Annotated in this window: 52 protein-coding genes and 2 tRNA genes; 28 read left to right on the forward strand and 26 right to left on the reverse strand. The window is 64.3% G+C overall.

Translation table 11 applies throughout. The annotated features are described in order from the left end of the window. Positions 1-135: 135 nt before the first annotated feature. Entirely contained in the window at positions 136-2,130 is a 1,995-nt protein-coding gene (gene thrS, locus GGQ88_RS05950; RefSeq protein WP_183612207.1) for a threonine--tRNA ligase, read from the reverse strand. Between the two features lie 214 nt (positions 2,131-2,344). Here thrS and GGQ88_RS05955 point away from each other — a divergent pair, with 214 nt between their 5' ends. The 11 genes from GGQ88_RS05955 to GGQ88_RS06005 all read left to right on the forward strand — a co-directional run bounded on the left by GGQ88_RS05955 (position 2,345) and on the right by GGQ88_RS06005 (position 14,148). After that, positions 2,345-2,767, forward strand: a complete 423-nt coding sequence (locus tag GGQ88_RS05955) for a hypothetical protein (RefSeq protein ID WP_183612208.1) — start codon at positions 2,345-2,347, stop codon at positions 2,765-2,767. Then, positions 2,764-2,958: a helix-turn-helix domain-containing protein gene (locus GGQ88_RS05960; RefSeq protein ID WP_183612209.1), complete on the forward strand. Its 195-nt coding sequence runs from the start codon at positions 2,764-2,766 to the stop codon at positions 2,956-2,958. The genes GGQ88_RS05955 and GGQ88_RS05960 overlap by 4 nt, the downstream gene beginning before the upstream one ends. 2 nt (positions 2,959-2,960) lie before the next feature. Then, positions 2,961-3,122, forward strand: coding sequence for a hypothetical protein (locus GGQ88_RS05965; protein WP_183612210.1), 162 nt, complete (start codon positions 2,961-2,963; stop codon positions 3,120-3,122). A 36-nt stretch (positions 3,123-3,158) separates the two neighbouring features. Next, on the forward strand, positions 3,159-3,887 hold the full coding sequence (locus GGQ88_RS05970; protein WP_183612211.1) for an alpha/beta fold hydrolase: 729 nt from the start codon (positions 3,159-3,161) through the stop codon (positions 3,885-3,887). Positions 3,888-3,898: 11 nt separating this feature from the next. Then, positions 3,899-4,810: a tetratricopeptide repeat protein gene (locus tag GGQ88_RS05975; protein WP_183612212.1), complete on the forward strand. Its 912-nt coding sequence runs from the start codon at positions 3,899-3,901 to the stop codon at positions 4,808-4,810. After that, the gene (locus GGQ88_RS05980) at positions 4,807-5,799 is read left to right on the forward strand and encodes an LLM class flavin-dependent oxidoreductase (protein WP_183612213.1); all 993 of its coding nucleotides are present in this window, start codon (positions 4,807-4,809) and stop codon (positions 5,797-5,799) included. The genes GGQ88_RS05975 and GGQ88_RS05980 overlap by 4 nt, the downstream gene beginning before the upstream one ends. A 177-nt stretch (positions 5,800-5,976) precedes the next feature. Next, positions 5,977-10,695 (forward strand): NAD-glutamate dehydrogenase, encoded by a 4,719-nt coding sequence (locus tag GGQ88_RS05985; RefSeq protein WP_183612214.1) that lies wholly within the window; start codon positions 5,977-5,979, stop codon positions 10,693-10,695. A gap of 69 nt (positions 10,696-10,764) precedes the next feature. Further along, positions 10,765-11,535 carry a molybdate ABC transporter substrate-binding protein gene (modA, locus tag GGQ88_RS05990; RefSeq protein ID WP_183612215.1) on the forward strand — a complete coding sequence of 257 codons (771 nt, stop codon included), beginning with the start codon at positions 10,765-10,767 and terminating at the stop codon, positions 11,533-11,535. After that, complete coding sequence (gene modB / locus GGQ88_RS05995; RefSeq protein ID WP_183612216.1) at positions 11,536-12,228, forward strand: molybdate ABC transporter permease subunit; 693 nt, start codon at positions 11,536-11,538, stop codon at positions 12,226-12,228. Next, complete coding sequence (locus tag GGQ88_RS06000) at positions 12,218-12,835, forward strand: ATP-binding cassette domain-containing protein (RefSeq protein ID WP_183612217.1); 618 nt, start codon at positions 12,218-12,220, stop codon at positions 12,833-12,835. The genes modB and GGQ88_RS06000 overlap by 11 nt, the downstream gene beginning before the upstream one ends. Positions 12,836-12,897: 62 nt before the next feature. Next, a complete protein-coding gene (locus GGQ88_RS06005; protein ID WP_183612218.1) occupies positions 12,898-14,148 on the forward strand; it encodes an NAD(P)/FAD-dependent oxidoreductase in 1,251 nt (416 codons plus the stop codon). A gap of 72 nt (positions 14,149-14,220) precedes the next feature. On the opposite strand, the gene queG is transcribed toward GGQ88_RS06005, so the two are convergent. After that, positions 14,221-15,303, reverse strand: a complete 1,083-nt coding sequence (gene queG, locus GGQ88_RS06010; RefSeq protein ID WP_183612219.1) for a tRNA epoxyqueuosine(34) reductase QueG — start codon at positions 15,301-15,303, stop codon at positions 14,221-14,223. A gap of 45 nt (positions 15,304-15,348) precedes the next feature. On the opposite strand from queG, the gene GGQ88_RS06015 reads away from it, so the two are divergent. The 5 genes from GGQ88_RS06015 (at position 15,349) to GGQ88_RS06035 (ending at position 20,639) form a co-directional block, all read left to right on the forward strand. Beyond that, positions 15,349-16,341, forward strand: a complete 993-nt coding sequence (locus tag GGQ88_RS06015; protein ID WP_183612470.1) for an ABC transporter ATP-binding protein — start codon at positions 15,349-15,351, stop codon at positions 16,339-16,341. Beyond that, on the forward strand, positions 16,338-17,576 hold the full coding sequence (locus GGQ88_RS06020) for an ABC transporter permease (RefSeq protein ID WP_183612220.1): 1,239 nt from the start codon (positions 16,338-16,340) through the stop codon (positions 17,574-17,576). The genes GGQ88_RS06015 and GGQ88_RS06020 overlap by 4 nt, the downstream gene beginning before the upstream one ends. Before the next feature lie 75 nt (positions 17,577-17,651). Beyond that, on the forward strand, positions 17,652-18,989 hold the full coding sequence (locus GGQ88_RS06025) for a cytochrome P450 (protein ID WP_183612221.1): 1,338 nt from the start codon (positions 17,652-17,654) through the stop codon (positions 18,987-18,989). Positions 18,990-19,124: 135 nt separating this feature from the next. Continuing rightward, entirely contained in the window at positions 19,125-19,619 is a 495-nt protein-coding gene (msrB, locus tag GGQ88_RS06030; protein WP_183612222.1) for a peptide-methionine (R)-S-oxide reductase MsrB, read from the forward strand. Between the two features lie 36 nt (positions 19,620-19,655). Beyond that, entirely contained in the window at positions 19,656-20,639 is a 984-nt protein-coding gene (locus GGQ88_RS06035; protein ID WP_183612223.1) for an esterase-like activity of phytase family protein, read from the forward strand. 69 nt (positions 20,640-20,708) lie between these two features. On the opposite strand, the gene rpmB is transcribed toward GGQ88_RS06035, so the two are convergent. Beyond that, positions 20,709-20,993: a 50S ribosomal protein L28 gene (rpmB, locus tag GGQ88_RS06040; protein WP_183612224.1), complete on the reverse strand. Its 285-nt coding sequence runs from the start codon at positions 20,991-20,993 to the stop codon at positions 20,709-20,711. 123 nt (positions 20,994-21,116) lie between these two features. Between rpmB and GGQ88_RS06045 the strand changes: the two genes are divergently transcribed. Then, the gene (locus GGQ88_RS06045; protein WP_183612225.1) at positions 21,117-21,572 is read left to right on the forward strand and encodes a nucleoside deaminase; all 456 of its coding nucleotides are present in this window, start codon (positions 21,117-21,119) and stop codon (positions 21,570-21,572) included. 75 nt (positions 21,573-21,647) lie between these two features. Here the strand turns inward: GGQ88_RS06045 and GGQ88_RS06050 are convergent, their stop codons facing one another. From GGQ88_RS06050 to GGQ88_RS06110, 13 genes are all read right to left on the reverse strand, one after another. Further along, positions 21,648-22,349, reverse strand: coding sequence for a ribonuclease T2 (locus GGQ88_RS06050; RefSeq protein WP_343057108.1), 702 nt, complete (start codon positions 22,347-22,349; stop codon positions 21,648-21,650). Between the two features lie 4 nt (positions 22,350-22,353). Further along, positions 22,354-22,746 carry a hypothetical protein gene (locus GGQ88_RS06055; protein ID WP_183612226.1) on the reverse strand — a complete coding sequence of 131 codons (393 nt, stop codon included), beginning with the start codon at positions 22,744-22,746 and terminating at the stop codon, positions 22,354-22,356. Between the two features lie 21 nt (positions 22,747-22,767). Beyond that, the gene (gene nadC / locus GGQ88_RS06060) at positions 22,768-23,634 is read right to left on the reverse strand and encodes a carboxylating nicotinate-nucleotide diphosphorylase (RefSeq protein WP_183612227.1); all 867 of its coding nucleotides are present in this window, start codon (positions 23,632-23,634) and stop codon (positions 22,768-22,770) included. Between the two features lie 227 nt (positions 23,635-23,861). Continuing rightward, a complete protein-coding gene (locus GGQ88_RS06065; protein ID WP_183612228.1) occupies positions 23,862-24,659 on the reverse strand; it encodes a LytR/AlgR family response regulator transcription factor in 798 nt (265 codons plus the stop codon). A gap of 97 nt (positions 24,660-24,756) precedes the next feature. Next, complete coding sequence (locus tag GGQ88_RS06070; RefSeq protein WP_183612229.1) at positions 24,757-25,914, reverse strand: sensor histidine kinase; 1,158 nt, start codon at positions 25,912-25,914, stop codon at positions 24,757-24,759. A gap of 66 nt (positions 25,915-25,980) precedes the next feature. Further along, positions 25,981-26,778 (reverse strand): DsbA family protein, encoded by a 798-nt coding sequence (locus GGQ88_RS06075; RefSeq protein WP_183612230.1) that lies wholly within the window; start codon positions 26,776-26,778, stop codon positions 25,981-25,983. 10 nt (positions 26,779-26,788) lie between these two features. Beyond that, positions 26,789-28,189, reverse strand: coding sequence for a M48 family metalloprotease (locus tag GGQ88_RS06080; protein ID WP_183612231.1), 1,401 nt, complete (start codon positions 28,187-28,189; stop codon positions 26,789-26,791). Further along, positions 28,173-29,099 carry an alpha/beta hydrolase gene (locus GGQ88_RS06085; RefSeq protein WP_183612232.1) on the reverse strand — a complete coding sequence of 309 codons (927 nt, stop codon included), beginning with the start codon at positions 29,097-29,099 and terminating at the stop codon, positions 28,173-28,175. The genes GGQ88_RS06080 and GGQ88_RS06085 overlap by 17 nt, the downstream gene beginning before the upstream one ends. A gap of 72 nt (positions 29,100-29,171) precedes the next feature. Then, the gene (locus GGQ88_RS06090) at positions 29,172-30,512 is read right to left on the reverse strand and encodes a PAS domain-containing protein (RefSeq protein WP_183612472.1); all 1,341 of its coding nucleotides are present in this window, start codon (positions 30,510-30,512) and stop codon (positions 29,172-29,174) included. Between the two features lie 59 nt (positions 30,513-30,571). Then, a complete protein-coding gene (locus GGQ88_RS06095) occupies positions 30,572-31,477 on the reverse strand; it encodes an HpcH/HpaI aldolase/citrate lyase family protein (RefSeq protein ID WP_343057109.1) in 906 nt (301 codons plus the stop codon). Continuing rightward, positions 31,474-32,733, reverse strand: a complete 1,260-nt coding sequence (locus tag GGQ88_RS06100; RefSeq protein WP_343057110.1) for an MFS transporter — start codon at positions 32,731-32,733, stop codon at positions 31,474-31,476. The genes GGQ88_RS06095 and GGQ88_RS06100 overlap by 4 nt, the downstream gene beginning before the upstream one ends. Then, the gene (locus tag GGQ88_RS06105; protein ID WP_183612234.1) at positions 32,733-33,161 is read right to left on the reverse strand and encodes a DUF2141 domain-containing protein; all 429 of its coding nucleotides are present in this window, start codon (positions 33,159-33,161) and stop codon (positions 32,733-32,735) included. Before GGQ88_RS06105 ends, GGQ88_RS06100 begins: the two co-directional genes overlap by 1 nt. Beyond that, a complete protein-coding gene (locus GGQ88_RS06110) occupies positions 33,158-33,868 on the reverse strand; it encodes a sterol desaturase family protein (RefSeq protein ID WP_183612235.1) in 711 nt (236 codons plus the stop codon). The genes GGQ88_RS06105 and GGQ88_RS06110 overlap by 4 nt, the downstream gene beginning before the upstream one ends. 304 nt (positions 33,869-34,172) lie before the next feature. Between GGQ88_RS06110 and GGQ88_RS06115 the strand changes: the two genes are divergently transcribed. Further along, positions 34,173-34,484 (forward strand): GIY-YIG nuclease family protein, encoded by a 312-nt coding sequence (locus tag GGQ88_RS06115; RefSeq protein ID WP_183612236.1) that lies wholly within the window; start codon positions 34,173-34,175, stop codon positions 34,482-34,484. 132 nt (positions 34,485-34,616) lie between these two features. Here GGQ88_RS06115 and GGQ88_RS06120 read toward each other — a convergent pair whose 3' ends face one another. Continuing rightward, entirely contained in the window at positions 34,617-36,116 is a 1,500-nt protein-coding gene (locus GGQ88_RS06120; RefSeq protein ID WP_183612237.1) for a DEAD/DEAH box helicase, read from the reverse strand. A gap of 330 nt (positions 36,117-36,446) precedes the next feature. Between GGQ88_RS06120 and GGQ88_RS06125 the strand changes: the two genes are divergently transcribed. From GGQ88_RS06125 to GGQ88_RS06140, 4 genes are all read left to right on the forward strand, one after another. Further along, a complete protein-coding gene (locus tag GGQ88_RS06125) occupies positions 36,447-37,763 on the forward strand; it encodes a M20/M25/M40 family metallo-hydrolase (protein ID WP_183612238.1) in 1,317 nt (438 codons plus the stop codon). Next, positions 37,760-37,936, forward strand: coding sequence for a DUF1289 domain-containing protein (locus GGQ88_RS06130; protein WP_183612239.1), 177 nt, complete (start codon positions 37,760-37,762; stop codon positions 37,934-37,936). The genes GGQ88_RS06125 and GGQ88_RS06130 overlap by 4 nt, the downstream gene beginning before the upstream one ends. Positions 37,937-38,167: 231 nt before the next feature. Then, on the forward strand, positions 38,168-38,743 hold the full coding sequence (locus tag GGQ88_RS06135) for a TMEM165/GDT1 family protein (RefSeq protein WP_183612240.1): 576 nt from the start codon (positions 38,168-38,170) through the stop codon (positions 38,741-38,743). 38 nt (positions 38,744-38,781) lie between these two features. Beyond that, entirely contained in the window at positions 38,782-39,267 is a 486-nt protein-coding gene (locus GGQ88_RS06140) for an MmcB family DNA repair protein (RefSeq protein WP_183612241.1), read from the forward strand. Positions 39,268-39,275: 8 nt separating this feature from the next. On the opposite strand, the gene GGQ88_RS06145 is transcribed toward GGQ88_RS06140, so the two are convergent. Then, positions 39,276-39,698, reverse strand: coding sequence for a hypothetical protein (locus GGQ88_RS06145; protein WP_246385568.1), 423 nt, complete (start codon positions 39,696-39,698; stop codon positions 39,276-39,278). Between the two features lie 127 nt (positions 39,699-39,825). Between GGQ88_RS06145 and GGQ88_RS06150 the strand changes: the two genes are divergently transcribed. Then, a tRNA-Arg gene (locus tag GGQ88_RS06150) sits at positions 39,826-39,902 on the forward strand. Positions 39,903-40,130: 228 nt separating this feature from the next. Here the strand turns inward: GGQ88_RS06150 and GGQ88_RS06155 are convergent. The 7 genes from GGQ88_RS06155 to GGQ88_RS06185 form a co-directional block, all read right to left on the reverse strand. Beyond that, positions 40,131-41,153 (reverse strand): family 8 glycosyl hydrolase, encoded by a 1,023-nt coding sequence (locus GGQ88_RS06155; protein ID WP_183612243.1) that lies wholly within the window; start codon positions 41,151-41,153, stop codon positions 40,131-40,133. Continuing rightward, a complete protein-coding gene (bcsD, locus tag GGQ88_RS06160) occupies positions 41,143-41,583 on the reverse strand; it encodes a cellulose biosynthesis protein BcsD (RefSeq protein WP_425490419.1) in 441 nt (146 codons plus the stop codon). The genes GGQ88_RS06155 and bcsD overlap by 11 nt, the downstream gene beginning before the upstream one ends. Before the next feature lie 5 nt (positions 41,584-41,588). Next, entirely contained in the window at positions 41,589-44,936 is a 3,348-nt protein-coding gene (locus tag GGQ88_RS06165; protein WP_183612245.1) for a cellulose biosynthesis protein BcsC, read from the reverse strand. A gap of 3 nt (positions 44,937-44,939) precedes the next feature. Further along, positions 44,940-49,340 carry a UDP-forming cellulose synthase catalytic subunit gene (gene bcsA / locus GGQ88_RS06170; RefSeq protein WP_183612246.1) on the reverse strand — a complete coding sequence of 1,467 codons (4,401 nt, stop codon included), beginning with the start codon at positions 49,338-49,340 and terminating at the stop codon, positions 44,940-44,942. After that, positions 49,337-50,059, reverse strand: coding sequence for a cellulose synthase operon protein YhjQ/BcsQ (locus GGQ88_RS06175; protein WP_183612247.1), 723 nt, complete (start codon positions 50,057-50,059; stop codon positions 49,337-49,339). Before GGQ88_RS06175 ends, bcsA begins: the two co-directional genes overlap by 4 nt. Continuing rightward, a complete protein-coding gene (locus GGQ88_RS06180) occupies positions 50,059-50,376 on the reverse strand; it encodes a hypothetical protein (RefSeq protein ID WP_183612248.1) in 318 nt (105 codons plus the stop codon). Before GGQ88_RS06180 ends, GGQ88_RS06175 begins: the two co-directional genes overlap by 1 nt. Positions 50,377-50,845: 469 nt before the next feature. Further along, positions 50,846-51,787, reverse strand: a complete 942-nt coding sequence (locus GGQ88_RS06185; RefSeq protein WP_183612249.1) for a LysR family transcriptional regulator — start codon at positions 51,785-51,787, stop codon at positions 50,846-50,848. 144 nt (positions 51,788-51,931) lie between these two features. On the opposite strand from GGQ88_RS06185, the gene bdcA reads away from it, so the two are divergent. From bdcA to GGQ88_RS06210, 5 genes are all read left to right on the forward strand, one after another. Then, entirely contained in the window at positions 51,932-52,645 is a 714-nt protein-coding gene (bdcA, locus tag GGQ88_RS06190; RefSeq protein ID WP_183612250.1) for an SDR family oxidoreductase, read from the forward strand. Between the two features lie 233 nt (positions 52,646-52,878). After that, positions 52,879-53,823: an ABC transporter ATP-binding protein gene (locus GGQ88_RS06195; RefSeq protein WP_183612251.1), complete on the forward strand. Its 945-nt coding sequence runs from the start codon at positions 52,879-52,881 to the stop codon at positions 53,821-53,823. Further along, the gene (locus GGQ88_RS06200) at positions 53,820-54,581 is read left to right on the forward strand and encodes an ABC transporter permease (protein WP_183612252.1); all 762 of its coding nucleotides are present in this window, start codon (positions 53,820-53,822) and stop codon (positions 54,579-54,581) included. The genes GGQ88_RS06195 and GGQ88_RS06200 overlap by 4 nt, the downstream gene beginning before the upstream one ends. Next, a complete protein-coding gene (locus tag GGQ88_RS06205) occupies positions 54,545-54,901 on the forward strand; it encodes a hypothetical protein (RefSeq protein WP_183612253.1) in 357 nt (118 codons plus the stop codon). The genes GGQ88_RS06200 and GGQ88_RS06205 overlap by 37 nt, the downstream gene beginning before the upstream one ends. Beyond that, complete coding sequence (locus tag GGQ88_RS06210) at positions 54,901-55,869, forward strand: bile acid:sodium symporter family protein (protein ID WP_183612474.1); 969 nt, start codon at positions 54,901-54,903, stop codon at positions 55,867-55,869. Before GGQ88_RS06205 ends, GGQ88_RS06210 begins: the two co-directional genes overlap by 1 nt. 55 nt (positions 55,870-55,924) lie before the next feature. Here the strand turns inward: GGQ88_RS06210 and GGQ88_RS06215 are convergent. After that, positions 55,925-55,999 (reverse strand) — tRNA-Gly (locus GGQ88_RS06215). Between the last annotated feature and the right edge of the window lie 216 nt (positions 56,000-56,215).

A 56,215-nucleotide genomic window follows, 5' to 3' on the forward strand; every position in this document is an offset into this window, starting at 1 on the left:
CCGGCCGGTGGGGGGGGTTTGGTCGTGTCTTTTGGCTGTGGGGGGGGGCCCCGCCCCCCCCCCCCGGGGGGGGGGGGGGGGGGGGGCCCCCCCCCCCCCCCCCCCACGAACGGGGATTGGGGCTGCTTCAGGGGATCAGGTCCGCAAATCCGGCGCCAGTGCCTCGCCTTTCAGCATTGCAATAGCCTCGTCCAGCGGCATGACCTTCTGATGCTGTTCGCCCAGGATGCGGATCGCGACGGTGCCTTCTTCGGCCTCCCGCTTGCCGACCACCAGCAGGTACGGGACCTTCTGCAGCGAGTGTTCGCGTACCTTGTAGTTGATCTTCTCGTTGCGCAGGTCGGCCTCGGTGCGAATGCCCGCGGCCTTGAGCTTGACCACAGCGTCCCTGGCATAATCGTCAGCGTCCGAAACGATCGTGGCAACGACGGCCTGCACCGGGGCGAGCCACACTGGCAGGCGTCCGGCGAAGTGCTCGATCAGGATGCCGATGAAGCGTTCGTAGCTGCCGAAGATCGCGCGGTGGAGCATGACCGGGCGGTGCTTCTCGCCGTCCTCGCCGACATAGCCTGCGTCGAGGCGGTCGGGCAGGACGCGGTCCGACTGGATCGTGCCGACCTGCCAGGTGCGGCCGATCGCGTCGGTCAGGTGCCATTCGAGCTTGGGCGCATAGAACGCGCCTTCGCCGGGTAGCTCTTCCCAGCCGTATTGCTCGGTCGCAAGGCCTGCGCGGACAACGGCGGCGCGCAACTCGCTTTCGGCCTTGTCCCACATCTCCTCGGTGCCGAAGCGCTTTTCGGGGCGCAGCGCCAGCTTGATCGAGTAGGTGAAGCCGAAGTCGCGATAGATCCGGTCAGCGAGTTCGCAGAACGCCTGCACTTCGTCGACGATCTGGTCTTCGCGGCAGAAGATATGCGCATCGTCCTGCGTGAACTGGCGTACGCGCATCAGCCCGTGGAGCGCGCCGTGCGGTTCGTTGCGGTGGCAGCAGCCGTTTTCATAGAGGCGCAAGGGCAGGTCACGGTAGGACTTGAGGCCCTGCCGGAAGATCAGCACATGCGCCGGGCAGTTCATCGGCTTGAGGGCCATCCAGTCGGCCTCGCCCGAGATCACAGGGCCTTCGTCATCGACGTTGGGCACTTCGTCGGGGATGACGAACATGTTCTCGCGGTACTTGCCCCAGTGGCCCGACTGCTCCCACTGGCGTGCGTCCATGACCTGCGGGGTCTTGACCTCGCGATAGCCTGCACCATCGATCGCGCGGCGCATGTAGGCTTCCAGCTCGCGCCAGATCAGGTAGCCCTTGGGGTGCCAGAATACGCTGCCGTGCGCTTCGGCCTGGAGGTGGAACAGATCCATCTCGTTGCCCAGCTTGCGATGGTCGCGCTTGGCAGCTTCTTCCAGCCGCGTCAGGTGCGCGTCGAGCTGCTTCTTGTTGAGCCAGCCGGTGCCGTAGACGCGGCTGAGCATCGCGTTGTTCTGATCGCCACGCCAGTACGCGCCCGATACGCGGGTCAGTTTGAAGGCGTTGGGGTCGAGCTTGCCGGTGGAGGGTAAGTGCGGCCCGCGGCACATGTCGAGCCAGTCCTCTCCCGACCAGTAGACGGTCAGTGGCTCGTCGCCCGGAAGTTCCGCAGCCCATTCGGCCTTGAAGCTTTCGCCTTGCTGCTTCCAGCGGCTGATCAGCTGCTCGCGGCTCCATTCCTCGCGGCGCAGCGGCTTGTTGGCGGCGATGATCTTGCGCATCTCGGCCTCGATCGCTGGCAGATCGTCGTCGGTGAACGGGCGGTCCTTGGGCGCGAAGTCGTAGTAGAAGCCGTCGTCGGTGCTGGGGCCGAAGGTGATCTGCGTGCCCGGAAACAGCGCCTGGACCGCCTCGGCGAGAATGTGCGCAAAGTCGTGCCGCGCAAGTTCGAGCGCGTCGGCCTCGTCCTTTGACGTTACGAGCGCCAGTTGCGCGTCGCCGGTGAAGGCGCGCGAAAGATCGACCAGTTCGCCGTCGATCCGCGCGGCCAGCGCCGCCTTGGCAAGGCCCGGGCCGATCGCGGCGGCAATGTCTGCCGGAGTAGTACCGGGCGCGACTTCACGCACGGAACCGTCGGGCAGGGTGATCTTCAGCAACTCGGACATGGGGTTCTCTCTGACGATAATGCTGAGCGCCTTGCCACAGGAGGGCCGTCACCGAAAGGGCGGCAGGCCGGGAAATTGATCCCGCAAATGCGGGCAGCCTTCGCCTGTCATGCCCGATGGCGCGTCAAGCAACGGCGACACTATGACAATGACGCTTGACATTGAGGGTCGTATGGTCAAGTAACCTTGTCATCAGATCAAGGAGGCTTGACCAATGCCCGCTAAAATTACCAACCCAGCCGTACGGCGTTACACAATCCGCCTGTTCGTGCTGATGACCGCTTACGTGCTGTTTCTCATCCTGGCCAAATGGATGTTCAAGCGTGGCATGGCGGAAGGCTCTTTCGCTTACGTCCTGGCACTGCTGCCCGCGCTGCCAATCATCGGCGTGTTCTGGGCGGTGATGCGGCTGCTGGTCGAACAGACCGACGAGTACTTGCGCATGCTGATGGTGCGCCAGTGCCTCTTCGCCACCGGCTTTGCGCTGTTCGTGACCACGATCCGCGAATGGCTGCAAAACTTCGATCTGATCGCTGCCGGTGACGGCGGGTTCGGCGCGGCGTTCTTCTGGTTTGCCGGGCTTGGCCTTGGCGCACTCTACAATCGCCTGACACTGGGTGATGGAGGTTGCTCGTGAAGAACCGCCTCAAGGTCCTGCGCGCGATGCGCAACTGGAGCCAGGCCGATCTTGCCGAGAAGCTCGAGGTCAGCCGCCAGTCGGTCAACGCGATCGAGACGGGCAAGTACGATCCCTCGCTGCCGCTCGCCTTCCGCATCGCGGACCTGTTCGAACTGCCGATCGAAGAAATTTTCGAAAGAGGAGAATGACCATGCCATGCAAGAACAAGCGCAACTTCGGGATGTGGCTGGCGATTGCCGTTGGGATCACCGCCGCATCGATGTCGGCAAGCAAGCCGCACAAGGCCGAGCGTGTCGGTACACCCTCGCTGCAGACAAGCCCGCGCGTCACGCTCACGCTTCCCCTCAACTGATCTTGCCCCCGGCCGTGGCGCGGGCCATGACGGGGCATGACCGATTTTTCCCGCTTTGCCCTGCCGACGGGCCAGTCGATGGCTTACCGTTTCCTGCCGGGCGACCTTCCCGCAGTGGTGTTTCTGCCGGGCTACATGTCCGACATGTCCGGGAGCAAGGCGCAGGCGGTCTGGGCCTGGGCGCAGGATTCGGGCCGCGCCTGCCTGTTACTCGACTATACCGGTTGCGGGCAAAGCGATGGTGAATTTAGGGACGGCAGCCTGTCGAAATGGCGCGACGAAGTGGTGGCGCTGGTCGACCACCTCGGGCTGGAGTCAGTCCAGATCATCGGATCGAGCATGGGCGGCTGGCTGATGCTGCTGGTGGCCGAAATACTGGACGAACGGGCGACGGCGCTGGTCGGCATCGCCCCCGCGCCCGACTTCACCGAATGGGGTCTGTCGCAATCGCAGCGGATCGAACTGGCGGGGGGGCGCACGATCTTCGAGGACAATCCATACGGTTCCGATCCGACGCCGACCCACGCCTTGTTCTGGTCCGACGGCGAGCGCAACAAGCGGCTCAAGTCCGGCGTTGCTTTCGATGGCCCGGTGCGGCTCCTTCACGGGCAGGATGATCGCGACGTGCCGTGGGAGATATCGCTCCGTCTTGCAGCCGCGCTGCGTTCAGCCGATGTGCAGGTGCATCTGATCAAGGACGGCGACCACCGGCTGTCGCGGGAAAGCGATATCGCGCTGCTGCTGCGCGAGCTGGACCACCTTTGAAAGACATACCGATGATCGACCTGCCCGCGCCGCTTTATGCCGTCGAAATGGCGCAAGAAGCGCAGCTGATGCAGGTCGGGCCTTTCCCTTCGACCCGGCAGGTTTCGCCGCTGCCGATCCCGCGTCGCCGCAAGCAGGACGATGTCGAGGCCGAGGCCGGGATGCAGCGCCCCGACCTGCCCGATCAGGATCGCCTCACCACGTGCATCGCCAAGGCGGCACGCGATCCGCAAGGTGCACTCGCCGACGCGCAGGCGTGGCTCGGTGAAAGCAGCGATGCCGGGCGCAATGTGCGTGCGAACCAATGCCTCGGGCTGATCCTTTCGAACAATGGCGAATTCGGCGCGGCGGAGGAGGCGTTTTCCAAGGCGGTGTCGGGCATCCCTGCACCACAGGAGGTCGCTGCCGTGCCGCTGATGGCGATGGCCGGAAATGCGGCGCTGGCGGGTGGCAAGCCGCAAGCGGCGCTCGAATGGTTCGACCGTGCACTGGCGGTAAAGGGCTATGCCGACAATGCTGCGCTGGGCGCGATCCAGGCCGATCGTTCGCGCGCGCTGGTCGCGCTGGGGCGTCAGGCGGAGGCTGGCGGGGCACTCGACGAAGTTCACCGGCTCGCGCCCGAGGATCCCGAAGGATGGCTGCTGTCGGCCACGCTTGCGCGCCGGCTTGACGATCTGCCGCGGGCGCAGCGCGATATCGAAATCGCCGCGAAGTATGCTCCGCGCGATCCGAGGGTCGGGCTTGAGGCAGGCGTGATCGCCATGCTCGACGGGCGTGAGGCGGCAGCGCGCAAGTCGTGGGAGTCGGTCGTGGCGGCGGACAAGGACGGCGAGGCGGGAAAGGTTGCGACGGGCTACCTTGAACAGTTGGGCTCCGCCCCCACATCGGGTGCAACGCCTCCCAAGGAACAGCCAACCCCATGAAACTCACCGTTCTCGATCTGGTCAGCGTGGTCGAGGGCGGAACGATCCGCGAAGCGCTCGACAATGCCGCTGCCGCCGCAAAAGTTGCCGAGGAATGCGGCTACCAGCGCTATTGGGTGGCCGAGCATCACGGCATGGAGGGCATCGCCAGTGCCGCCGTCTCGGTTGCGCTGGCGCATATCGGCCATGCGACATCGACCATCCGCATCGGGTCGGGCGGCATCATGCTGCCCAACCACAGTCCGCTGGTAATCGCCGAGCAGTTCGGCACGCTGGATGCGCTGTTTCCGGGCCGGATCGACCTTGGGCTCGGTCGCGCACCGGGCGCGGACCAGCGCATCGTGCAGGCCTTGCGCAAGGACACCAACCGCGCGGCTGAAAACTTCCCGCAGGACGTGGTTGAGCTGCAGGCACAGTTTGCGGGCGATCCGCGCGTGCCGCTGCAGGCGACGCCGGGCAAGGGTGACCGCCCGCAGATATGGATTCTTGGGTCGAGTTTGTTCGGCGCACAACTGGCAGGGATGCTCGGGCTGCCTTACGCTTTCGCCTCGCATTTTGCGCCCGATCACCTCGACGCCGCGCTGAAGATGTACCGCGACCGGTTCGAGCCGTCCGAGACCTTGGCTGCGCCCTATTGCGCTGCTGCGATCAACGTCGTGGCGGCTGAAACCGATGAGGAAGCGCAACTGCTCGCCTCTTCGATGGAGCAGTCGTTCGTTGCGTTGCGGACGGGCAATCCGGGCAAGCTGAAACCCCCCGTGCCCGGCTATCGCGATAGTCTGCCGCCCCAGGCGCGCGCCATGATCGAGCATGTGCGCCAGGTCAGCGCGACCGGCAGCGTCGCTACGGTGCGCAAGGAACTCGCGGCATTTCAAGAGCGTACCGGGGCGGACGAACTCGTCGTTTCGGCCTCGATCTTCGATCAGGACGCCCGGCTGCTGTCGCTGCGGCTGGCGATGGAAGCCGCCAAGGGACCGGTTGACGCCTGATCCGGCACAACCGCGCAACTTCGGCGTTTACAACCGCGAGTTAACCCGTTCGCGCCATTCAACCGGACTTGTTCGTTTGGGACGACTGGATTAGCATACGTAAAAATGATACAAGAGTGTGTCATATAATTACAAACGAGAGACACTATTCTCTCGTCGCAGAGTCGGGAAACTCGCATGGCGACCACGTCCGCACCACAGTCCAAGGCCGAAACCGCCAGTCCGCAGGATACCTCGGCAGCGCCCTCAGACCAACTCGTAGAAGCGCTGACTGGGCGCTTCACTGCGGCGCTTCTGCCCGAGGAAGCCCGCGATTTCGATGGAGCCCGGGTGACCGAGGCCGCCCGGTTCGTGACGTCGGCTGCGTCTGTTCGCACTGGTGGCGAGCCGGCCATCTGCATCGAAAGCGTCAGTGGATCGGAGAGAGAAACGCGCCACCTGCGTATCGCCGTGATCAATGACGATATGCCGTTCCTGGTCGATTCGATCGCTTCGGCGATCACTGCGCAGGGCTTGGCCATCGACCGCCTGGTCCATCCCGTGGTGGCCGTGCGGCGCGATGGCGCTGGCAACCTTACCGACTTTCCTGACGGCGACGCTGCGGGTGAACGCCGCGAATCCATCGTCTACCTTGAAACCGAACGCGCCGATGCACGCCAACGCCGTGCACTTCAGGCAGCGCTTGAAGAAACGCTCGGCGATGTGCGTGCCGCAGTTGCCGATTGGCCCGCGATGCAGGCAGCGATGCGCAACGATGCCGCCAACATCGCCGATCCCGAGGGCGCCGCGCTGCTGCGCTGGCTTGCCGACGGCATGTTGACCCAGCTCGGTTCGGTCACGCGCCATCGCGATGGCCGACAGGAGAGTGCGTTCGGTATCTGCCGCGCCAGCGCCGAAACGCTGCTGGCCGCTGCCTCGTTCGACCGTGCGTTTCGCTGGTTCGAGGAAGCCGGCAATGACGGGCAGGGCCGCGTGCCGCTGATCGTCAAAGCCAACCGTATCGCCAACGTCCACCGCCGCGTGCCGCTCGACCTGTTCATCGTGCCGCGTTTCGAAGGCGGCAAGGTCGCCGCGTTGTCGGTCCACGCGGGGGTCTGGACCAGCGCCGCGCTGGCCGCCGCGCCCGACCGCATTCCCCGGTTGCGCAGCCAGCTTGCCACGTTGATGGGCAAGCTTGGTTTTGCACCCAACGGTCATGCCGGCAAGGCGCTGGTCCATGCCATGACCGCGCTGCCGCATGATCTGCTCGCAAGTTTTGCCGATCATGACCTCGAACGCGTCGCCACCGCGATGATGAGCCTGGTCGATCGCCCGCGTCCGCGCTTGGCACTGGTGCAAGCCCCTCTTGCGCGGCATCTGTTCGCGTTCGTGTGGTTGCCACGCGATGCGCTGTCCACCGACTTGCGCCTCGCCATCCAGCACATGCTCGAATCCGGCGCGGGTGCGCAGGTGCTCGATTGGTCGCTGCAGGTCGAGGGCAGCACGCTGGCGATGCTGCGCTTCGTGCTCGACGTGCGCGATCAGGCATCGCGAGCCGATGAGGCAGCGCTCGACGCGCAACTTCAAGCGATGGTGCGGGGTTGGGCTGGCGCGGTCGAGACGGAACTCGGCAAGACCGAAGAGCCTTCGCGTGCAGCGGCTATCGCGGCGCGCTATGCCGATGCATTCCCGTTGTCCTACCGCAACACCGAAGGTGCGGCCGAGGCTGCGCGCGACATTCGCGTGTTGCGCACGCTGTCGGGCAGCAAGGCACCACGCCGCGCCGCGCGCCTCCATCGGCACAAGGGCGAGGCCGCCATCCGCCTCAAGCTCTACCAGCGCGAGGGCGCGATCGTGCTGTCGGATGCGGTTCCGGTGCTCGAAAACTTCGGCTTCCGCGTCCTGGAGGAAGTGCCGACTCCGCTTGATGGCGGTCGGCTGGGTTTCGTCCACGATTTCCTGGTGGCACATCCGGCAGACACGAGCATCGAAGACCTCCTCGGCCGCGCCGCAGCGGTCGACGAATCGCTGGCGGCCGTGCTCAACGGGCTGGCCGAGGACGATGCGTTCAACCGCCTGATCGTGGCAACGGGGCTCAGTGCCATCGAGGCCAATTGGCTGCGCGCGTTCTATCGCTACTTGCGTCAGGCGGGGCTGACCTTCGGCATTTCGACCGTGGTCGAGGCGCTGAAGAACGCGCCGGCCGTGACGCGCGGGTTGATCGAGGCCTTCGTCGCACGCCACGACCCTGCGTTCGATGGCGACCGCGAGGCAGCATTTGGCAAGGCTGACGAGGCTATCCGCACTGGGTTGGCAGGCGTGGCCGCGATCAACGACGATCGCCTGTTGCGCCAGTTCCGCGCGCTGGTGGGGGCCATCCTGCGCACCAACGCCTTCGCGCCTGCCGCTGCCGAGGCGATGGCGTTCAAGATCGATTCGTCGCTCGTGCCCGGTCTGCCCAAGCCGCTGCCCTGGCGCGAGATCTTCGTTTACAGCCCCCGCGTGGAGGGTATCCACCTGCGGGCCGGGCCGGTAGCGCGCGGAGGCCTGCGCTGGTCGGACCGCCGCGACGACTTCCGTACCGAAGTGCTCGGCCTGATGAAGGCCCAGCGTGTCAAGAACGCGGTGATCGTGCCGACCGGGGCCAAGGGCGGGTTCTATCCCAAGCAGCTGCCCGATCCGGCCAAGGATCGCGACGGCTGGCTGGCCGAGGGCAAGGCCAGCTACCAGGTGTTCATCCGCACGCTGCTGTCGCTGACCGACAACATTGTTGAAGGCAAGGTCGTGCACCCCGCGGACGTTGTGATCCGCGATGGCGAGGACCCGTATTTCGTGGTCGCTGCCGACAAGGGCACCGCGACATTCTCGGACGTTGCCAACGCCATCGCCGAATCGAAGGACTTCTGGCTCGATGACGCATTCGCCAGTGGCGGATCGAAGGGTTACGACCACAAGGCGATGGGCATCACCGCCAAGGGTGCATGGCTGTCGGTACGCCGTCATTTCCTCGAACTCGGCATCGACGTGCAGACCGAATCGGTGCGCGTGGCGGGTTGTGGCGATATGTCGGGCGACGTGTTCGGCAATGGCATGTTGCTGTCCAAGGCGCTCAAGGTCGTCGCGGCATTCGATCACCGCCATATCTTCCTCGATCCCGATCCCGATCCGGCCAAAAGCTGGGAAGAGCGCGCGCGGATGTTCGCGCTGCCGCGTTCCAGCTGGGACGATTACGACAAGGCGCTGATCTCCGAAGGCGGAGGCGTGTTCCCGCGCGCGATGAAGTCGATACCGCTGTCGGCGCAGGTCCAGGCGATGCTCGGGCTTGCGGTCACAGAACTCGACCCTGAATCGCTGATCTCGGCGATCCTGCGGGCGCAGGTCGACCTGTTGTGGTTCGGCGGCATCGGCACTTATGTGAAGGCGAGCCAGCAGAACAATGTCGAAGTCGGCGATCCGGCCAACGACAGCTTGCGCGTTTCGGCAGACGAACTGCGCGTCAGGGTGATCGGCGAAGGGGCGAATCTGGGCACGACGCAGGCGGCGCGCATCGAATTTTCGCTGCACGGCGGGCGCATCAACACCGACTTCATCGACAATTCGGCAGGCGTCGATTGTTCGGACAACGAGGTCAACATCAAGATCGCGCTGGCCGCAGCAAAGCGTGCCGACAAGCTGACCGAAGACGCGCGCGTCGAACTGCTGGTGTCGATGACCGATGACGTTGCGCACCTGGTGCTCGAGGACAACCGCCTGCAGGCGCTGGCCTTGTCCATCGCTGAGCGCGGCGGAGCAACCGCCATGCCCGCATGGTCGCGGCTGATCGATGTGCTCGAGGAAGGTGGCGATCTCGACCGCAAGACCGAGGGACTCGCCAGCGCCGAGGATCTGGCACGCCGCGCGGCGTCCGAACACGGCCTGACCCGTCCCGAACTCGCGGTGCTGCTGTCCAGCAGCAAGCTGGTGTTGCAACGCGAGCTAGAGGAAAGCCCGGTCGTCGATGATCCGGTGCTTGAGGAGGAGCTGATCGCGGCGTTCCCGCCGCAGATGCACGAGGCCTTCGAAACCGAGATCACCCACCATCGCCTGCGCCGCGAGATCATCGCGACCAAGCTCGCCAACCGCATCATCAACCGCATGGGCCCGGTCCATCCGTTCGAGCTGTGCGAGGAAGAGGGCGTCGGCCTGCCGCAAGTGGCCGCGGCGTTCGTCGCGGCCGAAAGGCTGCTCGATCTGCGCGCGACGTGGGACCTGCTCGACAATGCCGCTATGCCCGAGGCGCTGCGCCTGTCGCTGTTCGAGCGCATTGCGCAGGGCCTGCGGGGGCATGTCGCTGACGTCCTGCGCGCCGGGCACGGAACCATGCAGCCCGATGCGCTGATCGAGGACCTGTTCGGCGGCGTCGCGCTGCTCTCGCACACCGCAGCGCAATTGCTGCGTGGCGAGGCGCAGGCGCAGGCGCGAAGCATGGCGCAGGAGCTGGCGACGGCAGGGACTCCGCCGGACATCTCGGCGCGGCTCGTCCACCTCTATGACATGGATGGTGCGATCGGACTGGCTCACCTTGCGGGCGAGCTGAACGTCGATGCGGGCGCGCTGACCGGGGCATTCGCCGATCTGGGTGCGGCGCTCGGGCTCGACTGGGCGCAGCAGGCGGCGCGGCGGATGAACCCGTCCGACCCGTGGGAGCGCCTGCTTGTGGCGGGGCTGGCACGCGACTTCCAGCAGATGCGACTCGATTTTCTTGCGCGTTCGCAGGGCAAGGCCCCCGATGCTTTCGCCAAGACGTGGCTGGATGCGAACTCTGCGGCAGTACGCCAGTTCCGTAGCCTCGTGGCCCGTGCGCAGGCGGCACCAGCGGTGGGTCCGGCGATGCTGGCGCAAGTGGCAAGTCAGGCGCGGACCTTGCTGGGGCGCTGATCGGCAGGGGTTGGTTCGCACGAACAGTGTCTATATACGGCCGGATATAGCAAGCGGTCCGGAGCCCTCATGCAGCCATTGTTTCGCAAGTTCCTGATTGCGATTGCCTGCGCGCTGCTCGGCGCGTCACCCGCCATCGCACAGGAACGCGGGCCGCTGGTGCTGGCAGCGGCGAGCATGCAGGAGGCGCTGACCGATGCCGCCATCCGCTGGGCGGCGCTCAGGCATCCGCGCCCGGTGCTGTCCTTTGCGGCTTCGTCGGCGCTGGCGCGTCAGGTCGAGGCCGGTGCGCGGGCAGACCTGTTCGTGTCGGCTGATGAGGAGTGGATGGATTACCTGCAGAGCCGCAAGCTTCTGCGCGCAGGCACGCGGGCGCGGCTGACCGAAAACCGGCTGGTGTTGGTCGCACCAGTGGGGGCACGGGCGAACTTGCGCATAGCACCGCGTTTTGCGCTTGCCCGCGCGCTGGGCAACGGGCGGCTGGCGATGGCCGATCCTGCCAGCGTGCCTGCGGGACGCTATGGCAAGGTCGCGCTGGAACGGCTCGGCGTGTGGCCGGGCGTGGCTGCGCGGATGGCACCTGCCGAGAACGTGCGCGCGGCGCTGGCACTGGTCGAACGCGGTGCTGCGCCATTGGGAATCGTCTACGCCACCGACGCTAAGGCATCGGCCAAAGTGCGCGTCGTCGGCGTGTTTCCTGCCAGCAGCCATCCGCCGATCACCTATCCCGTCGCGCTGCTCAAGGCGTCGACCAACCGCGAGGCCGAGGCTTTCCGCCGCTTCCTGATCTCGCGTGAGGGTCGCGCTATCCTTGCACGGCGCGGTTTCGGAACACGCTGAATGGCGCTGTCGCCCGAACAGTGCGCCATCGTCGTGCTCTCGCTCAAGGTCAGCGGCGTGGCCGTGGCGGCCTGCCTGCCACTGTCGTTCGCGTTGGCGTGGGTGCTGGCGCGCTGGCGCTTTCCGGGCAAGGTCGTGCTCGATGCGCTGGTACACTTGCCGCTGGTCCTGCCGCCCGTTGTGACCGGTTGGCTGCTACTGATCGCGTTCGGCCCGCAAGGGACCGCCGGATTGTGGCTCGAACGCTGGCTGGGCCTCAGCCTGATGTTCCGCTGGACCGGCGCGGCGCTGGCGGCGGCGGTGATGGCGCTGCCGCTGATGGTCCGCGCGATGCGGCTGTCGATCGAGGCGGTCGATCCGAGGTTGGAACAGGCCGCGACGACGCTGGGCGCATCGCACTGGCGCACGTTTCGAACCATTACGCTGCCGCTGGCGCTGCCGGGCGTGGTTGCTGGCGCGGTGCTCGGCTTCGCACGTTCGCTGGGTGAGTTCGGCGCGACGATCACGTTCGTTTCGAACATCCCAGGCGAAACGCAAACGTTGCCGCTGGCGATCTACAGTGCGCTTCAGGTTCCCGGCGGGGAGGGCGCGGTCGTGCAGTTGGCGTTGGTTTCGGTTGTGCTGTCGCTGGGCGCGCTGATCGTGTCCGAGGTGCTGGCACGGCGCGGCGGAAGGGGCGGCCATGTCCTTTGATGTCCGCGTCGAGCGCCGCTTGGGCGACACCACGATTGCCACACGGTTTACATCGGACGGCGGCTTGACCGCGCTGTTCGGACCATCGGGTGCGGGCAAGACTTCGGTGCTCAACATGGTTGCCGGGCTGCTCCGCCCCGATGCGGGCCGGATCGAAGTCGGTGGTGAAGTGCTGTTCGATGCAGCCACCGACACCGATCTCCCGCCACAGGCACGCCACGCAGGCTATGTGTTTCAGGATGGGCGCTTGTTCCCGCACATGCGGGTACGTGAAAATCTCGGCTATGGCGCGCCGCGCGCCGGTGGGTCCGGGCTGATGACACTTGAAGACACGTCCGACTTCCTCGGCATTGCACACCTGCTCGATCGCTGGCCGCGCACGCTTTCGGGCGGCGAAGCGCAGCGTGTTGCGATCGGTCGCGCGCTACTGTCTGGCCCTCGTTTCCTGCTGATGGACGAACCGCTGGCCGCGCTAGACCGCGCGCGCCGCGAGGAAGTGCTGCTGGTGATCGAGCGGTTGCGCGACGAGGTGCGCCTGCCGATCCTCTACGTCAGCCACGATCGCGCCGAGGTGGAGCGACTGGCCAAACTGATCGTCGAGTTGTGAGCGGCGCTTGACCTAGCGTCGCTTTTCGCCAAACGGACCCGAAAGAAGCGGGAGGGAATCGGATGGCCGGTAGTACAGCAACTGAGCATGCGGACGTCGTCATCGTCGGTGCAGGTCACGGTGGCGCACAGGCTGCGATCGCGCTGCGTCAGAACGGTTTCGAAGGCCGCGTTCTGGTGATCGGCCGCGAACCGGAAATTCCCTACGAGCGCCCGCCGTTGTCGAAGGAATACCTTGCGCGCGAAAAGACGTTCGATCGCATCTGCATCCGGCCCGCGCAGTTCTGGGAAGACAAGCGCGTCGAGATGCGCCTGTCGTCCGAAGTGGTCTCGCTCGATCCGGCAGGCCACACGGTCAAGCTGGCTGACGGGTCCGAAGTCGGATACGGCAAGCTGATCTGGGCGACCGGCGGCGATCCGCGACGGCTGTCGTGCATGGGTGCCGATCTCGCGGGCGTCCACGCGGTGCGCACCAAGGAAGACGTCGATCGCCTGATGCGCGAGCTCGATGCCGGAGCCAAGCGCGCGGTCGTGATCGGTGGCGGTTACATCGGACTCGAAGCGGCGGCGGTGCTGACCAAGTTCGATGTCAACGTGACCCTGATTGAAGCGTTGCCGCGCGTGCTGGCGCGCGTTGCGGGTGAAGCGCTGTCGGAATTCTATCAGGCCGAACACCGCGCGCATGGCGTCGACTTGCGCACCGGTGCGGCGATGGATTGCATCGAGGGCGACGGCACCAAGGTGACCGGTGTGAAGATGGCCGACGGCTCGGTCCTTCCCGCCGACATCGTGATCGTCGGTATCGGCATCATCCCGTGCATCGGACCGCTGATCACCGCGGGCGCTTCGGGCGGCAATGGCGTGGACGTGGACGAATTCTGCCGCACCTCGCTGCCCGATGTCTACGCGATCGGCGATTGCGCCGCGCATGCCAACGACTTCGCCGACGGCGCGGTGATCCGCCTCGAATCGGTGCAGAACGCCAACGATATGGGCACGACCGCTGCCAAGGACATCTGCGGCGCTCCCGTCCCTTACAAGGCGACGCCGTGGTTCTGGTCGAACCAGTATGACCTGCGATTGCAGACGGTTGGTCTGTCGACCGGTCACGATAATGCCGTGCTGCGCGGCGATCCCGCGACGCGGTCGTTCTCGGTCGTCTATATCAAGCAAGGCAAGGTCGTCGCGCTCGATTGCGTGAACATGGTCAAGGACTACGTGCAGGGCAAGAAGCTGGTCGAGGCGCGGGCGCAAATCGCGCCTGAGCTGCTGGCGGATGCGAGCGTGCCGTTGAAGGAAATGATCCAAGGTTAGAGGGCACCACCCCCCGACCCCCTCCTCTGAAGAGGAGGGGGGAAGTGCGCTTACTCTAAAGCCCCCTCTTCTTTAGAGGAGGGGGTTGGGGGTGGTGGCCCCGCGCGATTCCAACCTCGCCAATGCCCACGCTGCCGCATCCGCTACCGCAGCGTCAGGATCACCGAGCAGACTTCGCACCACAGCCAGCAACCCGGCGTCCCCACTGTTGCCCGCCGCGTAGAGGCAGTTGCGCACCATCCGGTCGCGGCCGATGCGCTTGATCGGTGAGCCTGCGAAGACCTTACGGAACGTCGCGTCATCCAGTGCGAGCAGTTCGGCAAGCTTGGGCGCGGCGAGTTCGGCCCGGGGCAGGAACGCGCGGTTGGATTGGGCAGCGGCGGCAAAGCTGTTCCACGGACATGCCGCGAGGCAATCGTCGCAGCCGTAGATGCGGTTGCCCATCGCGGCGCGGAATTCTTCGTCCACCGGCCCCTTGTGTTCGATCGTCAGGTAGGAAATGCAGCGCCGTGCATCGAGCCTGTAAGGCGCGGGGAAGGCGTTCGTGGGGCACGCAGTCTGGCACGCGTCGCATGACCCGCAGCGATCTGCATGGGGTGCGTCCGGGACAAGATCGAGCGTGGTGTAGATCGCGCCGAGGAACAGCCATGATCCGTGGCTGCGGCTGACCAGATTGGTGTGCTTGCCCTGCCAGCCGATCCCTGCTGCCTGACCCAGCGGCTTTTCCATGACCGGCGCGGTATCGACGAAGACCTTGACCTCCGCACCTGGCACCTCTGCTACGAGCCACCGCGCCAGCGCCTTCAGGTTGCGCTTGATGACGTCGTGGTAATCGCCGCCCTGCGCATAGACCGAGATCCGCCCGCGATCGGGGAGGGCCTCAAGCGAGCGCGGGTCCTGCGCGGGCGCGTAGGACATGCCGAGCGCGATCACGCTGCGCGCCTGCGGCCACAGCGATTGCGGCCCGCGACGGTGGTGCAGGCGTGTCTCCATCCACTCCATCGTGCCATGCGCGCCCTCGCCCAGCCATTGTTCGAGCCGTTCCGCGCGAACCGGATCGTCTGCGGCGGGCGCGATGCCGCAGGCGGCAAAGCCCAGCCGCGCGGCCTCGGCGCGCAGCCGCTCCTCGACAGGTCCTGATGCGGCGTTAACCAAGCTTGCTGTCCCGCTCGTTCATCCCCTAACGATAGGGCGATGACCATGAAAATCGAGCTAGGGGAATGGCCGGTGTCCGGCAATGGAGTTGAGCTTGGCAGCGACGTCGAGCTCGCTATCGAAGCGCGCGGGCTGGTAAAGCGCTTTGACGGGTTCACCGCGGTCGATGGCGTGGACCTGTCGGTGCCCAAGGGGTCGATCTTCGGCATTCTCGGGCCGAACGGGGCGGGCAAGACGACGACTCTGCGCATCCTCCTCGGCATCATCGACCCCGATGAAGGCTTCCGCCGCGTGCTCGGCAGCGAACAACCGATGCAAGTCGCACGGCGCATCGGCTACCTGCCCGAAGAACGCGGGCTGTACCCGGCAATGAAGGCCTATGAGGCAATTGCCTTCCTCGCGTCGCTGCGCGGCGTGCCGCTGAAAGAGGGTCGCCGCAAGGGGCGCGAATTGCTTGAGGAACATGGCCTCGGATATGCTGCCGACCGGCAGATCCGCCAGATGTCCAAGGGTATGGCGCAACAGGTGCAGTTGCTCGGCACGCTGGTCCACGAACCTGATCTGGTCGTGTTCGATGAGCCGTTCTCGGGTCTCGACGCGCTCAACCAGGGCAAGCTCGAACGCATGATCCGGGCACTGGCAGAGCGCGGGACGACGGTGATCTTCTCAACTCACGTCATCGCCCACGCAGAGCGCTTGTGCGACCGTATCGCGATCATCGCAGGCGGCAAAGTGCCGTTCGCGGGGCCGGTCGATGTCGCGCGCGACCGGTTGCGTCCGCAGGTTCGGCTCGAGACGCGCCAACACGACGGGCCGTGGCGCGCCGCCATTCCCGCCGATGCGCGCCACGAAGGTGCATTCTGGTATTTCACACTGCCCGAAACCGGGATCGAGCCGCTGCTGCGTGCGCTGATCGAGGGCGATGCGGGTATCCTCAGCTTGTCGATCGAGCGGGCGGGGCTGCACGATGCGTTCGTCGCCATTGCCGGTGAGGCTGCAGCAAGGGCGCTTGAGGAAAGCGCGGGAGAGCCACGATGATCGCGATGCCTGAAAAGTTGCGCGCCGCGCTGGTGATAGCTCGCCGTGATTTCGTCGCGGTGATCTTTTCCAAGACTTTCATCTTCTTCCTGATCGGCCCGCTGTTTCCGGTGCTGGTCGGCGGAATGGCCGGGAATATCGGCAACAAGGTTCAGCAGAATGCCGACCGCCCAACGATCGGCGTGGCGATGGCCGGGGCCGATGCCGACAGGTTGCTGGCTGCGCGCGCGGAGCTGAACGGCCGTCTGGCGGGGCAGTTTCCCGAACTGGTCGTGTTGAAACGGGTTGCTCCCGGGCAAAGCTTCGATGCTCGTGTGGCGCTGGCCAACGACAAGCAGCGCGTGACTGCGGTGGTGGGCGGGACGCTCGACGCCCCGACCCTCACCGGGCCGACCGAACGTGTGAGGCAATGGGTCGGGCTGGTCTCGAACATGGCCGCGCATGCCCGCTCCAGCAGCGCGATGACCTATCCCGATGTTGCGGTCACAGAGGTCAACACCAGCGTCGCCAAGGTCCGCAGCACGCAGGCTTATGTCGCGCAAGGATCGCAGGTCGTGCTGTTTCTGCTGACGATGCTGCTGGCGGGCATGGTGCTGTCGAACCTCGTTGAGGAAAAGGGCAACAAGATCATCGAGGTTCTGGCGGCCGCGATCCCGCTCGACGCGATGTTCATGGGCAAGCTGTTCGCAATGCTCGGTGTCAGCCTGGTCGGAATTGCGGTCTGGGGCTCGGTCGGCGGATTGCTCATATTGATCGGAGGGCAGGGCCTGCCTGCGATGACGGCGCCTGCGGTCGGCTGGCCGCTGTTCGCATTGCTCGGGTTCCTCTATTTCACCATGGCCTATCTCCTGATGGGATCGCTGTTCCTGTCGATTGGTGGCATGGCAAGCACCGTACGCGAGGTGCAGACGCTGTCGATGCCGGTGTCGATGTTCCAGCTGATGGTGTTCTTCTTTGCCAGCTACGCGCTGTCCTCACCGGGCACCTGGGTCGAATGGGCCTCGCTGATTTTCCCGGTCAGTTCGCCTTATGCGATGCTTGCGCGTGCGGCGCAGGAGCCGGAGATCTGGCCGCATCTGGTGGCACTGGCGTGGCAGGTGTTGTGGGTCGTGCTGATCGTGCGCGCAGGCGCCAGCCTGTTCCGGCGCACGGTGATGAAGTCCGGCCCATCGCGCCCGAACCCTGCGGGATTGCTCGTCCGCCTGATCTGGCGCAGGCAGGGCGAGGCTTATTGACATTGATGTAGGTTGTGGCAATCTTCGGGCCGAAACGGACTCCGCAAAAGCGGTAGCCGTACCCGGAGGATTGTCATGGCCACTCAGCTTGCGACGGACGCGCCTGCGTTTGCCTACCAGACTTCACCGACCGCGATCGACGCGTTCACGGCCTGGCTGAAAGACAATCCGCAAGCGCTTCCGGCCAACACCAATCAGTGGGACGTCAGTCGCTCGGACATCTATGTCGAGGACCGCTGGCAGCCGATCTTTGCGGAAATGCGCGCGAAGGCTCCGGTCAATCACGTCGCTGAGTCGCCCTACGGCGCGTATTGGAACGTGGTGAGCCACAAGGCCATCGCGCACGTCGAATCGCTGCCCGAGCTGTTCTCGTCATCGTGGCAATATGGCGGCATCACCATCGGCGATCCCCCGGCCGACGTCGATCCGGCGAAGCTGGCAGAGCGCCAACTGCCGATGTTCATTGCGATGGACCGGCCCGAGCATACCGGCCAGCGCCGCACCGTGGCGCCCGCGTTCACGCCTGCCAAGATGGCGGACATGGAAGCCGAAATCCGCAGGCGAACCGGCGATGTGCTCGATTCGCTGCCATGGGGTGAAAAGTTCGACTGGGTCGACAAGGTCTCGATCGAACTGACCACCGGCATGCTGGCACTGCTGTTCGGCTTCCCGTGGGCCGATCGCCGCCTGCTGGCGTTCTGGTCCGACTGGGCAGGCGATGTCGAACTGACGCTGGCGCGCGAACTTGCCGACACGCGCTTCGCTATCCTCAGCCAGATGGCGCATTACTTCCAGCGGCTGTGGGGCGAGCGGATGGCCGCTCCGCCGACCGGTGATCTCATCTCGATGATGATCCATTCCGAGGCGATGAACCATATGAGCCCGCAGGAGTTCATGGGCAATCTGGTGCTGCTGATCGTCGGCGGCAACGACACCACGCGCAACACCATGTCGGGCATCGTCCATGCACTCGACACGTTCCCAGACCAGCGCGCGCTGCTCGAAGGCGATCCCTCGCTGATCCCCAACACGGTGCAGGAATGCCTGCGCTTCGTCACACCGCTGGCACACATGCGGCGTACCGCCACGGCGGACGCGGAATTGTTCGGGCAGAGCATCAAGACGGGCGACAAGCTGGTGCTGTGGTATCTTTCGGCCAACCGCGACGAGAGCGTGTTCGAGAACCCGGACAAGTTGATCGTCAACCGCCCCAACGCGCGCCGTCACCTGTCGTTCGGCCATGGCATCCACCGCTGCGTCGGCGCGCGCCTTGCAGAACTGCAGCTGCGCATCCTGCTCGAGGAAATGCACGAGCGACGGATGCGTGTGCGCGTGACCGGCGCGGTCGAGCGCGTCCGGGCAAACTTCGTCCATGGCTTCCGCAAGCTGGAAGTGGAGCTTGAAAAGCGCTGATCACGCCACACCTATGACGTGCGTCACGATGTAGACAGGTGGACGGGGCTAGAACCAGCCATGTCCTGCCGGTGGGCCACCGCCCCCCGAGGTTTTTCGCCCTCAGGCTCATCGGCAGGACACGGAAGGTTTCAGATGTTTTCCACTACAGTCGAGCGTCGGCGTTTCCTGGCCCTTCTCGCGGCAGGCGCGGCAATGCCGCTGGCCAGCGCGTGCGGCGCAAAGACAGCCGCCAAGGGCAGCTTCCCGATCCAGAAGAGCGAAGCGGAGTGGCGTCGCGTACTGAGTGCGGAACAGTTCTATATCCTGCGCCAGGAAGGCACCGAACGGCCTTACACCTCGCCGTTGCTCAAGGAGCATCGCAAGGGCACGTTCGTCTGTGCGGCTGATGGCACCGCGCTGTTCGCGTCATCGACCAAGTTCGAGAGCGGCACCGGCTGGCCCAGTTTCTTCCGCCCGATCGCCAAGGGCGTGGGCACGAGCACCGATCGCTCGCTCGGCATGGCCCGCACCGAGGTTCACTGCTCGCAGTGCGGCGGGCATCTGGGCCACGTGTTCGACGACGGTCCTGCACCCACGGGCCTGCGCTACTGCATCAACGGCGACGCGCTGAAGTTTCGCCCAGCCTGAGATTGACCCCGGCTCGCGATCTGCCATCGCGACGCCATGCGCAAATTCTCCGCCCTGATCGCGCTGTTTGCGCCGCTGCTCTGGATAACATGGGGCTGGCAGCCGGTGCCCACCGCCGACAGTCACGCGCAAGTTCGGGTCGAGGACCTGACGCCGGGCGTAGCTGCCGCTGAGCGCACCGCACTCGGCCCGTTTCGGCTCGACCGGCTGTGGCGGCTTTCGGCAGATCACCGGCGGTTCGGCGGCTATTCCGCACTGGTGCCGCTCGATTCGGGCGAGCTGCTGGCGATCAGCGATCGCAACGCCTGGATCAGGATAGCCGAGCCCTTGCGTCCGGGCCGGACTCGTTGGCCGATCGGGCGGCTGATCGCCAGACGCGGGTCCAAGGGGCTGGATTTCGGTTTCGACGTCGAGGCAGCCGTGCGCGACTCTACAGACGGATCGCTGTGGCTGGGTCTCGAAAAAGAGTGGCACGTCGCGCGCATTGGCCCACAACCGGCGCGACTGCGGTTCACCGGGATCAGGGCGCTGCGTACCTGGCCTGAAAACGGCGGGGCCGAGGCAATGACCCGGCTGAACGACGGACGCTGGGTGCTGCTGTGCGAATCATGCGATTCGGGGGGCGCGCATATCGGGCTGGCATTCGCCGGACGTCCCGGGCAGTCGGCGATGCAGCGGTTCGCCATCATCCTTCCCGCAGGTTTCGACCCGGTGGACATGGCACCCTTGCCGGATGGCCGTGTACTGATCCTGACGCGCAAGCTCGAGCTGTTTCCACCGCGCTTCGTCAGCCGCATCGTGCTGGCGGATATGGCGCGGCTGGATGCGTCCCGACCGCTGGCGACCCGCGAACTCGCGCGAATCGAGGGGGCGTCGGTGCGCGAGAATTACGAAGGGATGGCGATCCGTGCCGACGGGCGGAGTCGCGTCACTGTCTGGCTAATTGCAGATGCCAACGATACCGCATTTCAGGAAACCCGGCTGATGCAGCTTTCGCTTGACCCGGCCGCATTGCCATAAGGCGGAAAAGCCCCCTTTCCGCTTGGGAAAGGAGGCTTTTTCAATTCCGGTCCCTTGCGGGAAAGTGGCTTAGGCGGCGACAGCCTTGACCAGATCGCGCTTCACCTTGAGGGCGCGCGAGCTGAGCTTGGTGTCCGACTGCTTGAGCAGCCAGTTGTCGAGACCACCGTTGTGTTCCACCGAACGCAGACCATGCGTCGAAACGCGGAACTTGAAGCTGCGGTCCAGCTTCTCGCTCATCAGCGTGACGTTCTGCAGGTTGGGCAGGAACAGGCGCTTGGTCTTGTTGTTGGCGTGGCTTACGTTGTGACCGACTTGGCGGCCCTTACCGGTCAGTTCGCAGATACGCGACATGTCTAAAACTCACTTCGCTTGTTCGATAACACTTATCGGGAAGGCGCGGCTCTTATCGATTCAACAGGTGAAGTCAAGGATTCGCATGTTGCGAAGTGCCCTTGCCCCCTCTAGCCCGGCCCCATGACCCGCTGGCCCTTGCCCGAACCGATGCGCGCCGCCTTCGACGAGGCGCTGCGGGCGCGCGATGCAGGTGAAGTGCCGATCGGGGCAGTCGTGGTTAAGGACGGCAAGATCATCGCGGCAGCCCACAACGCCCCGCGCACGCTATGCGACCCTACCGCCCATGCCGAAGTGCTGGCGATTCGCGCCGCTGCCGCCGCACTGGAGCAGGAGCGGCTCGATGGGTGCGACTTGTGGGTCAGCCTCGAGCCTTGCGCGATGTGTGCCGGGGCCATCGTCCACGCGCGCATCGCTCGCGTCTACTACGCCGCGCCCGATGCCAAGGGCGGCGCGGTGGAGCACGGCGCGCGGGTGTTCGACCAGCCGACGTGCCTGCATCGGCCAGAGGTCTATTCTGGCATGGGCGAGGGCGAGGCGGCGGAGATGCTGCGCACGTTCTTTCGTGAGCGGCGCTGAGCGAAAGCGAGACCCCCAATTTCATCGTCGCCCCGGATCCGGTCCGGGGCGACGAATTTGAGAGTTACAGTTACACTAGAACGCGCGCCAGATCTTTACCGGGACCGTGTCGGCAGGACCGTTGCCGTTGGGGCAGCGTGCCGGTTTGAAGCCGCGCGAATGGCATATGTGGACCTCGCGCAGCCAGCCGTTGCGGCTTAGCAGCAGCTTGATGGACTCAGGCCTCAATTGCGGATTGGCCAGTATGAGCGCCTGTCGCACCATCCCGGCGTCGAGGCCCTCCTGCCGTGACAGCCGCGCCATGTCGGGGAACTGCAGAGCCTGAAACATCGTCCGGCCCTTGTCGAAATAAGCGGAGGGATCGCGCGTCATGCACGATCCGTGCTTCGCCCATTCGTGCATCAGCAGATCGGCGGACGGCGTCGTGCACATGTTGCGCCGCAGGGTCTGGGCGTCTGGCAAGCGGCGCGCCGGGCACCACTGCGGATAGGCGCCGCCCTTGCCCTCTGGCCACAGGCCGTGGAGCACGAAACCGAAGCGACCCATCGCGCCCGAACACTGTGTGGCGCTGGCAGGATCGGCCTTGCGCGTGCGGCAGAACTCGGGCGACCAGCTAAGCGCCAAGGTATAACCGGTGACCGGCACCACGCGGGGCGGTGCGTCGGCTTGGGGCAGGGGCGGTACGGATACTTGCGGCGGAATGCGGCACTGCCAGCCCTGCGCGAGCGCCGGCGTGGCAGTCAGGGCCAGCGTTAGCGCACCGAGGATGATCCGCACGATGTCAGTCGGCCTTGTCGCGCTTCAGCCACTGGGACGAAGCTGGCAGGAACATCAGCACGCCAGCGCCGATCAGAAGCAGCACGGCCAGTGTCGAGAACGCCGCAAACGGCACGCCGATCAAATTTGCAGCGGCAGGCATTCCGGCAAGGCCCGCAACGTCGGGGACCATCACCAGCAGCATGAACCAGCGCGCAAAGCCGACCCGCGCACGCGAAATGACGAGACCCAGGCCGACGATGACCGCGACGTTGATGAAAGCGCCCGTCAGAATGGTTTGCGGCGTCAGTCCGGTTACTCGCGCATTGACGGACAGGTGCGAAACGATGGCCGCCACCCGCACGAACTGGCTGGCCAGCAGGCAGTATTCGAACCAGCGGATCGTATTGGGGCGCATGGTTTTCGTTTCCATTAAGGGTCAGCCCAGCGGTGTGAAGTCGAGGCCGATATCGGCGGCGGGCGCGCTTTGCGTGAGGCGGCCGACCGAGACGTAATCGACGCCCGAAGCGGCGATTGCGCCAATGGTGTCGAGCCGGACGCCGCCAGATGCCTCGCACGGCACGCGGCCTGCGACGAGGGCTACGGCTTGGCGCAGCAGGTCGGGCCCCATGTTGTCGAGCAGCAGGCGCGTGGCACCTGCGTCCAGCGCAGGCTCGATCTGGTCGATGTGGTCTACCTCGCAGATTACGTCCTTCACGCCCGCGGACAGCGCGCGGCGTACCGCCTCGCCGACGCCGCCTGCTACGAGGACATGGTTGTCCTTGATCATCGCGGCATCCCACAGGCCCATGCGGTGGTTGGTACCACCGCCCGTGCGCACCGCGTACTTTTCGAGATGGCGCAGGCCGGGGATGGTCTTGCGCGTATCGAGCAGGCGCGCCTGCGTATCGCCCATGGCATCGACGTATTGGCGGGTCAGGGTGGCGACGCCGGAGAGATGCTGCACGGTGTTGAGCGCGCTGCGCTCTGCCGTCAGCATGGCGCGGGCATTGCCTTCGAGGCGCATCAGGTCGGAGCCGGGGGCTACGTGGGCGCCTTCCTCGACGAGGATTTCAATCTTCATTGTGGGGTCGAGCGCGCGGAAAAACGCCGCGGCAATCGGCAATCCGCAAACGGTGATCGCATCGCGGCTGTCCATCACGCCGGTAAAGCGCGCGTCAGCCGGAATCACACTGTCGCTGGTAACGTCGTGCCCACCGCCGGGGAGGCCTTCGCCGAGGTCTTCGGCGAGTGTTGCGGCTACAAACGTGTGAAGGTCGAAGCCGGGAATGGAGAAACTGCTCATGCCTCTGCCAATATCACCCTGTCCGTTCGTGTCGAGCGAAGTCGCGACACTGCGCGCGGTGTCTCGCCTACGCTCGAAAGCGAACGGCGGGGGTGACGAAGGAAGTCTGTTTCGCGCAGAGCCGCTGAGGAAGCAGAGGCCGCAGAGATTTCGCGCTGCATCTCTGCAGCCTCATTTTCCTCTGCGGCTTTGCGTGAACCCTTCAAGCGGCTAGGCCGCAACCACGATCAGTGGACGAAGCGCGCCACCACATCACGATAGCTGCGCGAGACTTTCACTTCGGCGCCGGAATCCAGCACGAGAAAGCATTCGCCGTTGGTGTGGGGGCGGACCTGGCGCACCTGATCGAGGTTGACGATCTTCGAGCGGTGGACGCGCTGGAACACGCGCGGGTCGAGGCGGCGTTCGAGATCCTTCATTGTTTCACGCAGGATCAGCGAATTGTCGCCGGTATAGATGCACATGTAGTCGCCGGCAGCCTCGATGCGTTCGATCGTGTCGACATCGACGCGGAAGATCTGGCCACGATCCTTGATGTTGATCAGCTTTTCGAAGCGGCCTGCGACGGGTTCGCCTTCGTCTTCCATCTCGGGCATGGATTCGGGCGAAACTTCGGCGAGCACCATCTTGAGCTTGTCGGCCTCCTCGCGCCCGCGCTTTTCGGCGATGCGGGTGCGCGCGCGGTCGAGTGCGTCGGCGAGGCGATCGGATTCAACCGGCTTGAGCAGGTAGTCGACCGCATTGGCCTCGAACGCCTTGATCGCGTGTTCGGAGTAGGCAGTGACGAATACGAACAGCGGCGGATCGATCTCCATCACGCCCTTGACCACGGAAAAGCCGTCGAACCCCGGCATCTGGATGTCGCAGAACACCAGGTCCGGCTTTTCGGTCTTGATCTTGCGGATCGCCTCACGACCGTTGGAACAGGTGTCGATCACTTCGACATCGGGGAAGGCCTCAAGGCGCAGTTGCAGCCCCTGAATGGCCAGTTTTTCGTCGTCGACGAGGATCGTACGGATTGTCATGCGGTTCCCTTATGGATCACGTTTTGCCCCCGTGAAGGTTTCCCTGTTGGAGCGTGCCCGATGGGAGGACGGGAAAATCGGCTGTCGGTTCCCGAAATCACGCAGATACCCCGCTCGGCATTGGGGCCGGTCGGCGTGATGACAGCGGCACTTGCGGCATTTCGCGCGCCTCGAACGGAAGTTCGAGCACGACCTGAAACCCGCCTTCCGGACGGTTGGAAATGTCGAACCGCTGGCTTTCGCCATAGGCTTGGGCCAGTCGGTCGCGGATGTTGGCCAGCCCGATGCCGGTAGAGTCGCTGCTCACGCCGAACACCGTCGCGGGGTCGGTGCCCGGTTGCAAGCCCGGCCCGGTATCGGACACGGTAACCCGCAGCATGGGGCCGACGAGTTGCGCCTCGATCGTGATTTCCGCGCCGTATTCGAGCGGGCTGACCGCATACTTGATCGCGTTCTCGACCAGGGGCTGGAGCAGCAGAGACGGCATCAGCGCATTGCGCACAGCGTCCTCGATGCGGAAGTGGGTGCGCAGGCGTTCTTCGAATCGCATCAGCTCGATGTCGAGGTAGAGCTTGAGCGTCTCGACCTCCTGCGCGACGGTCACCCGCGCAGTCGGCTCGTTGACCAGCGTGTAGCGCAGGAACGAGGATAGGCGCGAAAGCATCGCGTTGGCAGGCTCGGTCTGTTTGAGCAGCACCAGCGTCGAGATCGAATTGAGCGTGTTGAACAGGAAGTGCGGATTGAGCTGGTAACGCAGCATCGCAAGCTGCGCGCTGGTCGCCTGCGCTTCGAGCCGGATGAGCTGGTCGTTCTGCTCTTCCACCTGCAGGAAGAAATTGATCGCGTAATAGAGCCCGGTCCACGAGATCAGCAGCGTCAGATCGAGGTAGAACACGCCGACATAGAGTTGCGCGAAGCTGGCGTCGCTGCCCTGCCGGTAGAGGCTGATCACCCATGAATCGATGAACGCGTAAAGCCCGACCGCCAACGACAGCACCAGCGCGGTCACGCCCCAGGTGACGACCGGCCGCCGGTTCATCACCGCGCGGTAGATCACCGACAGGATCAGCGAGATCGAAAAGCCCGTGATCGTGGCGATTAGCACGATGATCAGGAACGACCACGGCTGCGCATTGGCAATGGAGGAGACCGCGCGCAGCAGCATCGCGCCGCCCCAGCCGAGCAACTGCAGGCGCCAGAAGGCGCGGTTCTTGTTGCCGAAGAACGGCGTGGGTCTGAACGGCAGCGCGGCCATGAACGGTTTGTAACGGTTAGCGGTCAGGGAAGCTAGCCTTTGCCAAAGGACAAGTAGTGACGCGCGTCATCCCTTGCGGGCGACGTCGATGGCGGCTTGCAGTTGTTCAGGTGGGACAGCGCCATGGATCATGCGCTCGCCGATGACCCACGCGGGCGTGCCGCTGACGCCAAGCTGGCGCGCCATGTCGAGATTGCGCTTCAGTTCATCCTCGACATCGCTGCGCGCGGCAAAGGTGCGCGCAGCGGCGAGGTCCATCCCGGCAAGGCCAGCGGCTGCGGCGATGCTCTCGTTGCTTGGGCGTGCGCCTTCGAACATGGCCTTGTGATAGGCGGGGTATTTGCCCTGTGCAGCGGCTGCCAGCGCCATGCGTGCGGCTGGCGCGCTTTCGGGCGCGATGATCGGCAGTTCGCGGATCACCACGCGCAAGTCGGGATTGCGCGCGATCAGGCCGTCGAGCGCCTTCACGCTCTGGCGGCAGTAAGTGCAGGCAAAGTCGGTAAATTCGACCAGCGTGACCTTCCCGTTGGGGTTTCCGAGCACCGCGCCGGGGAACGGCGTTTCGAGCGCGCCGCGCATCGGCGCAATCTGCGCGGCGGACTCGCGCTGCTGCAGGCGTTCCATCGCTTGGGGCAGGATTTCGGGATGATCGAGGATGTAGCTGCGCACCAGACCTTCAAACGCGGCGCGTTCCTTGCCGTCGATCCCGGCGCTCGCGAGCGAGGCTTCGAGTTGCGCATCGTCGCCGGTCGCGGCGACATTGCGGCGGCTTTCGTACCACCAGCCGATACCGGCCCCGGCAAGGGCGAACAGCACGGCGATCAGGGCGAATGCGCCAAGGCGGCGGGGTGGGGTATCGGTCATCGCCATCGGCCTAGCGCGACTTGCGCTTGCGCTCAATCATTGCGCGGGCCGACATCGCGATGTCCTGTGCGCGCAGCCAGTCGGGCGTGCCCTTGGGCAGCGCGGATTCGGCGGCCTCGGCACTGCGCACCGCTTCGGGAAGCTGCATGTTCATCAGTTGCTGTTCGGCGCTGGCCAGCCGGGCGCGGGGAATATCGCCCTTGGCTTCGTAAACCACGCCAAGCTGGTACCAGGTGAACGGGTTCTCCTTGTCGCGCACGATCGCCGCGCGCAGCACCTTTTCGGCTTCGGCGAAGTTTTCGGGCTTCTCGGTCGCGATCAGGGCATGGCCGAAAGTCGTGGCGATCAGCGGCTCGTTGTTGGTCTCGGCCGTTGCCTTGCGAAGCGGTTCGAGCGCTTCGGCAGGACGTCCGGATTCGAGCAGGATTTGCCCTTCTAGCTCGAGGAAATAGGGGTTTGCCGGATCCTGTGCGATCAGGGCCTTGGTCTCGTCCAGCGCCTTGTCGGCAAACGCCTCTTTGTGAAACGCGTAGGCGCGGGCATAGCGGGCAGGGGTGTCGGTCAGGTATTCTGGATAAGCGCGCAGCGTGTCGGCGGGTTCTGCCAGATAGCCATAGAGCTTGGCTTTCACCCGCAGGAAGCGGGCCTGCAGATCGGCAGGCGGCGGCGTGTTCCAAGCCGGATCATGTTCGTAGGTATCCTGCAGCGTGGTCAGGCGATCCGAGGTCATCGGGTGCGAACTGTAGAACTCTGCGTCCGGGTTCCCTCGGGCGTTGTAGCCGTAGCGGAATTCCTGGTTCTGCAGCTTTTTGAAGAAGTCGATCGATCCGCGTCCCGAAATACCCGCCTTGGACAGGAATGTCGCGCCGGCAGCATCCGCCGAAGATTCCTGCGCGCGGCTGAACGCAAGGAACTTGCCCATCGCGGCCTGCTGCCCGGCCATGAACACGCCCAGCGCGGCATCCGCCGAACCCGCCGCTGCCGCCAGCCCGCCGAGCAGAAGGCTGAGCACGGTGATCCCGGTCGCTGCCTTGGCGCCCTCGTCGAAGCGGATAACGTGGCCACCGGTGATGTGGCCAAGCTCGTGCGCGATCACGCCTTGCAGTTCATTGACGTTGTCAGCGGCACCGATCAGGCCCGAGTGGATGTAGATTGCCTGCCCGCCTGCGACGAAAGCGTTGATCGAGCCGTCGTTGAGCAGCACCAGTTCCACCGCACCGGGATTGAACCCGGCGGCCTTGAAGATCGGCGCGGCGGCATCGCGGAACAGCGCTTCAGTTTCGGCATCGCGCAGCACCGATTGGGCAGCGGCTGGCTGAACGCACAGCGCCAGCGCGGCCAGGATCGTCGCAATGCGCGCAAGGATTGAGGGGCGTCTGGTCACGGGGGTTGGACTATCGACCCCCGGCATGAACCGCAACTGAAGGCGCGGTGACGTTTGCCAGAAATGGCAGGACTGCATCTATTGCACGGGAATCACGCGAGAATGGGCGCGCGAACTGCATGATGATGCCCTCATGCGTGACTCCTTCCAGCAGGATCGGTGTCGTGGGCACGCCAAGTGCGGTCAGTCGCTGGGCAAGAGCTTTGGAGTTGCGGGGCTTGACGCGGGTGTCTGCGTCACCGGTCACCAACAGGAGCGGCGGGGCGTCCGCCCTGGCGAAAGTGATCGGCTGGGTTGCCGCAGGATCGGGGGCCTGGCCGAAGCTGTCGATCGTCGCGTCGGTATCGAACGGGAGGAAATCGAACGGGCCTGCCAGCGACACGGTCCCCCGGATCACGCCGTCATCAAGGCCGACGCCGGCCAGCCACTGGCGGTCGAGTGTGAGCATCACCGCATTGTAGGCCCCTGCCGAATGCCCCATCAGCGCCATCCGCGTCGGATCGCCGCCAAACTTCGCAGCGTTGTCGTGGACCCAGCGCAGCGCAGCGGCGCCGTCTTCGAGCATGGCGGGAAAGCGCGCCTGCGGGTAGAGTCGATAACCTGGCATCACGACCGCATAGCCTTGCGCGCACAACGTTCGAGCGATGAAGCGGTAATCGTGCGGATCGCCGGTCGCCCAGCTGCCACCATGGATAAACACGACGATCGGCAGCGCCCCCTTCGCGCCCTGCGGCACGAACATTTCGAGCTTCTGCGCCGGGTCCTTGCCGTAGTGCACATCGGCGACGAGGCGGATCGCACCATCGCCGCCGTGGAGCAGCTTGTCGGTGCCGTCGAGGACGGCAACTGCGTTGGTCGCCAGTGCATGACGCACGGTGAACACTGCCAGCACGCCGAGCAGGACCAGCGTAACCGCCGTCCAGCCGATCCAACCCATGCGCAACCTGCCCTTGCCCGTCCGTGCCATACAGCAGGGCTAGCAGGGGCGGCGGCTGGCGGGAAGTGCGGGTTATCCGATCAGGTGGCGCGCCGCGCGTTCGAACAGCACGGCGTCTTCGGCAACTTCGCCGACAGCCACGATGTCACCGTTTTCAAGACGACGGACCATGACCAGTGCGAATTCGGCGGTGGGCGCGATGTCGGACATCTTGCGCGAAGGCAGTGCGCGCAGGCGTTCGGCCATCGCCGCGGGGCCGCGCTTGGCCAGGGCCTTGCCTGCCTCTTCGCGACGCAAGTTGCGTTCGGTATTGACCACGCCCTTGAGCCCGCCCGGCGCGCCTGAGAGGTAAGCGCCAAGGCCACCGCGTGCGACGCCGATGCGCTGGGCGTGAGTGAGCGCCGTGGCATATTCGGTCAGGCGGGTCTTGTCGTAGTCGGCGCCGAACACGAGCTTGACCACGGGCGTCATCGGCGCGCGTTCCTGCACGGTCAGTCCGGCATCTTCGAGCAGTTCGGCAAAGTCCTCGGGTTCGGCTTGCGCGGCAAGCGCGAAGTCCCATGCCCGGCCAATCGCGGCGTAAAGCGCGCTGCGGGTGCGGTCCTCGCTCGAATTGGCGATGCGCGCCAATTCGCGTGCGGAGTCCAGCCAGTCGGCCAGTGCTTCGGGCTCTGCTTCGACAGGGGCCGGGGCGACCGCAAAGATATCGTCGTCGAGCCCGAATGCGGGTTCGGGGAAGGTAGCTGTATCGAGCGAGGCCGGACCATCGGCCCAGGCATCGGTCGCCTCGATCAGCGGACGGCGCGTCTGACCCTTGGCTGCCGCAGTGTCGAGCGCCTGCCCGATTTCGAGCAGCAATTCGTCGGTCGTCGCCTGGTCGGCAAGCTCCTTCCAGTTGATCACGCCCATGATGTAGTCGATTTCCGACCCATCGGAGGAGAACGGCAGGAGAATGCCGCGATAGAGGATCGTGCGGCCGTGCAGGTTGACGAATTCGGCCTCGAAGCCGATCGGCGCCTGATTGGCGATGATCTGCATGTAATGGTCGGTAATGCGCGACAGCAGCGACCGGCCCGGAACATGACTCAGCCGTTCGATCGAAGCTTGCGTACCGCATTCGTCGGCCAGCTTGTCGCCGACGAAGGTAATCGCGGGGTCCTCGATGCCTTCGTCGAAGTGCAGCAATACGGCGTTTTCGGCAAAGTCGGGGTAGGCGCCGTCGAGCAGCGTCTTGACCGGCGGGAACGCATTGTTGCCAAGCAGGCCCGCCCAGTAGTTGTAGGCGCGAACCTGCATGCGGCGCTCATCCTGACCGACAGAGGGAGGCGGCTCGCTGGCGACCTCGTCCTCATATCCCGACAGGTCGAGTTCTGTCTCGTCGCTGTCCCGATCAATTCCGCGTAAAGTATCCATCACGTCCACCAGATCCCCATGTCCGGGATCGGGTCTGGCGCAACTTTGTAAAAATCGTCTTAAGTTGCGCCAGTGTTGGGCGCCGTTCTGCCACGCGCGGCTATCGCCGATGCCTTTGCAAGCAAGGTCCGGGCTTGGGCAAGGTGCAGAAGTTCCACCATTTTCCCATTTATGCGCAGGGCACCCTTGCCGGTGTTGGCCGGGACGGCGAAGGCTGCGACAATTCCCTCCGCTTCGGTGATATCATCCTCGGTAGGGGCAAAAACAGCATTGCAGATTGCAAGTTGCGCGGGGTGGATCAGCGTCTTCCCGTCGAACCCCGAATCGCGCGCCTGCACGCATTCGGCCTCGAGCCGCGCGGTATCCTCGATAGCGTTGCAGACCCCGTCGAGGATAACCAGGCCATGCGCCCGCCCCGCGAGCACGGCCATGGTCAGCACCGGCACGAATGCCCCACGCCCGGGCAGTTGCGCTATGCCTGAATCCTTGGCCAGATCGTTGAGCCCCAGCACGAAGCCCTTGAGCCGCGTGGTCGCCGCGCAGGCGGCGATGCGTTCAAGCGCTAGGACGGCGCGCGGTGTTTCGATCATCACCCACAGCGCGACTTCGGGCGCATAGCCTGCAGCGTCCATCGCCTGCGACAGGGCACCGATGTCGGCGGCGTCCTCGACCTTGGGCGCGAGGATCGCCTCGACCGGAGCGCTGGCCAATGCCGCCAGATCGTCGTTGCCCCACGGCGTCGAAAGTCCGTTGATCCGCGCGATCAGACGACGATAGCCGAAGCCGCCAAGTTGGGTTTCGGCCAGAAGTGCAGCGCGCGCATCGGCCTTGGCTTCGGGCGCCACTGCGTCTTCAAGATCGAGCGCCACGGCATCGCAATCGAGCGTCCGTGCCTTGGCCATCGCGCGCGCATTGCTGGCGGGCATGTAAAGGACTGAGCGCAAGGGGCGGTCGGCGGTGTTCACGTGCGTTTCTCCGGTATGACATCGAGTCGGCCTTCCTCGCGGGTCGGCATCGGGGCAAAGAAGTGCAGTGACAGCGTCAGGGTCAGCCATAGCGCCGCACCATGCAATGCGGTGGGCAGGCTGGTAAGGTCAGCGACCGTTCCCCAGGCCCACGCACCAAGCGCCATGCCGCCGAATGTCACCGCCTGATAGATCGAGAGACAGCGACCGAGAATGTCCTCCGGGCTGCGCAATTGCATCGCGACGTTGAGGCTGGTCATTGCGCCAGCCCAGCCCATCCCGCCCAGAAATGATGCGCAAATGGCCAGCGCGATGCTGTTTGCCGAGGCCATCAGCATCAGCGCCACGATGAAGATCCCGGCTGCTGCGGTTACCACCGCCTCGCTGCCGAAACGCCGCCTGACCTTGGCCACCCAGATCGCTGTGACGATCGAGCCGATGCCAAACCCGCCCAGCATCAGTCCGTAATCGAGTTCGCTCCCGCGCAGCATGTCGCGCGCGATGCTTGGCACCAGCGCCTGCAATCCGGCAGCGCCGATGCCCATGCACAAACCACGCACCAGCACTTTGCGGATCGGCGATGAGCCCGCACAAAAGCGCAGTCCCCGGCCGATCGCGGCCATCATCGGTTCGCGCATCGGCGGCAGTGATTCAGGCCGCCACCGGGCCAACACCACGATCATGCCGAGATAGCTCACGGCGTTCAGTCCGAACGCGAGCGTAGGGCTCCACAGCGAGATCAGGATGCCGCCCAGAGCCGGTCCCACGCTGCGTGCCAGATTGAATGAAATGGCGTTCAGGGAAATAGCCTGCGGCAAATCGGCGGCCGCGACCTGCAGCCTGACCGAGGCCTGCCACGCCGGCCCGTTCAGCGCGGTGCCCATGCCGACCATCAGGGTCAAGGTAAGCAGCGACCATGGCCCGATGTCGCCGTTGAATGACAGCACTGCCAGCACTGCCGATACGACCAGCATCCCGCACTGCGCGGCAAGCATCACTCGGCGGCGGTCGTAATTGTCCGCGATCGCGCCTGCGAAGACCCCGAGCAGAAGGATCGGGATCGTCGCCGATGCCTGGACCAGCGCGATCAGCACATGCGACGTGGTCAGCTCGGTCATCAGCCAGGCAGCGCCTACCGACTGGATCATCGAGCCGACATTCGAAAACAGGTTCGCGGTCCAGATCGCACGGAACGCGGGGTACTTGAACGGAGCCAGCGTGGTTCCGCCAGAACGGGGAATCGGCTCGATCGGCACTAGAGGTAGCGTACTTTCATGGTCATGTGGACGGGCTTGCCCGCTGTTACGTCAAAGGCGGCGGCATCGAACTTGGGCGCCGACATCCTGACCGGGGCGTCGCGCGAAAAGCCGAAGCCTTCTCTGGGCAGGAACAGCGACATATCCATCTTCTTGTTGCCGTTTTCGTCGTGCAGCAGAACGATCGCATAGCGGCCCGGCGCGACATCGCGCAGAGTCACTTCGTCTGCATCGGACGCCTTGATCGCGGCTACCCGACGGTCGGGGTCGGCGTCGCAGCCGCGCGGAAACACCTTCGGCTTGGCGGTCATGCACAAGTATACCGTGCCGACCTTGTTGCGCAGGCCGCTGACATCGATGGTGATCGTCGAGGTGACCGGCGCGTTGCCGAGCAGGAGCAGTGGCAGGACGAAAAGCAGGCGCGTCATGGGGCGGAAAGTCCCTTGTCTGTGCCACAAAGCCGATCCCAGAAACGGAAGTACAGGCCGTAATTGCAGCGATAGTGTTCGTGATGGCGATTATGATGGCTCGCGGTTATCACCCAGCCCCCTGCTCGCCCATGAACGAGTCCGCGCGGAAACATTTCCCAGCCCATGTGGTTGGTCACGCCCATCACGGTCATCACCAGCAGGACAAGCCCCAACATCGCGATATGGATCGGGATGACGAACACCAGCGCCGGGATCAGCAGCGATACGATAGCCGCCTCGACCGGATGAAAGTTCATCGCCGCCCACGCGGTTGGCGGTCGGCTGGCATGGTGGATGGCATGGATGCGCTTGAACACCGCGGGCCGGTGCATCCAGCGGTGGGTCCAGTAGAACCACGCGTCGTGGATCACGAGATAGGCGAGCAATGACAGCGGCATCCACCACAGCGGGTAGGCGTTCGGCTCGCTGTAGATGCGCGTCCAGCCATGCTGTTGCCAGCCCCACGCGACCACCCCCGCAGGCACGCCGTAGATCGCCGCCGTAGCGAGACTCCAGCCGATTTCGGAGCGGATTTGCCTGTCGAGCCCGGCATAATGCCCCGGTCGCACTTTATGAGTCGCCCAGGCAAACAGCCCGCTGGTCAGCAGATAGCGCACTGCCACGATCACGGTCATGGCCAAGGCAGATGCGACGACGCTGTTCATCGCGGCGCTATGCCAAGGATTGCGGAAAAGGGACAGCCCTGCGTTGGGCAACGCTCCGTCATTCCCGCGCCATCAGATTTCGTCATTCCCGCGAAGGCGGGAAACTAGAGCGACGTCCGATTGGATCCCCGCCTGCGCGGGGATGACGAAAGGAGGAGCAATGGCGCGAAGGAGGAGCAATGGCGCAAAGGAAGGTAATGGCGCGAAGGAGGAGTAATGGCGCACAGGTCAGCCGATCCGAATTGCCACCATTCCCAAACCACTCGTCATTCCCGCGAAGGCGGGAAACCAGTACGACCTTTCGATGCAGCGCGACTTTTCGCCGACAACCTACTTGCTGGCGTCGGGACGCAACGGCACCTTATACATCGGAGTAACGTCCAACCTGATGGCACGCATCCACCAGCATCGCGAAGGGGCGTTCGCGGGGTTCACGGCTCAGTATAACGTGAAATTGCTGGTTTGGCTCGAGCAACACGCAACGATGGAACATGCCATCGTGCGTGAAAAGCGGCTCAAGAAATGGAACCGCGACTGGAAACTGCGCCTGATCGAGCAGGACAATCCAGAGTGGCGCGATCTCGCCGAAGATTTCGGCTTCCCGCCACTCGGATAGAGCTTCGCGCATTTTTGCTGGCTGGGTCCCCGCCTGCGCGGGGATGACGAAATTAAAGTGGTATGACCTAACTTCGTCATTCCCGCGAAGGCGGGGATCCAGTGCGACGCCTGAGCATCGCACTGGCACCGATCAGCTTGCGCGACGAACCTTGTTGCGGTGCGCGCCCACGCCGGGAGCGCCGCCGCCGCCACGCGGGCGGAACGTGCGGGGCTTGTCGCCGCCGGTCCCGTCAGTCAGCGGGGTCCGGACCGGACCACGATCGTTTGCACGTTCGCCGTCACGCTGTTCCTGGCGCGGGCTGACGTCGCGCGGGCGACCGTCACGTCCCTGCGCGCGGCCACCGTGGCTCTGGCCACCGTTTCCGCGTGCCTGACCATTTCCGCCACGGCCACCGTTGCCGCGCTGGGCACGGGCGTCATGGCGGGCATCGCGCTGTTCTTCTTCCGGCTTGCGGCTGGGAGCAGGCAGCTTCGAGGCTTCGGACAGGAAGTTTTCAGGCAGCGGCATCGCATCGATCTTGAGGCGCGTCAGCTTTTCGATGTCCTTGAGGTACGGCTTTTCATCAGGCGCACAGAAGCTCATCGCAATGCCATCGGCACCTGCACGCGCCGTGCGGCCGATGCGGTGGACGTACTGTTCAGGCACGTTGGGCAGTTCGAAGTTGAACACGTGGGAAACGCCCGAAACGTCGATCCCGCGCGCGGCGATGTCGGTTGCGACCAGCACCGGGCACGAACCCTGGCGGAACGCTTCCAGGGCAGCAGTGCGCTGGGCCTGGCTCTTGTTGCCGTGGATGGCGCGCGCTTCGATCCCGGCCGAAGTCAGGTGGCGCACGACGCGGTCCGCGCCATGCTTGGTGCGAGTAAACACCAGCGCGCGATCCATTTCCTTGGACGCGAGCAGGGTGCGAATCCGCAGCGTCAGCAAAGCCTGCTTTTCGGCCTGATTGACGAACGTGACGAACTGTTCGACGCGCTCTGCCGTGGTCGAGTTCGGGGCGACTTCGACGCGCACCGGGTTGACGATGAACTGCTTGCCCAGATCCTCGATCGCCTTTGGCATCGTGGCCGAGAAGAACAGGCTCTGGCGCGTCTTGGGCAGCAGGTTCGCCACGCGCTTGAGCGCATGGATGAAGCCGAGGTCCATCATCTGGTCGGCTTCGTCGAGCACGAAGATCTCGGTGCGGCTGAGCGTCAGCGCGCGCTGGTCGATCAGGTCGAGCAGGCGGCCCGGCGTTGCCACCAGAATGTCGATGCCCGGCACAAGGCGACGTGCCTGCTTGCCGACGGGGACGCCGCCGAACACGCAAGCGACCGAAATGCGCAAGTACTTGGCGTAACCCTCGATGTTCTCGGCAATCTGAGCAGCCAGTTCGCGCGTCGGCGAAAGGATCAGCATCCGGCACGAAGCGGGCTTGCGCTCGATCGGGTTGGCGGCAAGGCGGTGCAGCGAAGGCAGCGCGAACGCGGCGGTCTTGCCGGTGCCGGTCTGCGCGATGCCGAGCAGGTCGCGGCCTTCGAGCAGCGCCGGAATGGCCTGCTGCTGGATCGGCGTCGGGTCGGAATAACCCTTGGCTTCGAGCGCGCGCAGAATGGGTTCGGCAAGGCCGAGGTCGGAGAAAAATGACATGGAAATGCTTTCATAGGCACGTCTGGCAAAGGCCGACGTGCGGGTTTGGTTCGCTGTGCGCACCAACCTGGAATCAGGAGACGCGCGGGGTCGATCGTGCGACCCATGCGTGATAGGGGAAGCGGGCGGGGCAAAGAACCGTTCGTCCGGGGCAGGATTTGCGCAGCGAATGCGAAATCTCACGCCAGCACCCGGATTGCAGCGGATGTCCGCCGCCGGTCTTGCTGCGGCGCACATAGGCGCGGATGCGCGGAATGGCAAGGAAATTCGCGGAAAAGGCGTTGCCAGCGCCGGTTACCCCCGCCAACGTGCCGGACAGAGGAGTGCTCCATGCGCGCGATGTTCGGAATTCTGGCAGGTCTGGCGATGGCCTCGGGCAGCGCCGAGGCGGCCCCGTCGGCAATCGACGCAAAGATGATCGCGACGGTCGACGCCGAACAGGCGCGCACGCTCGATTTCCTCGAAACGATGGTCAATCAGAACTCCGGCAGTCGCAACCTGGACGGCGTACGCAAGGTCCGCGACATCGTCATCCCGCAGTTCACCGCGCTCGGCTTTGTCCCGCGCTGGATCCCGATGGAGCAAACTGGGCGCGCAGGGCACCTCGTGCTCACCCACAAGGGCAATGTCCGCGACCGCAAACTGCTGCTGATCGGCCATCTTGACACCGTGTTCGAACCCGATTCACCGTTCCAGAAATACGTGCGCGAAGGTGATCTGGCCAAGGGCCCGGGCGTCGGCGATGACAAGGGCGGCATCGCGGTGATCGTGGCGGCCCTGCGCGCGATGCAAGCTGCGGGCACGCTCAAGACCGCCAACATCGTGGTTTTCCTGACCGGCGACGAAGAAGAGGCAGGCGATCCGGTCGATGTCGCGCGTGCCGATCTGGTCGCCGCCGCCAAGGCCGCCGACGTCGCGCTCGATTTCGAAGGCCTCAGCCGCGAGAACGGCAATGATATGGGTTCGATCGCACGGCGTTCCTCGCAAAGCTGGACGTTGACGATCGCGGCAAAGTCCGGCCACTCGAGCAGCGTCTGGGCACCCGCCGTCGGCGATGGCGCGATCACTGCGGCGGCCCGCATCGTCACCGCCTTTCGCGATGAACTGCCCGAGCCGTACCTGACGCTGAACGTCGGGCTGATTGCAGGCGGGGCGCAGGCTGCGGTTGCCGACACCAATGCCAATGTGTCGGCGCAGGGCAAGACCAACATTATCGCAGGGCAAGCCGTCGCGCGGGGCGATCTGCGCACGCTTAGCCCGCAGCAGAACGCCGCTGCGATGCGCAAGATGGAGGCGATCGTCGCGCGGCCCTATGCGGGCGTGACATCTGCAAAGATCGATTTCGGCGAAGGCTATCCGCCGATGGCACCGACCGCCGGAAACAAGGCGCTGCTCGCGCGCCTCAACGCGGTCAATGCCACGCTCGGCCTGCCCGCGATGGAACCGCTCGACCCGATGAAGCGCGGCGCGGGCGACATCAGCTTTGTCGCCGCCGATATCGACGGCCTGGTCGGCCTGGGGCCGCATTCGACCGGCGACCATTCGCCTGCCGAAGCAGTCGATGTGCCCAGCATCTGGACGCAGGCCAAACGTGCCGCACTGCTGATGAGCAAGCTGGCGGCCGAACCGGCTCCCGGCCCGCGATGACTGAACCCGAAATCGCCAGCCCGTGCACCGGCGTGTGCACTATCGATGCCGCGCGCCGGCTCTGCATCGGCTGCGCGCGCACGCTCGATGAAATTGCGGCATGGCCTGAAGCAAGTATCGAGCAAAAACAGACGATCATCGCGCAAATCACCCATCGCCGCTTGCAGGCTTGAACCGACACAGGTAACAAGCCAGCCACGTCACTTGGGGAGTAGCCACCGCGTCCGCGCGGTCCCATCCATCGCAACGATGGCGCGTCAACATACTTGGCTTAGCGGCCATGGCGCAGGCGGCGGGGTTCAAGCCCTGTCGGGTGAGACCAATGACGGCAGCTTTTCGTCCGGGCCGGACGGGAAGGCTTGCCGTCGTTGGCCTGTTTCCCGTCCGGCCCCGGAACACGTTTCATGCTCGAAGCCTTCACCACCTCGACCGCCATCGTCGCGCTCGCCGAGATCGGCGACAAGACGCAACTGCTCGCCATCGTGCTCGCCACGCGCTTCAAGAAGCCCTTGCCGATCGTGCTCGGCATCCTTGGGGCAACGGTTGCGAACCACTTTCTTGCTGCCTTGCTTGGCGCAACCGCTGCCGCGTTCCTCGACGGCACCTGGTTCCGCTTTGCCGTCGCCATCGGCTTTGTCGCGATGGGCCTGTGGACGCTGGTGCCCGATAAGCTGGACGATGACGACGCGCCAAAGCCATCGCGATACGGCCCATTCCTGACGACGCTGGTCGCATTCTTCATCGTCGAGATGGGCGACAAGACCCAGATCGCCACGATCGCATTGGGCGCGCGTTTCAATGACGCGCTTGCAGTGACCGCCGGGACCACGCTCGGCATGATGCTCGCCAACGTGCCCGCAGTGTACTTCGGCCAGGCACTGATCAAGCGCGTGCCACTCGATGTGGTGCGGATGATCGCGGCCGCGCTCCTGGTAGCGACGGGCGTGTGGCTGTTCCTCCAGACGCTCGGCATCTGGTAAGACTTTACGCGTTCGTCGTTTGTTCCTAGGTTGGGCCGATGCGCGAATCAGACTTGATCGAAACCGTCATCGAACGCGAATCCCGCGCCGTCGCGCGCGGGATTTGCCGCCTGTTCGCGCGTAACGATATCTGGTGCCTGCCCGAAATGCCGCTGCGTTCGAACCGTCGTGCCGATCTGATGGGCATCGACGCCAAGGGGCAGGTGATCATCGTCGAGATCAAGGTTTCACGCGCCGACCTGCTCGGCGATGCCAAATGGACCGATTATCTCGATCATTGCGACCGGTTCTACTGGGGGCTTGCCGCACACCTGGATCGCAGCGTGCTCGAAACCGAAGACTTTTTGCCCCACGCCTGCGGGGTCATCGTTGCCGATGGCTATGACGCCGAAATCCTTCGGCCCGCGCCAACGGTTCCGCTGGCCGCAGCGCGGCGCAAGGCCGAGGTCGAGCGGCTGGCGCGCTGTTCGCTTCGGCGGCAGCTCGTCGGGATCGATCCGCATTGCGCCGCCTGGGGCGGTTGACGCAGTGATCAGGCGCGGCGCTTGATGCCAAGCGGCGGGATCAGCGTGAGCAGGGCTGCGCGTGTCGTGACGAATTCCTGCCATAGCGCGAGGGCTGCCGGCACGGGCGAGATGCCACGCGCCGAAACCGCCAGAAGCGCCGCGAGGCCCGGCTCCATGAACGCGGCCAGATCATCGACACCCTGCTTGGCCAGTTCATAGCGCCAACCGCCGGTATCGCGCATCATTGCGGGGAAGTTGCGGATCTCGGGCTTGCGCATTTCAGGCTGGAGACCCGCCAGCGTGCAGACGACTCCCGCCGCATCCTGCAAGGCCGACCATGTCATCGACATGGCGTTGCCCGTGGCATGCCCGAACTCCGCCCGTCCGGTTCCGGGCAAGCCCGAAGCAAGCGAAGACAGCGGCGAATCACGGCCGGATGATTTGGGCATCTGCATGAGTCGCAGCTGTAATGGCGCCTCACCTACCAAATCGCTAAAACGCGCGGCAGCACCTCGCGCAGGCGACAAAATCGCTGGCAACCGCTCCGCGCCGCTGCTAGGTGCCGCTTCGGCGCAGGCACCCGTAGCTCAGCTGGATAGAGTACTGCCCTCCGAAGGCAGGGGTCACAGGTTCGAATCCTGTCGGGTGCACCACTTCCCAATTTTCATTCAGGACTGCCCGTATTTTTGATCGGGAAGGCTTCCGCTGAGCCTAAGCCGCTGCGCTAGCTGATGCCGCGCTCGGCTACCATCCGCCAAGTCCCGGATGCGCGCCGCGACGTTGGCGGCGGCTACAAGGTTGTTGTTTCCCGCGGGCAGCGGATTGGTCGGGTGTCATCCGGCCTGGCACGTCGAGCACTGATAGACTGAACAAACTTGAACTCACACCAGGTCATGCGCGAGCAATTGGAGGATTGCCGCGTAGTAATCTTCCGCCAGACCATCGGGTTGCGCGGTACCCATGGCTCTGCTGACCACAGCCATCCCCCCGGCCGACAAGGTGAAGGGTGCTGTCTCGCCCGACATTACGTCGATCCATGCCGGGATGGCCTTGCCGCTCTTGGCCAAGCCATTCCACCATGCCACGGCTGTCTCGGCGATGGCCATACGCCGCGCCGCTGCGGCATAGAGCGGGACGCGAATGGCATCGAACCCGAAGCGGGGTGGTTTGTCTCGTGCCGGGGCAAGTTTGCCGGCAGCGTCCATCTCGAACCAATCGACTGGCAGAGCAAGCGGGCCGAAGCGGGCGGCGGTCAGAAGCTTGACGCCATCGTCGATGACCGGCCCCCAGACATTTTCACCATCCAGTGCCGCAAAGGCATCAAGCGCCGACCAGATATAGTACGATGGGTTCACCACCACCCGCCCGTCCTGGTTGAAGCCCTGAAGTCCCGGGAGGAGCACCGCGCTTCCAGCCCGTTCGACCACCAGCCGACTGCGGATTGCCTTGCGGATGTCGCGTGATGCAAGCCCGTATTCCGCCACTTTCCACTGCTTTGCCGCCCGCGCCAGTGCCCATGCGATCAGGATGTCGCCGTCCGTGGCGTTGTTGGGATCGGCTACCGGATTGACGTCACGTGGGTCGTACTTCCATGCGTGGAGCGCAACATCGTGCCTGAGCAATGTCGTCGCTGTCCACTGAGCGAGAGAGTCGAAAGTTCGCCGGTCGCCATTGAGGCAAGCCAGCAACATGCCGTAGCCCTGGCCCTCGCTATGGCTGATGTTGCCGTTGCCGTTGTCGATGACCCGGCCGGCGGGCAACACGAAGCGTTCCCGGAATTGTGGCCATAGCCCCTTGTGCGCCTTGGCATTGCCGGCGGGAACCTTGCCACAGGCGGCAGTCAACACCGCGAAGCAGCCGAGCGCGAAATCACGGCGACCGATACCCCCGAGTTTACTTGCCATGGCGCAGTTCGATGACCTGTTCGCGCCAGTTGGCGGATGTCTGGATGCCTGGGGAACTGCCCAGCGCGCGGAAGCACGCATCGAAAGTCCCGCGCAGCAGTTCGAGCAGGAACGGGCGGGCAGCGGGCGACAGCACGTCGGGTCGCAACAGGCCCGGGTCATGTTCGACGACCAGCGCCGCTTCATCGGCGTAGAGGCGGCCTTGACCGAGGTCGAGATCACTCCACAGGCGGTTGACCTGCATTTCGAGATCCGACAGGTCGGTGACCAGGTCTAATTGCAAGCGCGCCGCCAGACGCTGTCCGAGCGCAAAGCCGAAGCCCGCGATCTGCTTTGCCGAGGCCGCATCGCCGAGTTCTGCGACGATCATCGACAGGATCAGCGGGACGCCCGGGGAGCGCGTCTTCCCGAAGCTTTCGCGCAGTGGCATCTGGATCACCGGTTACCTCCAATCGCTTGCCGAATTCCTATCAGCGAGCGGAATTCTTCGTATTGTCCGAAGCTTGTGAACGAAATGTTGCCGCCGACCTGAGTATTTGACGTAACCTTGTAATAAATCTCGCCGCCTGCCGAGATGGCAAAGCCGGTGCGACTCAGGCTGTCGTAGCGCGCCCTTACGTCCCCGTTCAGAGCCTTGAGCGCATCAAGCTCGGCCTGAAGCGCGGGATCGGTGGGATAGAGCGCGCTTTCCTCCTGGCTAAAGCTCTGGAAGCCCGGCGTCAGGTTGGCCTTGATGTCGAGCGTCTCGCTCTTGAGGCTGTAGTTGATCGGGAAGCCGATGCTGAGGAAGCTTTGCGGGCTGAAGTACCCGCCGTTGCCATAAGTGAAGTAGTTCTGGTTGTTGTCGTAAGTCTGGTAATTGGCGTTGATCCCGCCGGTCAGTTGCGACCGCGCGCCCTTGATCAGGCGAAGATAACCGCCGACGTTGGCCTCGATGCCACGATTGCTGCGCACGTTGGTACCGTTATAGCGGTTGTAGGCGACCTCGCCGTAGACGCCGCTGCCGTTGCGATCATACGAGAAGCCCGCACCGCCGCCGGTGCGCATGACCTGGCCCCAGCGCTCTCCGGAGACGGGATCACGGGTGCCCGCATAGGACACGATCGAGTCCGTCACCGGTTTGCGTTCGGCCCAGGCCTTGGCCCGCACGCCGGGTGACAGCTCGGGCGTCACGCTGGCGCGGAATGTAGCCTGGGTCTTGCCCATGCCGACCGGGGTAGTGCCGCCTTCGACCTGCACGTTGCGGTCGGCATATCCGATGGTGAAGGCAACGCCCGAATCCTGCTGCGTCTGTGCCTGTGCGGGCACGGCACGCTCCTTGTCGACGATCGCCTGCGCCTCGATCGTGGCATTGCGCCCGAAGCGCGACAGGCCCGAACCGGTGGGTCGCCCGGAATCGATCACCACCGCCTCCGCCCGCGCACGCACGCGGCCCCCGGCAAGGCCGGTGGAAAATTCGGCAGTGCCCTTGATTTCGCTGAGCGCGCTAAGGCCGGTTTCACCCTTGCGGCTGCGATAGCTGGTATCGAGATCGGCGCGCGGGCGTGCGTCCTCGTTCAGCGTCTCGATATCCGAGGCGATCGCCGCAAGGACGGGATCACCAGCAACGGCAGCTGGTGCGGGCATTCCGAACGATCCTGCAGGAGCGCCGCTCCATTCCGATGGTGTTGGAGTGGCGCCGGGCGGGAGCGGGGCAGCGGCGTAGCCTGGCGTCGCATAAGTCTGCGGCGCGAAGCCTTGCGGCATGGAACTGGCCGAAGACTGTGTCGGCAACCGCGTACCATTGCCCAGCGCGAATGGATTTATCGGGGGCGGTGCCGGGGTCGCATAGGCCTGCGCGCGGAACGGATTTCCGTCACTCACGCCCGGTGCCGCTGTAAAGGGATTAGCGCCGGGCTCGATCGCGGTGCTCCCGCCGTTCTGGCGTGCGTAAAGCGCGCGCGCCTGCTTGAGCAGACGCACCGCAGTTCCTTTGTCACCCCGGTCCTGCGCCACCCGCGCCAGAGTGAGGCTGACTTGATAATCCTCGGGATAGGCGGCGAGCGCGCGGTCGGCGGCGTCCTTCGACATCTCCTTGTCGCCTGCCGCCTGAGCAGTCTGTGCAAGACCGAGCAAGGCATCGCGATTGCGGGCGTCGCGGACCAGCACCAGCTGCCAGGATTGCGCCGCGCGCGCCGACATGCCGCCGCTTTGGTAAAGTCGGGCGAGAGCGGAGAGAATTTCCGGATTGTCCGGGGCGGAGTTCCATGCACCCTGCAGCAAGTCGAAGGCGGGGGCGAACTGGCCGGAAACACGCAGGCGTTCTGCCTGCGAAATCGCCAGGCCTGCCGACATCCGCGCCAGAGTCCGCTGTCCATCGGGCGACGACCCGGCAAGCACCGACGCTCTCTGCAAGGCAGCGCGCGCAAGGTCCTCACGACCGGAGCTGGCCAGTACGCGTACCAGTGCATCGTAACCGCCAAGGTCGGTGATTTCACCGTCGAGTGCGGAGCTGGCGATGCTTGCAGCGGTGGATTCATCGCCAAGATCGTAAAGCGCGCTCGCAACTTCGGCTCGCCGCGCCGGGGCGAGCGATGGCTGGGTCGCGATCTGGCGCAGCGCGGATATCGCGCCAGCCTTCTGTCCAGCCTGAGCCAGCGCCTTCGCGCGGGCAATCGCTGATTCAATCTTGATGCTTACTGCGAAGTTGCGCATTGCCGGGCTACGCTGGCTTTCGGGCACCCGCTCCACCAGCGCCGAGGCGGCAAGCAGGTTGCCGAGATCCTTGTTGATCAGCGCTGCGGCATAAACCGCGTCAGAATCACTCGATTGCGCCAGCGAGGTTACCAGCGATTCTGCTTCGGCGCGGCGGCCGCGTCCGATCATGTAGCGGGCGAACTCATAGCGGATCCACGGATCGTCGCGATCGATCATCAGACCACCCTGGAATTCCTGCTCAGCAGCGTAATCGTCGCCGCGAGCCATCGCGGCGAGCGCGCGGCCTCGGGCGGCTCGGCTGGCGAGGCGCTTCTCGTCGCTGCCACCGCCAGCACTGGCCTGCCGGTAAAGGTCGGCCGAATCGGCAAAGCGACCCTGCTGCTCATAAATCTGCGCGAGGAGTTCGAGCGCCGGACCCTGTTGCGGATAGCCGAGGCGCACGGTGTCTTCAGCGATGGCTTGCGCCTTGTCGTTCTGCCCTGCCTCCAGCGCTTCGCGCGCGTCCTCGAGACCACCGAAAAAGCGGGCAGAGGCCAGCGCATCAGCCCATCTGCTGGCTCCGGGCAGACGCGAGGCCCGCTCAAGCAAGTCGCGCGCGTCGGAAAAGCGGTTCTGGCGCAGGCGTACGATGCCAAGGCCACCGAGCGCGTCGCCATCGTTGCGATTGGCCGCAAGGGCACGTTCGAAGCGACTGGCGGCCGCACCAAGATCGCCTGATTCGAGCGCAGAAAAGCCCGCGACACGAGCCGTACCGGCACTGGCAGTTGCTGTCGGGCGCGCCGGCGCAGTTGATGCCTTGCGCGGGGCAGGTTCTGCGTTAACGGCCTTGGGGACGGGCTTTGCGACCGGAACAGGAACCGGCTTTGGCCGGGCTGGCGCGGCAACCGAAGCCGTCGGATCGATTGCCCGCGCGCGACGCAGGGCCTGGTCGGCAAGGTCGTTGCGACCTTTCGCGCGCCAGTAGACAGCCTGATCGAGCAGCGCCTTTACGGCGGGCGTCGTTGCCAGCACCGCCGAGGGAACGGCCGCGCCTGCCAGCATCGCCGCCAGCAGTCCACAGCGGATCGTCGTTTGCGAACGGCTCATGGGTTACGCGCCTTTTTCATCGTTAGCGCTGAGCCGCGCTTTTGCGTGGCGGCTGAAGAACAGATATGCCGGGCCGGTCAGCGCGAGCGCCAGCAGCAGAGTTGATAGTGCCATGAGCAGCGGCCGCTTGCTGAACCAGTAGGCCACCTTCATCCACGCCGGTAGTGAACCGACCCAATAGGTCGGCCCGACCGCATAACTTGCCATCCCCTCGCCCGAGGTGACGGAAAGATCGCCCTGGATCTGGGCGTTGATCTTGGCGTCGGCCATACCGTCGACCAGAAGTGGCAACTGGCGCACGTCGTCGGCCAGCAAGGCGACGACCGTGCGATCGTCGGCATAGGGGGAGCGGAAGCTGGTGATGCCGGAAAATCCGCGCGCACTTTGCACGATCGCGGCGACATCTTCGGGATCGGCTTGATCGCGATTGCTGAACAGCGCCCCGATGTATTGCAGGGGCGAGCGTTGCGCGACTTTCAGTCCGTCTCCCGAATAGTGGACCGGCGCGTCGGCGAAGAACTGCTCGGCACCGGCAAGCGAGGAATTGCCGATGATCAGGATGTCCTGATCGGCAAGGCGGGAAGGATCTATCCGGTCGGTCACGGTTATTCCCGTTGCCGCAGTGCCCGTTGCATCGCCGAAGCGGCCCATCAGGCCAAGAAATGCCTCGACCGAAGCGGGCGACGGATTGCCCACCATGATCACCGTGGTCTGCGCAAGGTCAGGCCGGATCGTGAATGGATAGCCCGCGCCTGCAAACGGGGCGAGGTCCGGCATTTCCATAGCGTGATAGGCCTCGGTCAGGTCGATCACGGATTCTGGCAGAACCGACACGCGAACATTGTCAGGCAGCATTCCGGTGCACTTCTGCTTGTTCGCCACGATCAGGTTGTAGTCGAAGACGATTTCGTTCTGCCCGAACAGCGCGTAGCGGGGCAGTATGACGCTCTGGTGCCCGTCATGGCTGCTTGCCCCGCGGGAGCCGAACAGCCCGGACCACCAGCTTCCCGTCAGTGGCAGCGTATCGAGATATTGCCCATTCAGCGATACGTCGAGCCGCGAGGCGTCACGGTCGAGCCACTTGGCTACAGGGTAGCGGTAGCGCAGGTCGATCTGGCCACCCTGGCGCGGCCAGAAGAACAGATCTGGCGCAACGCGAAAGCGCGTGGTCAGTGGCCCCGGCGGCAGGCCCATGCCCTGGAGCGCGAAAGGTTCGACCAACTCGCCGAGGCGGATTGCGCGGTTTGTGGGAAGCCACCGCGGCGCGCCATAGCTGGGCCAGGCAGGAAGGCGGGCGCCCTCGAAGCTCATGCGCGCGCCGCCGAACACGCCCTTGCCCGTGGCAAGCGCGCCCGCCGCGAGGCGCAGTTCGGCATTGTCGCGGCCCATGATCACCAGCAACGTGCCGGTCTTGTCGCGTGGATTGGGAATGACCGCCGCAGACGGGCCGGTCACCGCAAGGCCTAGCTCGGGCATCGCGCCGTTGCGATTGAGGAACACGATCGCGTTGCCAGTGGGGATCTGCCCGTACGAGGCCTTGAACGAGTAGCCACGGTAGCTGGCCAGACTGCCCAGCCACGATGCGATCGGGGCCGCGGCTTCCAATTCACCGGCACGGGGTTGCCCTGCGAAAACGAACGGCACCTTCAGCGTGGAATTGACGCCCTTGTCGAAGAACGGGCCGGGCAGGCGCGCAAGGTCGGGACGCCTGGGGAGCGTCTGCGTGCCAAGGTCGAGCCATGAACGCGTGTTGCTGATGTTGGCCCATAGCAGGCTGCTGAAGGGATCTTCGCAATCGCGCGCGTAATGCGCAATCAATCGTAGGTTGAGCTGGTTGTCTCCGGGCAGGAACAGCGCGGGGTTGATCGGCACGGTGATCACCTGCCCGCCGGAGTTCTCGTTGCGCAGCGCGATAATCTGCGCGACTTCACCATTCACGATGACCACGAGCTGGCTGCTGTCGCCGAGCAGCGCAGGGGACCACGCCGCCTGCAAGGTGATCGAAGCGGTGCTGACTACCTGATCTTCGCGCAAGCCGAACGGGATGCTGATCTCGCCACGCGTGCCCTGCAGGCGGATCGCGTTGCGGATGCGCAGATCCTTCAGGGTCAGACGTTCGGCGTTGATGGCCGATGGCGGGGCAGCGCTAGCCACGACCGGTGCGGCGTAGGCATTTTGCGGTAGCAAGGCATAGCCAGCTGCGGCCAGCGCGAGCGCAAAGCCTGCGGCCTTGCCCAGCGTGGGAACCCAGCCCGGTCGCGCCGCGCTCTCCACCGCCGCCGCGCTACTGATCCGCGCAGCCTCTTCGGCCTTGATCTTGCGGCGCTCGGCAAAATTCAGGCGTAGCGCGCGTTTTACGGTTACAGCGTCGATCACGATAATATCCTGGAGCGAACGCAGTCCCTGGACGCGTTCGGGGGGAGCGGTCCGCTGCCATGCATCGGCGCGACCCATGACGGCACGCACCAGTTGACGAGCGGCGATATTTTCGAGCGGGAGGAACCTGACCGCAACGAAACCGTCACGGCGGGCCACCTGATCTACACGGATCGAGAGGTTTTCGGCGCCCGTCGAAAGCACGATATGCGTTACCGGTACATCGAGCGTGGCAAGGCCTGCGGGGAGCTCGATCGCCGCCCCGCCCATCGAAATGTCGTTGGTGGTGCCTTTGGCGACGTGCCCGGAGGCGAGGTGCACGGTGACCGGCAGTCGCGCCTGCAGGCGGATCTCCTGCCGTGCCTGCCGGGTCTCACGTGCCACCGAAACGGCCGCGAGCAGAAGGATCAGGCTGAACCCGCCCCAAGCCAGATTAAGCAGAAGGGTATCGAGCTGGACGTTGAAGTATTGCCTGAAGAAGAGATACTTGACGATCGCCAGCACCATCCCGCCAGCCAGCAGGCCGACAGTGATGAGATGCGGCTTGACGATGGCCCAGTCGAAATAGGTGCGATCGAGCAATCCGCCCTTGTCGGTCACGTTGAACTTGCCCTTGCGCGGCTGGAACCAGGTAATGACGGTGGGCGCGACGAGATGGAACGCGAGGATCGTCTCGTAGATTTCGCCCCAGAACGGACGGCGCCATCCGCCTTGCTGCCGTTCGGAAGCGACTTGCGCGCAGAACAGGTGCGGAAGGGCGTAAGCGAAGATCAACGAGGCCGAGGCCTGGATGATGTTCTGGCCGAAGATCAGGTACGCGAGCGGGCTGGTCAGGAAGACGATGCGCGGCAGCGGAAATTGGAAATGCAGCATGGCATTTAGGTAGCAAAGCCGCTGCTGCCACTTCAGGCCCTTGCCCAGCAGCGGATTGTCGATGCGCATGATCTGCGTCATCCCGCGTGCCCAGCGGATGCGTTGGCCGATGTGAACGACGAGGCGTTCGGTCGCAAGGCCGGCCGAAAGGCGTGCCGAGATATAGGCAGTGTTCCAGCCCATGCGCTGCAGCTTGAGCGCAGTGTGCGCGTCTTCGGTGACAGTCTCGCCGGCAAAACCGTTGGTCTGCTCAAGCGCGGCGCGGCGGATCACCGCGCACGATCCGCAGAAGAACGTCGCGTTCCACAGGTCGTTGCCATCCTGCACCGGGTTGTAGAACAGGTCACCTTCGCCGGGCATGTCGCGCACCGGGGCAAGGTTGCGCTGAACCGGGTCGGGCGAATAGAAGAAGTGCGGCGTCTGCATCAGCGCCAGCTTGGCATCCTTCTGGAACCAGCCGAGCGTCAGCTGCAGGAACGACCGGTTCGGAACGTGATCGCAGTCGAAGATCGCGATCAGTTCTCCATCGGTCTTCTTCATCGCGGCGTTGAGGTTGCCGGCCTTGGCGTGAAGGTTGTTGTCACGGGTGATATACCCGCAGCCCGCTTCGCGTGCGAAGGCGCGGAACTCCGGACGGCGACCATCGTCGAGGATGTAGACCCGGAAGCGATCGACCGGGTAATCCATGTCCATGGCCGCGTAGACCGTGTTACGGACGATATCGAGGCTCTCGTTGTAGGTCGGAACATAGACATCGACCGTCGGCCATGTGTCGGGTTCGCCCTGGATTTCCACGGGTGGGCGCTCGAGCGGCCAGCTCGTCTGCAGGAAGCCAAGCAGCAGCAGCACCCAGGCATAAAGCTCAGCCAGATAAAGGCCGCCACCGAAGAAGAATTCGGGAAGCGTGTTGAACTGCAGCGTCTGCGTGGTGCGCCAGAACATGTAGCGCGTGGAGGTCAGGATCGCGAGGATGCCCAGCGTCAGCGCCGCCTTGCGCGACACCCGGCGCGAAAGCACCATCGCGCCGATCACGGTTCCACCCGCCATCAGCCATTGTTGGCTCAGGTCGAGCGGCACGCCGATTACCACTGCGGCGGCGAAAAGCACTGCGGCCAGCGCCAGCCATCCCAGCGCGCGGTTGTAAAGACCCGTCACGCGGCGTCGCTTCGCGAAGCTGGATCGTGTGCCCCTGTCTGCTGGTGCATTGGCAGGCTCGCCAGCCGATTGGCCAGCGCGGCAATATCCGCAAGGGCAGCACTGGAGGGAGCATAACGTGAAAGCGGCTGCATCATCGCTGCAGCTTCTCCTACCGCTTCGTCAGCCTGGATTGCGCCAATCAGCCGGTCGCCCAGCAGTTCACGCACAAAACTTGCCGCGTGCCGTCCGAGCCGACGAGTATCGTCGACCCGGTTGAGCAGGAATACCGCGCTTTCCGGCAAGACTTCGAGAGTTGCCGGAAGCGAGTACAGACACTCCGCATTGGGGACCAAGACGCACAGTTCAAGATCGGCGTGCGGTCGCAATTGGGCCGCAACTCCATCATCGGCCCCGGAAAGATCGACTATGTGGATCGTTTCGCCCTTGAAGCTGAAATCACCGCTGGACAGGCCTTCGCCGAGATCGCCCGTCTGCCCCTGAACCGTTGCGTCGAGCAGTAGCACCCCGTTGATCGGCCCGGTGGCAGCCGCCGGAGCATCGAATCCAGGCAGCGGCTGGTCCGCGCTCAACCCGAAGTGCAGCCCGAGCGTGCTGCACCGGGACAGGTTGAGCAGGACCGATGAGCGGCCGCTCGCTGCGAGCGCGACAGCGAGATTGGCTGCGAGCGTCGTCGTGCCAACACCGCTGCGCAGCCCACCGATAAGCAAAAGTGCCATCAGATCTCCCCCTTTTCGGCAGCTGAGGAAATCCGCGCGAGCAAGGTGCGCACGTCGGCAGAGGTGTTGCCCTGCGACACGGCTTCAGGCGCGCCGTACTTGCGCGAAAGGACAGATCCGATGGGCGGGGAATCCGGGAAAGTTGTCGATGTTGCCTGCACCGAACTCGCACCGGCGTAGTTGAAAACGCGGCTGTCGCGAATTACCGCTTCAAATATTGGCCAAGTTTCGAGATCTGAAAATCGATCTGCGAACTCTTTGTAGCGGAACTGGCTCTGGTTCAGCCTGTCGAGCAGGCTCTTGACATCTGATCGCATTTCACTCGCCCCCCGCTAAGGTTGGCCAAATTGCTCCATTATGGAGTGGTCGAATGACGCGCATTGGCTATACCCTTAGGAAATCTACGTAAATCTTTGCAGGGAATGGTAAACAGACCGCTAACGCGCGCAGCTTTGTGCAGAGAAATCAGCGCTTGAACGTTCTGCGCGCTGCAAAAATCATTCCCGATCGATCGGGATGAACGAGACCTTGTCGGGACGCCCGCTGGCAAGCCGGGGGCAAGGCAGGCTATCCCCCGGCAGGCGACGCGAGGCCAATGGGTCGAAAGCCGCGTGTCGGGTTCTGGAAATGCCCCCTCTTCAACACAACAGAAGAGAAAGACCTTATCCCGCACGCAAACGCACGATCCAGCCGTGCAAGCGCGTTCGTGTCCAATTCATCCCCAAGTCGCAGCAAACCTTAATAATGTTCGCTGATGACCCGACCACACGAATGTTTCGTTACGCCTCAAAGTGTTACTGGACGGGACGACAGGTTGCTGGCGACTGCGAAGTCTCTGTCCCAATAGGGCGGATCGCCAAAACTTGCGCGAAGGCTTTCGCCAAACGCCTTTATCTTCGCAGCGGCTCCGTGATCGCGGGGATAGGTCAGGAAGAGCTCCGCGCCCTCGGCCGGCCAGCCTATATCCACAACCGAAAGTGCGCCCTGGCGGACTTCGTCGTGCACGAAGAAGCTCGGCAGCAGGGCCAGGCCCAGTCCCGCCAATGCCGCGTCGCGCATCACGACGCCGTTATTGACCCGCAATGCAGCCTTCGGCCGGACAACGGCCCAACTCGTGCCCACAGCGAACCGCCAATCGCCCGAACGATTGGCATAAAGAATGCCGCGGTGCTCCTCCAGGTCCTTGATCGCAGCCGGCGTACCATTGTTTGCGAGATAGTTCGGAGACGCAACCAGCAGTCGGCGGCTTCTTGCCAGCCTGCGCGCGATGAGGCGCCCATCGCCAATTGCTCCGTGGCGCAGTACCGCGTCGAACCCGCCGGTCGCTGCATCGACGAAGCTGTCGTCAAGCTCGAGCGACATCTCGATGGCGGGATGGTCTATGAGGAAGCGCGCGATCGCGGGTCCGAGATGGAGAATACCGAAGCCGACGGGCGCGGAAATCCGCAAGGGCCCGGCCAGCTTGCCGCTGCTGGCATCGAGCTCAGCGGCGGCCTCTTCGATTTCGCGCATAATGCGTTGCGCGCGCGACAGGAAGGCCAGACCTGCGCTGGTCAGCGTCAGCTTGCGCGTCGAACGCTGGAGCAACGTCACGCCAAGGCTGCGCTCGAGTTCGGCCAATCTCTCGCTGACGACCGACTTCGCCAAGCCAAGCCGGCGCGATGCAGCGCTGATCGAGGTTTCCTCGACCGTGGCAATGAAGGCGGCGATGCCGTCAAGCTTCATCATCGTTCGGTTTTTCCGTCAGCCAGATCCAGAATTGGATGGCTAGTGTGAACGATGCATCATCGGCATCTTCAGGTCCAGACAGCGAGATGGTATGGGCACTTCCACGACCCGTCCCGCTGGAACGCGAACCAATGGAGACTGATCATGAATGACTTTACCGGAAAGAACGTCCTTGTCCTGGGTGGCAGCCGTGGCATCGGTGCTGCGATAGTCCGCCGCTTCAGCCAAGGCGGCGCTACCGTCGCCTTCACCTATGCTGGCTCCGAGGGTGCGGCACAGGCACTGGGGCAAGATACGGGCGCGCAGGCAATCAAGGCAAATAGCGTCGATCGCGATGCCCTCACGTCCACGGTTGCCAGCCGAGGAGCACTTGACGTGATCGTGATCAACGCAGGTACACTGGTCATGGGCGATCCGCTGGAGCTTGCCCCGGATGACATCGACCACATGATCGATGTCAACGTCCGGGCACCTTATCATGCGGCCGTGGAAGCGGCACGGCGCATGAACCCCAATGGCCGCATCATCGTCATCGGTTCGGTCAACGGCGATCGCATGCCGTTTGCTGGTGGCGCGGCTTACGCGATGACCAAGTCCGCCGTGCAGGGCATGGTGCGCGGCCTCGCCCGCGACTTTGGGGATCGTGGCATCACAGTAAACAGCATCCAGCCGGGGCCGACGGACAGCGACATGAACCCTGCCGAAGGTCCGATGGCATCAACCATGCACAGCTTCATGGCCATCAAGCGCCACGCCAAACCAAGTGAGATCGCCGAGTTTGCGGCATTCATCGCGGGTCCCAACGGCGCGATCATCACCGGCGCCATGCACACCATCGATGGTGGCTTCGGAGCCTAAGGCTAAAGCCACCATCATATCGGCGGATGCGGCCAGGCGCTCGCTGCCCGTATCCGCCGAATTGCGGTCATTCCCGAGACTTCTCAGCTGATCGAATCCAGCCTTTCGATCACCAGCCGATGGGAAGCCAACCGGCCATCAGCTTGCCGTCAAACTTGCGCCGTGCGCTTCGCTCCACAATAACCAGGACGCAGGCGCTGGTATAACCGCCACATCGTTGCCACTTAGCGCCAATGGCATCCCAAAAACCTGAACCTATCGTTTCCATCGTGGGTCTTGAAAAGATCTACCAAGGCGGCTTCCATGCACTGAAGTCGGTGGATCTCGATATCCACCGCGGTGAAATTTTTGCTCTGCTTGGCCCCAATGGAGCGGGAAAGACGACCCTGATCGGCATCGTTTGCGGGCTTGTCCGGGCGACAGGCGGCACGGTGATTGCAGATGGCCACGATATCGCCCGCGACTATCGCTCGGCCCGGGCCAAGATCGGGCTCGTGCCGCAGGAACTGGCGACCGACATGTTCGAGACCGTATGGCACACGGTCAATTTCAGCCGGGGCTTGTTCGGCAAACCGCGCGACCCGGTGCTCATCGAGCGAATTTTGCGCGATCTTTCGCTGTGGGACAAACGGCACAGCAAGATCGCCGGACTGTCCGGCGGGATGAAGCGCCGCGTCCTGATCGCCAAGGCCCTGTCACATGAACCGACGATCCTGTTCCTCGATGAGCCCACCGCTGGCGTCGATGTCGAACTGCGTCGCGACATGTGGGCCATGGTGCGCCGGTTGCGCGACAACGGCGTCACGATCATCCTGACGACGCACTACATCGAAGAAGCCGAGGAAATGGCAGATCGCATCGGCGTGATCGACGGTGGAAAGATCATCCTGATCGACGAAAAGCACGCGCTCATGGAGAGGCTCGGGCGGACGCGCGTGACTGTCGGGCTTGCTACGCCGCTGACTGCGCTGCCTGCGGATTTCGCCGACGAGGGAATGGCTCTGACAGACAATGGGACCTCGCTGACCCTCACGCTCACTGGCGAGGATGATAGCGCAACCGGCGCTGCCGACCTGATCAAACGTCTGGTCGCTGCAGGCCTCGATTTCCGGTCGGTAGAAACGACGAGATCGTCGCTTGAGGACATTTTTGTCGATCTGGTGGAGAAGCAGGCATGAACTTTTTTGCAGTGCGGGCCATCTATACGTTCGAACTGGGCCGCACGCTCCGGACACTGTTCCAGAGCCTTGCAGCGCCGGTCATATCCACCTCGCTCTATTTCATCGTGTTCGGGTCGGCGATCGGATCACGCATGCAGACGATCGACAACGTCAGCTACGGCGCTTTCATCGTGCCCGGCCTCATCATGCTGGCGCTGCTGACCGAGAGCGTTTCGAACGCCTCGTTCGGCATTTACCTGCCGCGCTTCACCGGCACGATCTATGAACTGCTCTCGGCACCGGTTTCCGCGTTGGAGGCGTTGATGGGCTATGTCGGCGCGGCGGCCACCAAATCGGTGATTCTCGGTTTGATCATTCTGGGCACGGCCCGGCTGTTCGTGCCCTTCGAGATCGTCCATCCATTCTGGGCGGCCGCGTTCCTGATCCTGATTTCGGTCAGCTTCAGCCTGTTCGGTTTCATCCTGGGGTTGTGGGCCGACGGTTTCGAGAAGCTGCAGGTCGTCCCGATCATGATCATCACACCGCTCACATTTCTTGGCGGCACCTTCTATTCGATCAAGATGCTCCCGCCGACTTGGCAGACGGTGACCATGTTCAATCCGATCGTCTATCTGGTGAACGGTTTTCGTTGGGCGTTCTATGGCCAATCCGACGTCGGTGTGGGCTTCAGCCTCTCGATGATCGTGGTGTTCATGGCCCTGTGCGTTGCCATCATCGCATGGATCTTCAAGACGGGCTGGCGTCTACGCACCTGAAGCCAGAGTGCAATGCACCGGCCCGCGCGGTGATCCATGACTATCGGGCCGCAGGCAGCACCAGTGGCAACGATCTGCGCGCTGCGGATAGCATGCACGGTCGTGTCGCTGTCGCCATGAAAACTGGTGACGGGGCGAAAGACTCGGTGAAGCTGGATTGCTCATTGGTCGTCCTCTCGAATCCACCATTTTTTGCTTTCTGCCGTTGGACGCGCATGACGCGGCCTCTTGGCATCGACGGAAATTCCCGCGATGAGCCGGTTGTGAACTTATCTCCTTGCACCCTGTCACCCGCGTCCGCTTCGAGCATGAACGCATGATGCGCCGCATCGCTTCCGTATTCGATCCATTCGTGCTGGCACTGATCGGCACGGTTGTGCTGGCCAGCTTCCTGCCCGCGCGTGGCGGCTTCGCCCAGACAGTGGCGATTGCGGCAGATGCCGGGATCGTGCTGTTGTTCTTCCTGCACGGTGCGAAACTTTCGCGTGAGGCGATCTGGGCAGGCGCGAGCAACTGGCGGCTGCATCTGGCGACGCTTGGCGTCACTTTCGCTGTGTTCCCACTGCTCGGTCTCGGCATTGGAGCCACGCACATTGCGCCGCCGGAGTTTGCAGCCGGAGTGCTGTTCCTGACCTTGCTGCCGTCGACCGTGCAGTCCTCGATCGCCTTTACCGCGATCGCGCGCGGCAACGTCGCGGCGGCGGTGTGCGCAGCCTCGTTTTCCAACCTTGCGGGGATCTTCATCACGCCTGCGCTGGTCGCGTTGCTGATGGGCGGGACGACCGGGGGGATGTCATGGGGATCGGTGGGCACGATCTTCGCGCAACTGCTGTTGCCGTTCGTGCTTGGCCACCTGCTGCGGCCCTGGATCGGTGCATTCGTGGCGCGGCACAAGACGCTGACCAGCCGGGTCGATCGCGGATCGATCCTGCTTGTGGTTTATTCGGCGTTCGGCGCGGCCGTGGTCGAAGGCCTGTGGAGCCGCGTCGCACCTGCCAGCCTGCTTGCGCTCACCGCAATGTGCCTGCTGCTGCTGGCGATCGTGCTGGCGGCGACCTGGGCGCTCGGCCGGGCGATGGGCCTGCCGCGCGAGGACGCTGTGGTGCTGCTGTTCTCCGGCTCGAAAAAAAGCCTCGCGTCAGGCGTGCCGATGGCAGGGGTGCTGTTTCCAGCCGCACAAGTCGGGATTGTGCTGCTGCCGATCATGATCTTCCACCAGCTGCAACTGATCGCCTGCGCGGTGATCGCGCCAGAGCTGGGGAAAAGTGCGCCAGCAGACGAGGCTTGAGCAATCCCGAAGGCGTGCGCACCGCGTGCAGTCAGACGTTTCAGCAAACGAAACTTGGAGCGGGCGAAGGGATTCGAACCCTCGACCCCAACCTTGGCAAGGTTGTGCTCTACCACTGAGCTACGCCCGCTCGAGCGTTTCTAGCCGGTGGGAAAATGTCCCGTCCGGCTGGGGTGTGGGCGCCTCTAACTGTGACTGCGGTCCAGCGCAACAGCAAAAATGCAACCTTACGCCAGTTGCATGTCTGTTGAGGGGCAAAAGCGGGTTTCCCCTTGCCGAACCGCGCGGCGTTCCCACATGGTGCGACGGACTGATACGCGCAATTGACCGACCGGAGATCGACCTT

Origin of the sequence: Novosphingobium hassiacum (assembly GCF_014196055.1) — a bacterium.
Classification (GTDB): Bacteria; Pseudomonadota; Alphaproteobacteria; order Sphingomonadales; family Sphingomonadaceae; genus Novosphingobium; species Novosphingobium hassiacum.

Coding starts and splice junctions, on each gene's coding strand:
- GGQ88_RS06015 (WP_183612470.1), top strand. CDS start 15,349: ATGAAAATCGAGCTAGGGGAATGGCCGGTGTCCGGCAATGGAGTTGAG.
- GGQ88_RS06065 (WP_183612228.1), bottom strand. CDS start 24,659: ATGACAATCCGTACGATCCTCGTCGACGACGAAAAACTGGCCATTCAG.
- modA (WP_183612215.1), top strand. CDS start 10,765: ATGCAGCCATTGTTTCGCAAGTTCCTGATTGCGATTGCCTGCGCGCTG.
- GGQ88_RS06000 (WP_183612217.1), top strand. CDS start 12,218: ATGTCCTTTGATGTCCGCGTCGAGCGCCGCTTGGGCGACACCACGATT.
- GGQ88_RS06195 (WP_183612251.1), top strand. CDS start 52,879: ATGGCATCCCAAAAACCTGAACCTATCGTTTCCATCGTGGGTCTTGAA.
- GGQ88_RS06085 (WP_183612232.1), bottom strand. CDS start 29,099: ATGGGTTGGATCGGCTGGACGGCGGTTACGCTGGTCCTGCTCGGCGTG.
- rpmB (WP_183612224.1), bottom strand. CDS start 20,993: ATGTCGCGTATCTGCGAACTGACCGGTAAGGGCCGCCAAGTCGGTCAC.
- GGQ88_RS05980 (WP_183612213.1), top strand. CDS start 4,807: ATGAAACTCACCGTTCTCGATCTGGTCAGCGTGGTCGAGGGCGGAACG.
- GGQ88_RS05970 (WP_183612211.1), top strand. CDS start 3,159: ATGACCGATTTTTCCCGCTTTGCCCTGCCGACGGGCCAGTCGATGGCT.
- GGQ88_RS06210 (WP_183612474.1), top strand. CDS start 54,901: ATGCGCCGCATCGCTTCCGTATTCGATCCATTCGTGCTGGCACTGATC.
- GGQ88_RS06125 (WP_183612238.1), top strand. CDS start 36,447: ATGCGCGCGATGTTCGGAATTCTGGCAGGTCTGGCGATGGCCTCGGGC.
- GGQ88_RS06070 (WP_183612229.1), bottom strand. CDS start 25,914: ATGGCCGCGCTGCCGTTCAGACCCACGCCGTTCTTCGGCAACAAGAAC.
- GGQ88_RS06165 (WP_183612245.1), bottom strand. CDS start 44,936: ATGAGCCGTTCGCAAACGACGATCCGCTGTGGACTGCTGGCGGCGATG.
- GGQ88_RS06105 (WP_183612234.1), bottom strand. CDS start 33,161: ATGACGCGCCTGCTTTTCGTCCTGCCACTGCTCCTGCTCGGCAACGCG.
- GGQ88_RS06045 (WP_183612225.1), top strand. CDS start 21,117: ATGACCCGCTGGCCCTTGCCCGAACCGATGCGCGCCGCCTTCGACGAG.
- GGQ88_RS06205 (WP_183612253.1), top strand. CDS start 54,545: ATGGATCTTCAAGACGGGCTGGCGTCTACGCACCTGAAGCCAGAGTGC.
- thrS (WP_183612207.1), bottom strand. CDS start 2,130: ATGTCCGAGTTGCTGAAGATCACCCTGCCCGACGGTTCCGTGCGTGAA.
- GGQ88_RS06035 (WP_183612223.1), top strand. CDS start 19,656: ATGCGCAAATTCTCCGCCCTGATCGCGCTGTTTGCGCCGCTGCTCTGG.
- msrB (WP_183612222.1), top strand. CDS start 19,125: ATGTTTTCCACTACAGTCGAGCGTCGGCGTTTCCTGGCCCTTCTCGCG.
- GGQ88_RS06025 (WP_183612221.1), top strand. CDS start 17,652: ATGGCCACTCAGCTTGCGACGGACGCGCCTGCGTTTGCCTACCAGACT.
- GGQ88_RS06115 (WP_183612236.1), top strand. CDS start 34,173: ATGCAGCGCGACTTTTCGCCGACAACCTACTTGCTGGCGTCGGGACGC.
- GGQ88_RS06200 (WP_183612252.1), top strand. CDS start 53,820: ATGAACTTTTTTGCAGTGCGGGCCATCTATACGTTCGAACTGGGCCGC.
- GGQ88_RS06110 (WP_183612235.1), bottom strand. CDS start 33,868: ATGAACAGCGTCGTCGCATCTGCCTTGGCCATGACCGTGATCGTGGCA.
- GGQ88_RS06185 (WP_183612249.1), bottom strand. CDS start 51,787: ATGATGAAGCTTGACGGCATCGCCGCCTTCATTGCCACGGTCGAGGAA.
- GGQ88_RS06120 (WP_183612237.1), bottom strand. CDS start 36,116: ATGTCATTTTTCTCCGACCTCGGCCTTGCCGAACCCATTCTGCGCGCG.
- GGQ88_RS06155 (WP_183612243.1), bottom strand. CDS start 41,153: ATGGCAAGTAAACTCGGGGGTATCGGTCGCCGTGATTTCGCGCTCGGC.
- GGQ88_RS06020 (WP_183612220.1), top strand. CDS start 16,338: ATGATCGCGATGCCTGAAAAGTTGCGCGCCGCGCTGGTGATAGCTCGC.
- GGQ88_RS06140 (WP_183612241.1), top strand. CDS start 38,782: ATGCGCGAATCAGACTTGATCGAAACCGTCATCGAACGCGAATCCCGC.
- GGQ88_RS06055 (WP_183612226.1), bottom strand. CDS start 22,746: ATGCGCCCCAATACGATCCGCTGGTTCGAATACTGCCTGCTGGCCAGC.
- GGQ88_RS05975 (WP_183612212.1), top strand. CDS start 3,899: ATGATCGACCTGCCCGCGCCGCTTTATGCCGTCGAAATGGCGCAAGAA.
- GGQ88_RS05965 (WP_183612210.1), top strand. CDS start 2,961: ATGCCATGCAAGAACAAGCGCAACTTCGGGATGTGGCTGGCGATTGCC.
- GGQ88_RS06075 (WP_183612230.1), bottom strand. CDS start 26,778: ATGACCGATACCCCACCCCGCCGCCTTGGCGCATTCGCCCTGATCGCC.
- nadC (WP_183612227.1), bottom strand. CDS start 23,634: ATGAGCAGTTTCTCCATTCCCGGCTTCGACCTTCACACGTTTGTAGCC.
- bcsD (WP_425490419.1), bottom strand. CDS start 41,583: ATGCCACTGCGCGAAAGCTTCGGGAAGACGCGCTCCCCGGGCGTCCCG.
- bdcA (WP_183612250.1), top strand. CDS start 51,932: ATGAATGACTTTACCGGAAAGAACGTCCTTGTCCTGGGTGGCAGCCGT.
- GGQ88_RS05955 (WP_183612208.1), top strand. CDS start 2,345: ATGCCCGCTAAAATTACCAACCCAGCCGTACGGCGTTACACAATCCGC.
- GGQ88_RS06090 (WP_183612472.1), bottom strand. CDS start 30,512: ATGGATACTTTACGCGGAATTGATCGGGACAGCGACGAGACAGAACTC.
- GGQ88_RS06080 (WP_183612231.1), bottom strand. CDS start 28,189: ATGCCGGGGGTCGATAGTCCAACCCCCGTGACCAGACGCCCCTCAATC.
- GGQ88_RS06145 (WP_246385568.1), bottom strand. CDS start 39,698: ATGCCCAAATCATCCGGCCGTGATTCGCCGCTGTCTTCGCTTGCTTCG.
- GGQ88_RS06135 (WP_183612240.1), top strand. CDS start 38,168: ATGCTCGAAGCCTTCACCACCTCGACCGCCATCGTCGCGCTCGCCGAG.
- GGQ88_RS06180 (WP_183612248.1), bottom strand. CDS start 50,376: ATGCGATCAGATGTCAAGAGCCTGCTCGACAGGCTGAACCAGAGCCAG.
- GGQ88_RS06130 (WP_183612239.1), top strand. CDS start 37,760: ATGACTGAACCCGAAATCGCCAGCCCGTGCACCGGCGTGTGCACTATC.
- GGQ88_RS05985 (WP_183612214.1), top strand. CDS start 5,977: ATGGCGACCACGTCCGCACCACAGTCCAAGGCCGAAACCGCCAGTCCG.
- GGQ88_RS06005 (WP_183612218.1), top strand. CDS start 12,898: ATGGCCGGTAGTACAGCAACTGAGCATGCGGACGTCGTCATCGTCGGT.
- GGQ88_RS06175 (WP_183612247.1), bottom strand. CDS start 50,059: ATGGCACTTTTGCTTATCGGTGGGCTGCGCAGCGGTGTTGGCACGACG.
- modB (WP_183612216.1), top strand. CDS start 11,536: ATGGCGCTGTCGCCCGAACAGTGCGCCATCGTCGTGCTCTCGCTCAAG.